The 57,671-nt window shown below is 37.6% G+C and carries 41 protein-coding genes, 1 other RNA gene and 1 pseudogene (2 of these 43 cut by a window edge); 27 read left to right on the forward strand and 16 right to left on the reverse strand.

From position 1 onward, the window contains the following. Positions 1-103 carry the start of a phosphoglucosamine mutase gene (glmM, locus tag ACU1LP_RS05075; RefSeq protein ID WP_445735737.1) on the reverse strand. 1,286 nt of this gene lie to the left of the window's left edge, so 103 of the gene's 1,389 nt are visible here — the first part of the coding sequence; its start codon is at positions 101-103; the stop codon falls past the left edge of the window. Between the two features lie 170 nt (positions 104-273). Here glmM and ACU1LP_RS05080 point away from each other — a divergent pair, with 170 nt between their 5' ends. From ACU1LP_RS05080 to ACU1LP_RS05090, 3 genes are all read left to right on the forward strand, one after another. Beyond that, positions 274-873 carry an acyl carrier protein phosphodiesterase gene (locus tag ACU1LP_RS05080; protein ID WP_445732725.1) on the forward strand — a complete coding sequence of 200 codons (600 nt, stop codon included), beginning with the start codon at positions 274-276 and terminating at the stop codon, positions 871-873. A 91-nt stretch (positions 874-964) separates the two neighbouring features. Continuing rightward, complete coding sequence (gene ggt, locus ACU1LP_RS05085) at positions 965-2,659, forward strand: gamma-glutamyltransferase (RefSeq protein WP_445735738.1); 1,695 nt, start codon at positions 965-967, stop codon at positions 2,657-2,659. 62 nt (positions 2,660-2,721) lie between these two features. Further along, the gene (locus tag ACU1LP_RS05090; protein WP_445732727.1) at positions 2,722-3,435 is read left to right on the forward strand and encodes a hypothetical protein; all 714 of its coding nucleotides are present in this window, start codon (positions 2,722-2,724) and stop codon (positions 3,433-3,435) included. Positions 3,436-3,489: 54 nt separating this feature from the next. Here ACU1LP_RS05090 and ACU1LP_RS05095 read toward each other — a convergent pair whose 3' ends face one another. Continuing rightward, positions 3,490-4,014 (reverse strand): hypothetical protein, encoded by a 525-nt coding sequence (locus ACU1LP_RS05095; protein ID WP_445735739.1) that lies wholly within the window; start codon positions 4,012-4,014, stop codon positions 3,490-3,492. A 462-nt stretch (positions 4,015-4,476) separates the two neighbouring features. Here ACU1LP_RS05095 and ACU1LP_RS05100 point away from each other — a divergent pair, with 462 nt between their 5' ends. The 11 genes and pseudogenes from ACU1LP_RS05100 (at position 4,477) to ACU1LP_RS05150 (ending at position 16,616) form a co-directional block, all read left to right on the forward strand. Beyond that, entirely contained in the window at positions 4,477-4,851 is a 375-nt protein-coding gene (locus ACU1LP_RS05100) for a hypothetical protein (protein ID WP_445731437.1), read from the forward strand. A 139-nt stretch (positions 4,852-4,990) separates the two neighbouring features. Continuing rightward, positions 4,991-5,479 carry a septal ring lytic transglycosylase RlpA family protein gene (locus tag ACU1LP_RS05105; RefSeq protein ID WP_445731436.1) on the forward strand — a complete coding sequence of 163 codons (489 nt, stop codon included), beginning with the start codon at positions 4,991-4,993 and terminating at the stop codon, positions 5,477-5,479. 228 nt (positions 5,480-5,707) lie between these two features. Then, positions 5,708-8,563, forward strand: a complete 2,856-nt coding sequence (gene uvrA / locus ACU1LP_RS05110) for an excinuclease ABC subunit UvrA (RefSeq protein ID WP_445735740.1) — start codon at positions 5,708-5,710, stop codon at positions 8,561-8,563. A 157-nt stretch (positions 8,564-8,720) separates the two neighbouring features. Continuing rightward, positions 8,721-8,936, forward strand: a complete 216-nt coding sequence (locus ACU1LP_RS05115) for a hypothetical protein (RefSeq protein WP_445731434.1) — start codon at positions 8,721-8,723, stop codon at positions 8,934-8,936. Beyond that, on the forward strand, positions 8,930-9,073 hold the full coding sequence (locus ACU1LP_RS05120; protein ID WP_445731433.1) for a hypothetical protein: 144 nt from the start codon (positions 8,930-8,932) through the stop codon (positions 9,071-9,073). Before ACU1LP_RS05115 ends, ACU1LP_RS05120 begins: the two co-directional genes overlap by 7 nt. Positions 9,074-9,103: 30 nt before the next feature. Further along, positions 9,104-9,232 (forward strand): annotated as a pseudogene (locus ACU1LP_RS05125) (type II toxin-antitoxin system RelE/ParE family toxin); the annotation flags it as partial. A gap of 164 nt (positions 9,233-9,396) precedes the next feature. Further along, positions 9,397-10,086: an LOG family protein gene (locus tag ACU1LP_RS05130; RefSeq protein ID WP_445731432.1), complete on the forward strand. Its 690-nt coding sequence runs from the start codon at positions 9,397-9,399 to the stop codon at positions 10,084-10,086. A 203-nt stretch (positions 10,087-10,289) separates the two neighbouring features. Next, positions 10,290-13,136: a metalloprotease gene (locus ACU1LP_RS05135; RefSeq protein ID WP_445735741.1), complete on the forward strand. Its 2,847-nt coding sequence runs from the start codon at positions 10,290-10,292 to the stop codon at positions 13,134-13,136. A gap of 170 nt (positions 13,137-13,306) precedes the next feature. After that, entirely contained in the window at positions 13,307-15,718 is a 2,412-nt protein-coding gene (locus ACU1LP_RS05140; protein ID WP_445735742.1) for an alpha-ketoacid dehydrogenase subunit alpha/beta, read from the forward strand. Positions 15,719-15,758: 40 nt separating this feature from the next. Then, positions 15,759-16,142, forward strand: a complete 384-nt coding sequence (locus tag ACU1LP_RS05145) for a DoxX family protein (protein WP_445735743.1) — start codon at positions 15,759-15,761, stop codon at positions 16,140-16,142. Positions 16,143-16,145: 3 nt separating this feature from the next. Further along, entirely contained in the window at positions 16,146-16,616 is a 471-nt protein-coding gene (locus ACU1LP_RS05150; RefSeq protein WP_445731428.1) for a hypothetical protein, read from the forward strand. Positions 16,617-16,842: 226 nt separating this feature from the next. Here ACU1LP_RS05150 and ACU1LP_RS05155 read toward each other — a convergent pair whose 3' ends face one another. Then, complete coding sequence (locus tag ACU1LP_RS05155; protein WP_445735744.1) at positions 16,843-17,877, reverse strand: glutaminyl-peptide cyclotransferase; 1,035 nt, start codon at positions 17,875-17,877, stop codon at positions 16,843-16,845. A gap of 88 nt (positions 17,878-17,965) precedes the next feature. On the opposite strand from ACU1LP_RS05155, the gene ffs reads away from it, so the two are divergent. Then, an RNA gene (ffs, locus tag ACU1LP_RS05160) (signal recognition particle sRNA small type) lies at positions 17,966-18,064 on the forward strand. 118 nt (positions 18,065-18,182) lie between these two features. Continuing rightward, complete coding sequence (locus ACU1LP_RS05165; protein WP_445731426.1) at positions 18,183-18,986, forward strand: SDR family oxidoreductase; 804 nt, start codon at positions 18,183-18,185, stop codon at positions 18,984-18,986. A gap of 385 nt (positions 18,987-19,371) precedes the next feature. On the opposite strand, the gene ACU1LP_RS05170 is transcribed toward ACU1LP_RS05165, so the two are convergent. Next, positions 19,372-20,796, reverse strand: a complete 1,425-nt coding sequence (locus ACU1LP_RS05170; RefSeq protein WP_445731425.1) for a TlpA family protein disulfide reductase — start codon at positions 20,794-20,796, stop codon at positions 19,372-19,374. Positions 20,797-21,114: 318 nt separating this feature from the next. Between ACU1LP_RS05170 and ACU1LP_RS05175 the strand changes: the two genes are divergently transcribed. Further along, positions 21,115-22,746 carry an ABC-F family ATP-binding cassette domain-containing protein gene (locus ACU1LP_RS05175; protein ID WP_445735745.1) on the forward strand — a complete coding sequence of 544 codons (1,632 nt, stop codon included), beginning with the start codon at positions 21,115-21,117 and terminating at the stop codon, positions 22,744-22,746. Between the two features lie 135 nt (positions 22,747-22,881). On the opposite strand, the gene ACU1LP_RS05180 is transcribed toward ACU1LP_RS05175, so the two are convergent. The 3 genes from ACU1LP_RS05180 to ACU1LP_RS05190 form a co-directional block, all read right to left on the reverse strand. Further along, entirely contained in the window at positions 22,882-23,121 is a 240-nt protein-coding gene (locus ACU1LP_RS05180; protein WP_445731423.1) for a DUF2007 domain-containing protein, read from the reverse strand. A gap of 355 nt (positions 23,122-23,476) precedes the next feature. After that, a complete protein-coding gene (gene pheT, locus ACU1LP_RS05185) occupies positions 23,477-25,903 on the reverse strand; it encodes a phenylalanine--tRNA ligase subunit beta (RefSeq protein WP_445735746.1) in 2,427 nt (808 codons plus the stop codon). A 232-nt stretch (positions 25,904-26,135) separates the two neighbouring features. Beyond that, positions 26,136-26,714 (reverse strand): RNA polymerase sigma factor, encoded by a 579-nt coding sequence (locus tag ACU1LP_RS05190; protein WP_445735747.1) that lies wholly within the window; start codon positions 26,712-26,714, stop codon positions 26,136-26,138. A 115-nt stretch (positions 26,715-26,829) separates the two neighbouring features. On the opposite strand from ACU1LP_RS05190, the gene ACU1LP_RS05195 reads away from it, so the two are divergent. From ACU1LP_RS05195 to ACU1LP_RS05240, 10 genes are all read left to right on the forward strand, one after another. Further along, complete coding sequence (locus ACU1LP_RS05195) at positions 26,830-27,987, forward strand: FecR family protein (RefSeq protein WP_445731420.1); 1,158 nt, start codon at positions 26,830-26,832, stop codon at positions 27,985-27,987. A 99-nt stretch (positions 27,988-28,086) separates the two neighbouring features. Then, the gene (locus ACU1LP_RS05200) at positions 28,087-31,614 is read left to right on the forward strand and encodes a SusC/RagA family TonB-linked outer membrane protein (RefSeq protein WP_445735748.1); all 3,528 of its coding nucleotides are present in this window, start codon (positions 28,087-28,089) and stop codon (positions 31,612-31,614) included. A 10-nt stretch (positions 31,615-31,624) separates the two neighbouring features. Then, on the forward strand, positions 31,625-33,046 hold the full coding sequence (locus tag ACU1LP_RS05205; protein WP_445735749.1) for a SusD/RagB family nutrient-binding outer membrane lipoprotein: 1,422 nt from the start codon (positions 31,625-31,627) through the stop codon (positions 33,044-33,046). A gap of 170 nt (positions 33,047-33,216) precedes the next feature. Next, a complete protein-coding gene (locus tag ACU1LP_RS05210; RefSeq protein ID WP_445735750.1) occupies positions 33,217-34,164 on the forward strand; it encodes a heavy-metal-associated domain-containing protein in 948 nt (315 codons plus the stop codon). Positions 34,165-34,456: 292 nt separating this feature from the next. After that, positions 34,457-35,314 carry a hypothetical protein gene (locus tag ACU1LP_RS05215; protein WP_445735751.1) on the forward strand — a complete coding sequence of 286 codons (858 nt, stop codon included), beginning with the start codon at positions 34,457-34,459 and terminating at the stop codon, positions 35,312-35,314. 257 nt (positions 35,315-35,571) lie between these two features. After that, entirely contained in the window at positions 35,572-37,050 is a 1,479-nt protein-coding gene (locus ACU1LP_RS05220) for an aminotransferase class V-fold PLP-dependent enzyme (protein WP_445735752.1), read from the forward strand. Between the two features lie 34 nt (positions 37,051-37,084). Then, the gene (locus ACU1LP_RS05225) at positions 37,085-40,108 is read left to right on the forward strand and encodes an amidohydrolase family protein (RefSeq protein WP_445731738.1); all 3,024 of its coding nucleotides are present in this window, start codon (positions 37,085-37,087) and stop codon (positions 40,106-40,108) included. Positions 40,109-40,130: 22 nt separating this feature from the next. Next, positions 40,131-41,453, forward strand: coding sequence for an amidohydrolase family protein (locus ACU1LP_RS05230; protein ID WP_445735753.1), 1,323 nt, complete (start codon positions 40,131-40,133; stop codon positions 41,451-41,453). Positions 41,454-41,464: 11 nt separating this feature from the next. After that, positions 41,465-42,832: an alanine/glycine:cation symporter family protein gene (locus ACU1LP_RS05235; protein WP_445734662.1), complete on the forward strand. Its 1,368-nt coding sequence runs from the start codon at positions 41,465-41,467 to the stop codon at positions 42,830-42,832. Between the two features lie 8 nt (positions 42,833-42,840). After that, entirely contained in the window at positions 42,841-44,109 is a 1,269-nt protein-coding gene (locus ACU1LP_RS05240; RefSeq protein WP_445735754.1) for a M14 family metallopeptidase, read from the forward strand. 301 nt (positions 44,110-44,410) lie between these two features. Here the strand turns inward: ACU1LP_RS05240 and ACU1LP_RS05245 are convergent, their stop codons facing one another. The 9 genes from ACU1LP_RS05245 to ACU1LP_RS05285 form a co-directional block, all read right to left on the reverse strand. Further along, complete coding sequence (locus ACU1LP_RS05245; protein ID WP_445735755.1) at positions 44,411-45,730, reverse strand: Gfo/Idh/MocA family protein; 1,320 nt, start codon at positions 45,728-45,730, stop codon at positions 44,411-44,413. An 11-nt stretch (positions 45,731-45,741) separates the two neighbouring features. Then, positions 45,742-46,920, reverse strand: a complete 1,179-nt coding sequence (locus ACU1LP_RS05250; protein ID WP_445735756.1) for an alginate lyase family protein — start codon at positions 46,918-46,920, stop codon at positions 45,742-45,744. Positions 46,921-46,941: 21 nt separating this feature from the next. Continuing rightward, complete coding sequence (locus ACU1LP_RS05255; RefSeq protein ID WP_445735757.1) at positions 46,942-47,805, reverse strand: 3-keto-disaccharide hydrolase; 864 nt, start codon at positions 47,803-47,805, stop codon at positions 46,942-46,944. A gap of 29 nt (positions 47,806-47,834) precedes the next feature. Next, positions 47,835-50,105 carry a hypothetical protein gene (locus ACU1LP_RS05260; RefSeq protein WP_445735758.1) on the reverse strand — a complete coding sequence of 757 codons (2,271 nt, stop codon included), beginning with the start codon at positions 50,103-50,105 and terminating at the stop codon, positions 47,835-47,837. Positions 50,106-50,156: 51 nt separating this feature from the next. After that, positions 50,157-51,503 carry a family 43 glycosylhydrolase gene (locus ACU1LP_RS05265; protein WP_445735759.1) on the reverse strand — a complete coding sequence of 449 codons (1,347 nt, stop codon included), beginning with the start codon at positions 51,501-51,503 and terminating at the stop codon, positions 50,157-50,159. An 89-nt stretch (positions 51,504-51,592) separates the two neighbouring features. Further along, positions 51,593-53,293 carry a glycoside hydrolase family 43 protein gene (locus tag ACU1LP_RS05270; RefSeq protein ID WP_445735760.1) on the reverse strand — a complete coding sequence of 567 codons (1,701 nt, stop codon included), beginning with the start codon at positions 53,291-53,293 and terminating at the stop codon, positions 51,593-51,595. A gap of 29 nt (positions 53,294-53,322) precedes the next feature. Beyond that, a complete protein-coding gene (locus ACU1LP_RS05275) occupies positions 53,323-54,705 on the reverse strand; it encodes a BNR-4 repeat-containing protein (protein ID WP_445733958.1) in 1,383 nt (460 codons plus the stop codon). Positions 54,706-54,720: 15 nt separating this feature from the next. Continuing rightward, entirely contained in the window at positions 54,721-56,172 is a 1,452-nt protein-coding gene (locus ACU1LP_RS05280) for a sulfatase (RefSeq protein ID WP_445733957.1), read from the reverse strand. Between the two features lie 12 nt (positions 56,173-56,184). Then, positions 56,185-57,671, reverse strand: partial view of a family 78 glycoside hydrolase catalytic domain gene (locus ACU1LP_RS05285; protein WP_445733956.1) — the 3' portion only. It continues 1,276 nt past the right edge of the window; 1,487 of the gene's 2,763 nt are visible here — the last part of the coding sequence; its start codon lies beyond the right edge, outside the window — the gene reads right to left on this strand; the stop codon is at positions 56,185-56,187.

Here is a 57,671-nt window from a genome sequence, read left to right on the forward strand (position 1 = left end):
CATAAGCCGCTGCAAATTTTACCGCATCAATAGGTGTTAAATTGTCGCCTACTTTTCCGCCTATGGTGCCTCTTATTCCTGAAATCGATTTTATTAATGTCATAGTGTTTTTTCAAATTAAAAAACAAATATAGTATTTCATATGTATTTTTTATTGTTTTTTATGGGTCATATGGTATCACTTTATCTTTTCTAGTGGTCAATTTTGCAAACTAATTATTAATTGCGATTTCAAAAGCGGAAATCTTAAATCGGAATTCGTAAATTTCGCAAATGAATTATTTAGCGCACATCTATCTTTCAGGCGATAACCATTTGGTAACTATAGGGAATTTTATGGCCGATGGTATTAAAGGTAAATCGTATAAAAAATATCCGAACGAGATTCAAATAGGTATATTATTGCACAGGAATATTGATACATTTACCGATGCCCACGAAACCGTGAGACTGAGCACCAAACGATTGCATGAAAAATACGGGCATTATTCGGGCATTATTGTCGATATTCTTTATGACCATTTTTTAGCAAAAAACTGGCATAAGTACAGCAATGTGCCCTTAAAGGCCTATGTTGAAACTTTCTATGGTTCGTTGGAAACCCATTACGAACTATTACCTTTACGGATCCAGAAAATGATGCCTTATATGCTGACCGATAATTGGCTGTTGGGTTACGCTTCCATTGAAGGGATTTCGAGAGTATTGGCAGGTATGGACAGGCGCACCAATAATCAATCCGGAATGGATGAAGCTGTTATTGAATTGCAAAAATTTTATACCGAATTTGAAAGTGAGTTTTTCTCCTTTTTTGATGAACTGATTGCGTTTTCAAAACAAAAACTGAACGAACTGATCAATAAAAACCTATGAAATCGCCATTAACAACAAGTTTGCGCAAGCAAACACCGATGAAGATAAAGCGATTCCATATGGCCATTAAAAAAACAAATATTATCTACATATGAAACACCTTGTTAAAATAACGCTATTCTTTTTTTTACTCATTGGTTGCAAAACAAACCAAAAAACCAATGTAAAAGCACGCGGTTTAATGACCCAAAAAGCCATGGTGGTGTCGGCACGCGAGGAAGCCTCAAAAATTGGCAGCGACATTCTAAAAAAAGGAGGCAATGCTTTTGATGCCATGGCTGCTACCGAGTTGGCTTTGGCGGTTTCATTTCCCTATGCTGGTAATTTAGGTGGTGGCGGTTTTATGGTGTACCGAAAAGCCAATGGCGAGATTGGTGCTATTGATTACCGGGAAAAAGCCCCTTTATCAGCTACAAAAAATATGTTTTTGGATGGCAACGGAAACGTGATTCCCGGAAAAAGCACCTTAGGGGCCATGGCCATTGGCGTGCCCGGAACGGTTGCCGGGGTGTTTGCGGTGCACGAAAAATTGGGATCTTTACCCATTGAAGACATTCTAAAACCTATTATAGAACTTGCCTACAAAGGCGTTGTGGTTACCAAAAAACAAGAAAGCCGCATTAAGCATTACCAGCCTTTTTTTCGGAAAGTAAACAAAGACTCCATCATATTCGATAAACTTTGGAAAGAAAACGATACCATTAAATATCCTGCTTTGGCTAAAACTTTGGAAAGGCTTTTAGAGCATGGTAAAGACGGATTTTACAAAGGTGAAACCGCCAGAACATTGGCTAAATTTATTCAAGACAATGGAGGCATTATCACCGAAGATGATTTGGCAAAATACGAAGCGAAATGGCGTACTCCCATTGTTTTTCAATACGACGATTTAAAGATTATTTCCATGTCGCCTCCTTCAAGCGGCGGGGTTTCTTTAGGACAGATCATGAAAATGATTGAACCTTATGACTTGCATACATTTGGGCATAATTCGGTAAAAAGCATTCAAGTGATAACAGAAGCGGAAAGACGTGCTTATGCCGATAGAAGTTATTTTTTGGGCGACCCTGATTTTGTGGATATCCCGGTGGAAACCTTATTGAGCAAATCGTATCTAACAAAAAGAATGGATGGTTTTTCTTTTGAAAAGCCCACGTCTTCCAACGATATCGCCCACGGAACCATTCAAATTGTTGAAAGCGATGAAACTACCCATTACTCTATTATCGATCAATTTGGAAATGCAATTTCGGCAACCACCACCATAAACGGTGCTTATGGCTCTAAACTTTACTGTTCTGATCTTGGTTTTTTTCTGAACAATGAAATGGACGATTTTAGCAGCAAACCCGGAGTGCCCAATATGTTTGGGGTCACTGGTGGAGAAGCCAATAGTATTGCACCACAAAAACGCATGCTAAGCTCCATGACCCCGACCATTGTGGAAAAAAACGGGAAGTTATTAATGTCTGTTGGCACACCTGGAGGCTCCACCATCATTACCTCGGTGCTTCAAACTATTTTAAATGTGCACGAATTTAACATGACCATGCAAGAAGCTGTGGATGCCCCTCGGTTTCATCACCAATGGTTACCCGATGAGATACAAATGGAGGTAAAGGGATTCGATATCAATACCATCAACCAACTTAGAAAATTAGGATATGTTATCAACGAAAAAGAGTCGCCTGTTATTGGTAAGGTCGATGGAATACTGGTTTTAAAGGACGAATCGTTAGAAGGTGGTGCCGATTATCGAGGGGATGATACGGCTGTCGGTTTTTAACTTTTTTATTTGATTAAGCCATTAGTAATTAATAATTTAGCTTCGATATTTAATGTAATTTCATGAAATCAAAAAAGATCCTAAAAATAATAACTGGAGTCATCATATTCCTAACCTTGCCCAGTGTCTTGTTTTTTGGTTTCGTTTACTTTAAATATAATGAAGATCTACCCCATGGAATCCAAGGGAAAGAAGCCGATGCGCTGGCCTACAAAATGCTTGAAGCATTGGATTATGATGCCTACAAAAGCACAAATACCATAGAGTGGACTTTTAAAAGAAGGCACCATTACAAATGGGAAAAAGCAGAAAATACCTGTGATGTATATTGGAAGGAATATAAAGTGAGTTTAAATTTAAACGATGCCTCACAGCATAAAGCGTATGTACATAGTTTTAAAGTAGATGGCGGTTTAGCCAACAAACTCATTGAAAAAGCCGTTAAATATTTTAATAACGATTCCTTTTGGTTGGTGGCACCTTACAAAGTTTTTGACAAAGGAACTGAACGCCGATTGGTTAATTATAACAATAAAAAATCACTTTTGGTAACCTATACATCTGGAGGCTCCACGCCTGGGGATTCCTATTTATGGTTGTTGGATGATACAGGCAAACCAACAGCCTTTAAAATGTGGGTATCTATTTTGCCCATTGATGGTTTAGAAGCTTCCTGGAACGACTGGACCACTACAGAAAGCGGCGCACAACTACCAACCTTCCATAAACTATTTGTTTTAGGTTTGGAAATAAATCATATTAAAGGAGTGGAATGAGTGTTCAGTCGCAGTCGCAGTGTTCAGTAGTGCGACTGCGACTGCGACTGAACACTAACTCCCCTTTTGCCCTACGAAGCGATGGCTTTCTGATTTGAACAGAATATTAAAGCTGGTTAAACTTCCATAAATTCGGGTAATATATTGTTGCAAATCTATTTTAGCTTGTTCATCCAAATCGCTGGCATTTACGCGCTGTTCCATAACACGCAATCTGTCGCGCACCATGGTTATTTTATGGAAAAAAGTATCAATTGGTAGTTCATAAGCTTTTAAACCGGTATCACTAGGTTCCAAAATCAGCTTGCCGCCTTTGTATTTATCCGCAATGGTCACAATTTCGCTGGCATCGCTCCATTTTTTCAGAATGTTTACCAAGCTACTTTCAACATCAAAAAAGCTAACGGTGTCCACATCGCCATCAGCAGCTTCTATAACATCAAATTCGCTATCCAAGTCTATGGTTTCCAATCCGTTTTCAATAAAAGTTACCCAATAATGTTGATTGGTAACGTTGGTAACTACGCCTTTTCCGTATTCTTTGTGCTCAATTCTTGAGCCTATGCCTAATAATTTCATGTGTTTATATTTATTGTTTTTTATCGGTCGCATGGGACTTCCATGTAATAATTGTTTGGGTATTGAAATTTAGTTATGGAAGTTTCATAAATATGATTTTTGTTATTGAACTTTAATTTGTTTTGCAATTATAATAAAACTTAACGAAACATTTAGGAAACCAACAAGCATTGTTAAATCTTAAATTTTTGTTAAAATACAAAAAAAGGTTTTCAAAAATAACCCCATAAATCTAAAGGGTCTAAAATCAAAAAATACACCCATTCAAGATGGATAGGTTAAAAAAAACACCTTAAAATAAACAAACTATCATTTTGTTTATTCTTACCCCCTTTAGCTATAAGGTTGCGGTTTTTTTATTGGAATTCTTCAAAAGTTAAATAATTCTAAATCTATTTTAGAGTACTTTCTTTGAAGGTTATCTTAGCAAAAAACATAAATTGACCCTTAAAAATAATAGTCATGAAAAAAATATTTTTTTTATTTGTATTCGCCTTTGGTCTAACCTTTGCAAGTAACAACCAAGTATTTGAACTTAAACAAAACGACCCAAAAGTTGGCGATGTTTTAATTATAAATTCACCCTCGGGCAGTATGTATAACCATATAGATTTTCCAAGATTAAATTTTATTGTAAAACGCGGAGGTATTGCCAATTATAAAAGTGTACAAGGAAATCATGTGGTTGTGAAGGAAGTTATTAATGATGGGGATGGAACTACCCGTGTAGTTATTGAGCGCCGGGACAAGAGTAAATTTTTTGGGTTCTTAAAAGATGTTGAGGCAGATTATATAAAATCTATTGAATCTGGTGAAATATCAAAAGCAAAATCATAAACCTGCTCAAATTGAAGCTAAAGAAGTTACAAAAAGTGTGTAGCTTCTTTTTTTTTCCAATACTGAAGGCCAAAAAGTTAATTGCTCCGTATAATTATAAACGTGTTTTTTCGTTATTGAAGAATCAAAAAATAATTATATGAGGTTAACCGCAAAAATTATTCCTGTTTTAGTTTTACTGGTTTTAATAAGCAGCTTTACTTTACCACAAAAAAATGCTGTAAAAGCCACTTCTTTTAACCTTATAAGCACGAAGATTTTAAATGATTCAACAGACACCGATTCCTCATTTGTGACTTACATTCCGTTCAAGGAAAATGCCCATGCTTCTTATTACCATGAAAAATTTAATGGCAGAAAAACGGCTAGTGGTGAACTATTCGATAACAATTTGTACACTGCTGCCCACAAAACCTTAAAATTTGGCACCCGGATTAGAGTTACCAATACGGTAAATGACTCCTCTGTTATTGTTACCGTAAACGATAGAGGCCCTTTTGTGAAAGACCGGGAATTGGACTTGTCCAGAAAAGCGTTTATGGAAATTGCCAAATTCAAACAACGCGGTTATTTAATTGTTAATATTGAAATTCTGGAAGATCCGATATGGCCTGTGTTGCGTTTTTGACTAAAACTTGATCCTTGACATAGCCCTATTGCTACCAAAACGGACATTTTAACTAACTTTCGTTCAGATTAAATACCTTAATAATTCATAGTAGTTTGTTTCTCCATACCCAAATGTTTTATTTTGGCTCTATTTTAACAAAACCCAGAATAAACTTCGTTTCTTTTTCATTGTAGAATCTGTACCTTTGCGCTCCTATCTGCCGAACAGCAGGTTAGCCTATCATTTATGAGCCAATTCGACGATTTTATTGAAGTAAAAGGAGCCAGAGTCCACAATCTTAAAAATATTGATGTATCCATTCCGCGCGAGAAACTTGTGGTTATCACTGGGCTTTCTGGTAGCGGTAAATCATCACTGGCTTTTGATACTATTTATGCTGAAGGACAACGCCGATATATTGAAACGTTTTCGGCTTATGCACGTCAGTTTTTAGGTGGCTTGGAGCGTCCTGATGTTGATAAAATTGATGGGTTGTCTCCCGTAATTGCCATCGAGCAAAAAACGACCAGCAAATCACCACGCTCTACCGTGGGCACTATTACCGAAATTTACGATTTCCTACGTCTGTTGTATGCACGCGCCAGTGATGCGTACAGTTATAATACGGGCAATAAAATGGTAAGTTATAGCGACGATCAAATTAAAGAACTGATCTCTAGCGATTTTAAAGGCAAGCGCATTAATATATTAGCACCGGTTGTGCGGTCCCGAAAAGGACATTACCGCGAATTGTTTGAACAAATTGCAAAACAAGGTTTTGTAAAAGTGAGAGCGGATGGCGATATAAAAGATATTACAAAAGGCATGATGTTGGACCGTTATAAAACACATGACATTGAAATTGTGATCGACCGACTGGTTATTGATGATTCCGCAGATAACGACAAACGACTTACCGAAACCATAAATACTGCCATGTACCATGGCGAAGATGTGTTGATGGTTTTGGACCAAGACACGAACGAAACACGCTATTTCAGTAGAAGTTTGATGTGCCCTACTTCGGGGATTTCATACCCAAATCCGGAACCCAATAATTTTTCGTTCAATTCGCCAAAAGGCGCCTGCGACACTTGCAATGGTATTGGAACGCTTTATAAAGTGAATGAAAACAAAATTATTCCAGACGATAGTATTTCAATTAAAGCAGGCGCTTTGGCACCCCACGGCCCCGAAAAAAACAGCTGGATTTTTAAGCAGTTTGAAACCATTGCGCAACGTTTCAAATTTAAATTGACGGATGCTTATAAAGACATTCCGGAAGCGGCAAAACAGATGATTTTATACGGTGGAAACGAAAAATTTTCGGTGGAAAGCAAAACACTGGGCCTTACCCGCGATTATAAAATAGATTTTGAAGGCGTTGCCAACTTTATTGAAAACCAATACAAAACGGCCGAATCCACATCTTTAAAACGTTGGGCAAAAGAGTATATGGATAAAGTAACCTGTCCGGAATGCGAAGGCACGCGACTGAAAAAGGAGTCCCTTTATTTCAAAATAAACGATAAAAACATTGCAGAACTCGCCAATGCCGATATTGTGGAGTTAACAGCTTGGTTTAACGATTTGCACCATCATTTATCGGACAAACAATTAAAAATTGCTGAGGAAGTGGTGAAGGAAATAAAAGCAAGACTGAAGTTTTTATTGGATGTTGGGTTGGATTACCTATCATTGAACCGAAGCTCCAAATCCCTTTCCGGTGGCGAAGCACAACGCATCCGGTTGGCAACACAAATTGGTTCGCAATTGGTCGGCGTCCTTTATATTTTGGACGAACCCAGTATTGGCTTGCACCAACGGGATAATGAGAAACTGATAAACTCGCTCATGGCGCTTCGTGATATTGGAAATTCCATTATTGTGGTGGAACATGATAAAGACATGATTGAAAGTGCGGATTATGTGATTGATATTGGCCCGAAAGCAGGAAAACATGGGGGCGAAATTATAAGCATCGGTACTCCAAAAGAACTTTTAACGCACCATACCTTAACGGCCGATTATTTAAACGGCAATAAACAAATAGAAATCCCGAAAAAGCGTCGCGAAGGAAACGGTAAATTTCTGGAGCTTAAAGGCTGTACAGGAAACAACCTAAAAAACGTGTCTGTTAAATTCCCATTGGGAAAAATGATTGGCGTTACCGGGGTTTCCGGTAGTGGAAAATCGACCTTAATAAACGAAACCCTCTACCCTATTTTAAACGCTTATTATTTTAACGGCGTTAAAAAACCAATGCCCTACAAAAGCATTAAAGGGTTGGAACATATTGATAAAGTGATTGATATCAACCAATCGCCCATAGGTAGAACGCCCAGAAGCAACCCAGCAACATATACGAAGACTTTTGACGAAATCCGTAGCCTATTTGCCAAAATACCCGAGGCCATGATCCGTGGTTACAAAGCGGGCCGTTTTAGTTTTAATGTAAAAGGCGGTCGCTGTGAAACCTGCCAAGGTGGTGGCTTGCGTGTTATTGAAATGAATTTTCTGCCCGATGTGTATGTGGAATGCGAAACCTGCCAAGGGAAACGTTTTAACCGCGAAACTTTAGAAATCCGCTATAAAGGAAAAAGCATCAGCGATGTACTGGACATGACCATTGATGAGGCGGTTTCGTTTTTTGAAAATATCCCAAAGATTTACAATAAGCTAAAAACGATTAAAGATGTTGGACTTGGTTATATTACTCTAGGGCAACAGAGCACGACGCTTTCCGGCGGCGAAGCACAACGCATAAAACTGGCAACGGAATTAAGCAAACGCGACACTGGGAATACGTTCTATATTTTAGATGAACCTACCACGGGACTTCATTTTGAGGATATTCGTGTGTTGATGATTGTTTTGAATAAGCTAGCCGACAAAGGCAATACCGTATTGATTATTGAGCATAATTTAGACGTTATTAAAACCGTGGACCATATTATTGATATTGGGTATGAAGGCGGAAATGGTGGCGGACAAATTATAGTGGAAGGCACGCCCGAAGAAGTTGCAAACCACAAAAAAAGTTATACGGCAAAGTTTCTTAAAAAAGGAACTGGCCTCAATGAATTAAGAATTAAGAATTAAGAATTAAGAATTAAGAATTAAGAATTAAGAATTAAGAAAATTAAAACATTGAATTCATCTTTATGTATTTTTTACAAGGGAATATGAATTAAAAAAACCGAATAATTAATAGCACGATTTTTGTTATCTTTGAAGATAGAATCAAAATTTTTTAGATATGGATTTAGAGGCAAGAAAGTACGTGTTTATTCAGAAATTATTCAGTGTTGAAGAAAGTGTTTTCGATAAACTAGAAAGTATTTTAAACAAATCAACTTCAAAAAGAATTAGCTTAAACCAATATAACAAAGAAATTGATGAAGCGAATGTGCGTATTGATGCGGGAGAGTTTTTTACCCAAGAAGAAGTAGATAAAATGGCTGGTGAATGGTAGAAATTAAGAAAGTTGTTTGGGATAAAGAAGCAGCTTTCCAATTAAAGGATATCTATAAATATCTAAAAAAGGAATCCGTCCAGTCTGCAGACAAAGTAAGAGTTACTATTATTAATGAAGTTAAACGTATTATCTAAAATCCTGAAGTTTACGGACGGGACAGATATAAAGAAAATAATGACGGCAATTATAGAGCTTTTGAAAAATACAGTTATCGTGTAGCGTATAAAGTTACGGATGCTGAAATTAGAGTATTAAGAGTCCGCCATACCAGTAGAGAGCCTAAAAAATATTAGAATTATCTTCATAAACCAATTCATTCCTTTCATTTGCCTATTAGCCAATGTTTTAATTTTAATTCTTCATCAGTTAATTGGTGTGAAATTTTATGCTTTAAACTTAAAAATTTTTAAAATCACGTACACAAATTCACATTTATTCATTCAAATACAATAAAAAAATGCGATTAGAAAAACACAGTAAAGCTTGGAACGAAATAAAAACAAACGATTCTTGGGCCATATTTAAGATTATGGGAGAGTTTGTAAATGGGTATGAGAAACTCAGTAAAATAGGCCCGTGCGTATCCATATTTGGTTCTGCCAGAACAAAACCCGAGCATCCCAATTATATTCTTGCAGAAAAGATAGCCAAAAGAATTGTGGAATCTGGTTATGGTGTTATTACCGGCGGTGGTCCCGGTATTATGGAGGCTGGTAACAAAGGGGCGCATTTAGGTGGTGGCACTTCGGTTGGTTTGAATATCGATTTGCCTTTTGAGCAGCACGACAATCCTTACATTGATGCGGATAAAAGTTTGGATTTCGATTACTTTTTTGTTCGCAAAGTCATGTTTGTCAAATATTCCCAAGGGTTTGTGGTCATGCCCGGTGGTTTTGGCACGTTAGATGAACTGTTTGAGGCCATCACATTGATACAGACACATAAAATTGAACGATTTCCTATTATTCTAGTAGGAAAACCATTTTGGGAAGGCCTTTTGGCATGGATAAAAACCACGCTTTTGGAATCTTTGGCAAATATAAATGCCGCCGATTTAGATTTAATCCATTTGGTAGATACCGAAGATGAAGTGGTAGCCATACTCGATTCATTCTATAACGGATCCGATTTAAGTCCTAATTTCTAAACTATGTCTGTTATCAAATCCAATCAACCTACAAACATATCTAACGTATTAAAATGAATATCTTTTTTTTTAGCCACAAATTTGCTTCGCCAGTTCGTGGCTTAACATTTTTAGTACTCTTGACGTGACCTACAAAAACACACATTTTTTGCCAACTATATTTTACTATCTTGCAGCCCCTTATAAATCATGAACCTTTTTGAATGTTAAATAGCAAATTAAAATCGCATATCTTCAGTTACATACTGTATGCTTTAGTGTGTTATGCGGGCTTTGGTCAAAATAAAATAGACTTAAAGGCAAGTTTTGATATTGAAAATAGGCACATAAAAATATCCCAGACCATTCAATATCAAAATACCACCCAAGATTCACTGCACACCATTTATCTAAACGATTGGAACAATAGTTATTCCACAAAAAAAACACCCTTGGCCCAAAGAATTGCCGATGAATACAGAAACGAATTCCATTTAGCCAAAAATGAAGAAAGAGGCTATTCAGTAATAACATCCATCACACAGAATGGTAAAGATTTGGTATTTCAACAATTAAAAAATCAACTGGATATTATAAAAGTTGAATTAAAAAATCCTTTAGGGCCCCATGGTTTTTATACCATCCATCTGGAATATTTAGTACACATTCCCAGTGATAAGTTTACAAGTTATGGCGTTTCCAATACAGGCGATTTAAACTTAAGGTATTGGTATATTACGCCGGCTGTTTACAATGGCAGATGGCATTATTATAGCAATAAGGATTTAGACGATCTATACATACCACCTGCCGATGTAAATCTTGAAATTGAGTACCCTTCAGAATATAAATTGACTTCAGAATTGGATGTAAGTGAAGAGGTTCAAAATTTTAACAGGCAGACCACTACATTGACCGGAAACAATATAGTAAACAATAAATTATTCCTAAATAAATTCCAAAAATTCAACAGTATTCAAAATGGGGGTTTTGCGCTTGTTTCAAACATCGACGATGTAAATTTAGAGATGATAGACAAGGTTTTGATTACTGAAAGAGTGACCAAGTTCATTCGTGAAAAACTGGGGGATTACCCACATAACAAACTTCTTTTAACACAGATCGATTATGCTAAAGACCCCATTTATGGCCTGAATTTTTTGCCGAATTTTATAAAACCGTACCCCACTCATTTTCAATATGAACTAAAACTTTTAAAAGTGGTACTGCATAATTATTTAGAAAATACGCTTCTAATAAATCCTAGGACCGAACAGTGGTTGCTTGATGGTATCCAAATGTATTATTTAATGGATTATGTTGATGAGCATTACCCCAACATGAAATTTTTAGGGTCTTTGGCCGATATTTGGGGCGTGCGTTCGTTTCATGCTGCCGATATGAAATTCAATGATAAATACATTTTGGCCTACATGCTTATGGCTCGAACCAATAGGGACCAACCCTTAACAATGCCTAAAGATTCTTTGTTGAAATTCAACTACAGTATTGCCAACAAATACAAAGCGGGTGTGGGATTGAAGTATCTGGACGACTTTATAAACCATGACATTGTTGAAAACAGTCTTTCTTCCTTTGTCATTGAAAACAAGTTAAAGCCCGTTACCGGTAAAGATTTTGAAAACTATATAAAATCCAGGACCGACAAAGATATCGATTGGTTTTTTACCGATTATCTAACAACGCGCAAAAAAATAGATTTCAAAATAAAAAAGGTGGTTAAAACAGAAGATTCCGTAACCATAACCATTAAAAACAAGCAGGACAATAGCATGCCTATTTCGCTATATGCATTAAAAAACGATACCATTGTATCTAAAACATGGATAGAGAACATTACCGAAAACAAAACATTTACCATCCCCAGAAAACATGCCAATAAACTGGTTTTAAACTATAACAACGTTATTCCTGAAATAAATGCACGCGATAATTGGAAATCGTTAAAAGGATTCTTTTTTAACAATAAACCCTTGCAATTCAGACTTTTTCAAGACATGGAAGACCCCTATTACAGTCAAGTGTTTTTTATGCCAACAGCAGAATTCAATAATATATATGATGGGTTTACCCTTGGTTTGAGAATCTATAACAAAACGGTTTTAAAGAAACCATTCAATTACAAATTTGAGCCGCAATATGCCCTAAAATCAAAGACTTTAACAGGATCTGCTTTTGTGTCCATGACACATTATTTAGAAAACAGCGGCCTCTACGCAATTAGTTATGGCTTGAGTGGAGGCTATGTTTCTTATGCCGAAAATTTATTTGTTAGGCAAATATCGCCCTCGCTGATGTTCTACTTTAGGGAGAAAGATGATTTTAGATCCAACAACAGAAAATTGCTTACCCTAAGGCATATAGACATCAATAGAGATAAAGATGTCAATAATATCCTAACAACCAACCAGCCCAATTATGGCGTGTTCAATGCACGGTATACAGATTCCAACGACAACTTGGTTCATTTCAATAAGTGGTCTACCGATTTGCAGATAGCAAAAAACTTCAGCAAAGTATCGTTTAATTATGAATACCGTCGCCTCTTTGAAAGCAATAGACAGTTAAATTTACGGTTTTTCACGGGGGCTTTTATTAAAAACAACAACGACCCCACTTCAAGCTTTTTCAGTTTTGCTTTGGATAGACCCACCGATTATTTGTTTGAATACCCCTATTTAGGACGTTCGGAATCATCGGGTATTTTCAGTCAGCAATACATTGAAGCTGAAGGAGGATTTAAGTCGAAGTTAAATACCCCATTTGCAAACCAGTGGATTTCAACAGCGAATGTGAGCACCACTCTGTGGAAATATATTTTAGTGTATGGCGATGTAGGTGTTTTAAAAAACAAGTTTGATAACGCCCATTTTGTATACGATTCTGGTATTAGAATCAATTTGGTAACCGATTATTTTGAGGTATATTTTCCTTTGTATTCCAATCTGGGATGGGAAGTGGGACAGCCCGACTACGACCAAAAAATCAGGTTTAAGTTCACCGTAGACCCTAAAGCACTCTTCGGTCTGTTCAGGCGTCGTTGGTATTAAACGTTAAACTATTGTTTAATTATTAACGGATAACGATATTCATTGATCAATTAATAATTATATTCGTAAATAGTACGTATTTTTAAAGATTTATCAATTAGATGTTCTTGATTTTTATTGTATAACACACAAACTTTAATTACTTTTGTAAAGCCTAAGTATTCCATTATATGCATACTGTACACAATTTAAAAAACAACTTATCATTTGAAGATTTTAAGGCTGAAGTTTTAACCGACTACAAAATAGCTGTTAGAAGTAGAGAATGTAGCTTGTTGGGACGAAGAGAAGTACTGACAGGCAAAGCAAAATTCGGGATTTTTGGTGATGGTAAGGAAGTGCCACAATTGGCCATGGCCAAAACCTTTAAAAAAGGCGATTGGCGCTCTGGCTATTATCGCGATCAAACCTTTATGATGGCGATTGGCGAGCTTACCAGCGAACAGTTTTTTGCAGGTCTGTACGCCAATACCAATTTAGAACTGGAACCTATGTCGGCAGGCCGTCAAATGGGTGGCCATTTTGCGACCCACAGTTTGAACGAAGATGGCAGCTGGAAAGATTTGACCAAGCAATACAACTCCAGTGCCGATATTTCGCCCACAGCAAGTCAAATGCCCCGTTTACTGGGGTTGGCGCAAGCCTCCAAGATATTCAGGCAGGTTGAAGGCATCAACACAACCAATTTTTCAGATAAAGGAAATGAGATTGCATGGGGCACCATAGGAAATGCCAGTACCAGTGAAGGGCTGTTTTTTGAAACCATAAATGCCGCAGGGGTTTTGCAGGTTCCTTTGGTTATAAGTATATGGGATGATGAATACGGTATTTCCGTACATGCCAAACACCACACCACCAAAGAGAGTATTTCAGAAGTCTTAAAAGGCTTTCAAAGGGATAATGACTATAAAGGCTTTGAAATTCTACGTGTAAAAGGTTGGAACTATGCCAATTTAGTGGAAACCTACCAAGAAGCAGCGGTTATTGCCAGAAAAGAGCACGTACCTGTTTTAATACACGTTTTAGAGCTTACACAACCACAAGGGCATTCTACCTCTGGTTCGCACGAGCGTTATAAAAATGCAGAACGTTTGGCATGGGAAGCTAAACACGATTGCAACACCAAAATGCGCGAATGGATTTTAGAAAGCGGCATAGCCACCAATGAAGCCCTTATTGAAATTGAAAGAGCCATCAAGCGGGAAGTAAGAGAAGCGAAGAAAAATGCTTGGAACACCTTTTTAAGACCTATTCTTAAAGAACAAAGCGAATTGATATCCATTTTAAAACAAGTGGCCTCGGTGAGCGTCCATGGTGTTTTTATGGAAAAAATGAAGAATAGCATATCTGCTATTGATGAGCCTACCCGAAAGGATATTTTGTCACTTGCCCGAAAAGCATTGGTACAGATTGTTAAGGAATCTTTTCCCGAAAAAGAACAACTTGCGCAGTGGATCAATAGAATGGTTGAAACCACACAGCCCGTGTTTAGTTCGCACTTACATTCTGAAACCCACCGCTCAAACATTTTGATCAAGGAAACAAAACCGTCGTATGATGACGATGCGCCCCAAGTGGATGGCCGCGTGATACTACGGGATAATTTTGATGCCATTTTTAGAAACTATCCGGAAGCGCTCATTTTTGGTGAAGACACAGGAAATATCGGTGATGTGAACCAGGGCTTGGAAGGGCTCCAAGAAAAATATGGCGAATTAAGGGTTGCCGATACCGGTATTAGGGAAGCCACCATCATTGGCCAAGGTATTGGGATGTCGCTGCGTGGGTTACGCCCTATTGCCGAAATCCAGTATTTGGATTATATCCTCTACGCCATTCAAATTATAAGCGACGATTTGGCAACCACACATTACAGAACCAAAGGTAAACAAAAAGCACCATTGATTATAAGAACGCGCGGACACCGTTTAGAAGGTATTTGGCATTCGGGCTCCCAAATGGGTGGCATTTTAAATTTGGTGCGTGGTGTGCATGTGTTGGTTCCCAGAAATATGGCTAAGGCCGCTGGCTTTTATAATACCCTTTTAAAAGGCGACGACCCTGCTATTGTTGTGGAATGTTTAAACGGATACCGGCTAAAAGAAAAGATGCCCAATAATTTAAGCGCCATCAAAACCCCCATTGGTGTTGTGGAAACCATTAAGGAAGGCAAGGATATTACCTTGGTGTCTTATGGTTCTACCCTACGTATTGTGGAGCAGGTAGCTAAGGATTTAATGGCTGTTGATATTGATGCGGAAGTGATTGACGTGCAATCGTTATTACCTTTCGATTTGAATCATGACATTGCCAAAAGCATCGAAAAAACCAATAGGTTTATGGTAATAGATGAAGATGTTCCCGGGGGTGCCTCGGCCTATATTTTGGACCAAATTCTAAACGTTCAAAATGCCTATCCCTATTTGGATAGCCAACCTAAAACACTAACCGCCAAAGCACACAGACCCGCTTATGGAAACGATGGCGATTATTTCTCAAAACCTTCTGCTGACGATATTTTTGAAGCTGTTTACAGAGTGATGCACGAAGTGAACCCCAAGGAATTTCCTAAATTAAGATGATTGGTATTTTACAACCACCAAACAATTAATACTCAAAAAAATGAAAAAAAGCTATACAGATTTAGGTCTTTTACTTCTTAGAATCGGATTTGCAGGTATGCTGCTTACCCATGGCATCCCTAAAATAAACCTGTTGTTTGAAAGCCCCATCAAGTTTGCCGACCCTATTGGTGTTGGCGAAACCACCTCCTTAATTTTAGCCTTAATTGGCGAAGTAATCGCCCCTATATTCATTTTGATTGGTTTTAAAACAAAATTAGCAACCATCCCGAGTATCATTACCATGGGTGTTGCCGTACTTGTGGTACATGCTGCCGACCCTTTTGGAGTTAAAGAAAAAGCACTGCTTTATTTAGTCGGCTTTTTAGCTATTCTGTTAATGGGTGCTGGTAAATATGCTATCGATACATCTAAAAAACGATAACTTTTGAAAGGTGCTTCCCTTGCTGATCTAAAGAAAGAGTTGAGCCATAGATCTTATGTGGATATCACGGAACTCTGTTTGCGTCTTGCCAGATCTAAAAAAGAAAATAAAGAACTCCTTACCTATTTACTCTTCGAATCGGATAACGAAGTAGGCTATATTGAATCGGTTAAAAGCTATATGGACGCCCAATTTGAACTGATAAACACAGCCAGCTATTTTTACATCCGTAAAAGTGCCCGTAAAATATTGACCAACACAAAAAAATACATTCGGTATTCACAAAATAAAGAAACTGAAGTCGCACTCCTACTCTACTTCTGCCAAAAATTAAAAGATTTCTCTCCAAGTATAACATACAGTACCCAATTGCAAAATATGTACCACCGCCAACTGCTTTTAGTTAAAAAGATAGTTGCGACGCTTCATGAAGATTTGCAATATGACTATCGTTTGATTTTGGAAGATTTGTAGTTGTAATAATCCTGTGGGTTTTAAAAACCCAGTGGGCTTGCCCCTAGGTTCTTGATTTTGGATATAAGCTTGATAAATAACCCATTTTTAAGCCAACTCCATTCATTTCAAAAAAACAGGCAGAATTATGTGCTTTGGTGCTACTGATGGCTATCGGGATTTCGCCTCAATCAAAAAAGTCTAAACCAATTCGTAATTTATTTATTGCGTTTGCCTTGCGGGAAGTTTATTTTTTAACAATATCAACTTCAAATAATTTGTCCCAATATTTGCCTGTAACAAAAATGGTTTTGGTTTTAGGGTTGTATGCAATGCCGTTTAAAACATCTAGTTTTTCATGTTGTGTTACCAACTTCTTTAAAGGCGAAAAGTCAATGACGCCAGTAACAGCACCATTTTTCGGATTGATAATGGCCACCCCATCTTTTTGCCAACGATTAGCATAAATATCGCCATTAATCCACTCCAGTTCATTGATCTCAACAATTTTACCTTTGTTGGTATATACTTGTATGTGGTCTTCTTCTGCCAAGGTTTCAGGGTTTAGAAGCCAGATATTTTCGGTGCCATCACTTTTATAAAGTATTTTAGAATCGTTGCAAAAGCCCCAACCTTCTTTACTGTTCCCGTATTTAAAGCTATTGATTTTTTCAAATGTATTGATATCATACACAAAACCAACGCCACCTTGCCAGGTAAGTTGGTACACTTTATGGTTTAAAATGGTAATGCCTTCGCCAAAATATTCCTTTGCCAGATCAACGCTTTTCAGCACAGTGCCTGTTCTGTAATCTATTTTTCGCAGTTTAGATTCACCACGCTGCCCCGTACCTTCGTACAAGGTATCATTATAAAACTCCAATCCTTGTGTGTACGAACTGATGTCATGCGGATATTCCTTTATAATCTTATAGGTGTAAACATTTGGTGCTTCATTATTTAAAATGGTAACAGTAGTAGTGGTTACTTGTTTTTCATTGTTAAAATATACGGTAGCTTCAATGGTTTGCTTTCCTAACCTAAAATCATCTAAAGACACCGACTCGCCAATTTTTTTACCATTCAAAGTATAGCTTATGGAGTCAACAGTGTGGTTTTTTTTGTTTTCTATGGAAAGCTTTAAGGTTTCATTATTGGAAACATCTCCTTTTACAGCATTCGTATTTATATTAAAATCACTTTTATTTTGTCCTGTATTGGAACCACAGGCACTAAATAATATGCTTAACGAAATGATTAATAAGTGTTTGAATGTATCCATCTGTGATTTAAAATTTAAAGCAAGATATTTATTTAAAATCAGTTTAAAAAATCATTGTGAAAATTTTAAAAGATTGTATCTTTGCAACTGGCAAGTCCTACACAACCAGCTCCTGTTGAATCCTCCAGGGCGGGAACGCAGCAAAGGTAAATGGTCGTAGCGGTGTGATGTAGGTAGCTTGCCTTTTTTTATTCCTGCGAAAGCAGGAACCTTATTTTTCCCCAAAACTTCTCTTTTTTCTCCCAATTGTCAATTTCATTCTTAATTTTACATTCTTAATTTTACATTCTTAATTATTCATTATTATGTCTAAAGTTATTTTAATTACTGGAGGCTCCTCTGGAATAGGAAAATCTATCGGTAACTATCTTACCGAAAAAGGTTTTATCGTTTATGGAACTAGCAGAACTCCTGAAAATTATAAAGAAAGTAAGTTTCCTATTTTAGAATTAGATGTAAAAAAAACTGAAACCATACACCAAGCAGTGAAGACAATTATTGAGAAAGAAGGCAAACTGGATGTGGTTATAAACAATGCCGGTGCAGGAATAACAGGGGCTATTGAAGAACTGCCTGAAGCCGAGATGAAGGCCAATTTTGATACTAATTTTTTCGGTCCCATTAATGTTATTAAAGCGGTTTTGCCGCAAATGCGCAAACAACATGGTGGGTTAATAATCAATATTACCTCCATTGCCGGTTATATGGGGTTACCTTATAGAGGTATTTATAGTGCCAGTAAAGGGGCGTTGGAACTTTTAACGGAGGCTTTTAGAATGGAGCTTAAAGACTTTAACATAAAAATGACCAACATGGCTCCAGGAGATTTCGCAACTAACATTGCGGCGGGCAGATACCATGCGCCACTTCTTGATAATTCGCCTTATAAAAAACCTTACGGTGATACTTTAAAATTGATGGATGCGCATGTTGATAATGGGAGCGACCCCAATATGATGGCACAAGCGGTTTTAAAGGTCATCAATACCGAAAACCCCAAAGTGCATTATAAAGTAGGGGCGTTTATGCAGAAATTTTCGATTGTATTGAAACGGATTTTACCCGATAAGGTATATGAAAAAATGTTGATGAAGCATTATAAATTATAACTACTTTCTCTGAGTACATGACAAAAATTAATTTTTGGAAAATAAATTACTCGCTACCTTGAGGATAACCAAGACCTCACAGATTTTGAAACATAAGTGTTAAGAAGACAAAATATTGACGAAAATTTGATGAAATAGACGAAATATTTGGTATAAACCTTTTATTTCCAATCAAACGGCATTTAATTCCCCTCTTGGGTAAATGAGATGAAAAATATAAAACCCACCCCTAGCCCCTCCAAGGAGGGGAACGATCTATCAAAAATTTTCAACTTCCGAATACTTATATTTCAAAATCTGTGAGGTTTATTTATTAAACAAGCATTAACATGCTGAATATGTGCTGTTTATGTTTTTGTTCTAAATTTTTGTCATGTACGGAAAACTACTTTCTATTAATAGCTCCCAAAAGTTGCTCTTCAAAATTTACTGAGAAAATATTGGTATTGTTATAAACTATTTTTTGATGTTTATCTACTACCAATGTTTTTGTCATGGGCTGAATGGCCAAAGCTTCAATGGATTCTTTGGGGTTTTTAAACTGATACTCGTCTTTAAACATAAAATTATTTGCCTTTAAAGCTGATTTAGGTATTTCCTGGCCGTACCCATCAATATTAATAACAATAAATCGAACTTCAGGATATTTGTTTTTAAGCTCATTCAGTTTGTAATGGCTTTCTTTAAAGTGATCGTAGTACGCATGGGACCAAAAACTGATAACCGTAGGGGCATTGATCAACGATTTAATTTCAAACTCCGAATTTTTATAATCCACTAATTTAATACTGGGAAAACTGGAACCTTCTTTCAAATTGTTTAAAGAAGATGCAAAGCGTTTCATCATTGCTTTGTCTTTTTCGTCCGTACTTATTTTCAAATAGGCATTTAACAAGGCATCATTGTTTTCGGAATTGCTGCTTTTTGATATGTAATTTGAAGTGAAATTCTTAAGCAGTTCATTTTTAACCACTTTATTGCTTACCAAGCTATCAACAAGTTTAAGTCGGTCTAAAGTATAACATAACGAACCTCTTTTGAATTTATCATCATCACTATGCATCAAATGCCCGCCCAAAGCCAAATTATTAATGCTATACTTCAAAAAAGAATTATAATGATAATAGTTTTTAAAAAAATCATCATTGTAATTAATGGTTTTCCGGTAATCGTAAAAATTGCTGGGAAGCGACTTTAAGATTTCTTCTTTATTTCCGCCATGGTGCACAAAAGGATAGACTTCTTTGCTAGAATAATAGCTATAATCAATATTGGCTTGTGCTATCTTATCAAAAAGTGGCGATGTTGTATTTTTAATTTTGAACCCTTTAAGTTTATCAAGTTTCATGTCCTTTAACGAATCGATTCTTCGTAGGTAAGCTTGTGGCTTTAATTGACAGAATTTATAAATTTTGTTTTCTTGGATCTCATTTTCCAGAAACTCATTAATTAAATAATTGTTTTTCTTGGCACCTTTACCGGTAAAAACCAACGACTCATCAAACTCTAAGGTGTTTAACCTTAAAAGCAGACTATCCTTAGGCTCTAACAAAACCATTTGGACTTCGCCACCGTGGTAAAACGTGTATAAACCCGCTTCTAAATCGTTTACTTTATAAAGAAACCTATTCCTGTTATCTAGTTTTATGGTATCAATGACTTTCTCAGATTTCAATAAAACCACAAAATCATTGTTGGGGTTCATAATCTCCCCCCCAAAATAAGCATTATTATTTTCTGCATCATTGCCATCATTTTTGCAATTAAACAGTGTTAAAATGAGTAGTATGCTTAAGTATGTTAATCTCATAAATCCCTCCTGGGTGTATTCAAAGTGAAATCAATTGCAGTACAAAAATATAGGTTGTGTTTATATTGTGCTGTTAATGCGCTGTTAAAAGTTAGCCAACTAACCCCCAAAGGGGATTCTGCCTGTTTCTGAGGAAGGCTCTTTTCTCTTTATTCTATATTCTTTAATTTTAAGGATTACCATACTTCAAAATTCAAAATTCGTTAATCGTTAATCGTTAATCGTTAATCGTCAATTGTCCATCGTCAATCAAAAATAGATTTAAGTTTCCGCATCCGGTTTGAATTTTCTACTTTTGCAAAAAAATCAATACACATTATGCTATCAGTTTCAAACCTATCGGTCCAATTTGGAAAACGGATACTTTTTGACGAAGTAAGTACCACCTTTCATACAGGAAATTGCTACGGAATTATTGGCGCCAATGGAGCTGGTAAATCTACGTTTTTAAAAATAATTTCTGGTAAACAAGACCCAACATCTGGCCATGTGCACTTAGAAAACGGTAAGCGCATGTCGGTTTTGGAGCAAGACCATAATCTATACGATGCGCATACCGTTTTGGAAACCATACTCATGGGAAACAAACCATTATATAAGATCAAGACTGAAATGGATGCGCTTTATGCGGATTATTCTGATGAAAATGCCGATAGAATAGGAGAGCTTCAGGTTAAATTTGAAGAAATGAACGGTTGGAATGCCGATAGTGATGCTGCTGCCATGTTATCGAATTTAGGCATTAAGGAAGAATTCCATTATACCTTGATGGGCGATTTGGATGGAAAGCAAAAAGTGCGCGTGCTTTTGGCACAGGCGTTGTTTGGCAGTCCGGATGTATTGATTATGGACGAGCCTACCAACGATTTGGATTATGAAACCATCTCCTGGCTTGAAAACTTTTTGGCTAATTATGAAAATTGTGTCATTGTGGTATCTCACGACCGTCACTTTTTGGATGCCGTTTGCACCCATATTTCAGATATCGATTTCGGAAAAATCAATCATTATTCCGGTAACTATACCTTTTGGTACGAATCGTCCCAATTAGCGGCACGCCAACGTTCGCAACAAAACAAAAAAGCCGAGGAAAAGAAAAAGGAGTTGGAAGAGTTTATCCGTCGTTTTTCTGCCAATGTAGCTAAAAGCAAACAGGCAACCAGTAGAAAAAAGATGATTGACAAACTTAATATTTCGGATATCAGACCAACAAGTCGCCGTTATCCAGCGATTATTTTTGAACGCGATAGAGAAGCGGGCGATCAAATTTTAAACATCCAAGGCTTGGCAGCTTCTTCAAATGAAGATGGTGATTTATTGTTTAAGGACATCGATTTAAACCTTGCCAAAGGCGACAAGGTTGTGGTGTTTTCAAAAGATTCCAGGGCAACCACCGCGTTTTATGAAATATTGAATAACAAACAAAAACCGGATGCTGGTAAATTTGATTGGGGTATTACTACCACACAATCGTACTTGCCATTAGATAACAGTGGGTTTTTTAATAACGATTTAACTTTGGTAGATTGGTTACGCCAGTGGGCAACTACCGAAGAAGAGCGCGAAGAAGTAAACATTCGTGGCTTTTTAGGAAAGATGATTTTTAGTGGGGAAGAAGCCTTAAAAAAATCGAATGTGCTTTCTGGAGGTGAAAAAGTACGTTGCATGCTAAGTAGAATGATGATGGTTAGGGCCAATGTGTTGATGCTGGACGAACCGACAAACCATTTGGATTTAGAGAGTATTACAGCGTTTAACAATTCGCTTACCAACTTTAAAGGCACCATGTTGTTCACAACCCACGATCACGAATTTGCGCAAACCGTTGCCAATAGAGTGGTGGAATTAACACCAAATGGCGTTATTGATAGATACACTACTTTTGATGAATATATGCAAGACCCGAAAATTAAGGTAATGCGTAACAAAATGTATGCGGTAACAGTATAAATTTTTTAGATCCCGAAACAAATTCGGGATGACAAACTTACCAGCAAATTGCCATGCTGAACTTGTTTCAGCATCTTTTTGTTCGATATTTTTTTGCTAGTCATTACCCAATTTCCTTAACTAAATGACATTGATTTAGGACTCCAAATCTTTGGTTATGGTATTAATAACTTCAGTAGCTCTTTCAAGTTCATCTTTGTTTACAAACACTTCTTGAAAATCGGGTGCTGAAGTACCACCAAAACCACCCAAAATAGCAGATTCGGATTGATCTTTTATAACGGGGTTAATACCAATGGCATTTAATTCCATCACAATGTGATTAACAACTGCAAAGTTTCCTGTATAAATTTTTATAAAATTAGAGTCGGTCATGGTTTTTCGGATTTGAATTATAATAAAGATACGAAAAAACGAATAAAAAGGACAGGTCTTTGCAAGCGGACAGCTCTTTTAACAAATTATTATAAGTTAGCCAGTTGAAAATTATAAGTTAAACGAGAATTTATATTTTTCCATTTAGCACATGACAAAAATATCTCATATAATTTAAAAAGCAATATCATTGGCCCCTCCGCCATTCGTCATACCGAAAAATCGGTACAGGCTCTACCCCTTAAAAAAGGGGAGGAATTATTAAGTGGCTTATTTTTAATGTTTTGAACTTTTCGTTTTTATTTTTGTCATGTACTGAACATGTACTTATACTTTTTCAATAAAGGATAACCCATCATCTCAACTCCGCACCCAATTGGCTTTCAAACTGCGTTTGAAGCGTATTCATTATTTTGTCTATTTGCTTATCGGTAAGTGTCTTGTTTTCATCTTGCAGGGTAAAACTAACGGCATAACTTTTTTTACCCGCAGGTAGGTTTTTACCTTGGTACACATCAAACAGATTGACACTTTTCAATAATTGTTTTTCGCTTTGTTTTGCAATTTTATAGATAGATTCAAAAGTAATGCTGTCATCTAGCAATAACGCAAAATCACGACGCACCTCTGGATATTTAGCAATCGGTTTAAATGAAATGCTACTGCGTTTTACAACCTCTAAAATAGCATCCCAATTAAAATCGGCAAACAACACCTCTTGCGAAATGTCAAAATGTTTTAAAATCGGTTTTTTGATCAATCCGAAATCCACCAATATCATTTTGCCCAAACCAAAACCCAAACCTTCACTAAACAAATCGTTTTCCATGGGCGATTCATTAAACCTAGAAATCCCTAAACGTTCTAAAACACTGACAACAGTTCCTTTAAGGAAAAAGAAATCACTTTTCTTGTTGGCAGCATTCCAGTTCTCACTATTTTGATTACCAGTTACAAATAGTGATAAATGCTTAAACTCTTCAAGTTTATCGTTATAACCATGGTAGGTTTTTCCGAATTCAAACAATTTTAAATCAGGGCGTTTTCGGTTGATGTTAAAAGAAATAGCTTCCAAGCCCGAAAACAATAATGACTGTCGTAAAACAGACAGATCGCCACTTAAAGGATTTAAAATACTAATATTGTGCTCGTCTTTCAATCGCTCCGTCAACGCTGCATAATTGGGTGTGGCCAGCGAGTTTGAAAGTATTTCAAAAAAGCCTTGGGCCGCCAATTGGTTGCCAACCAAATTCTGGATTTTATGGTCTTCAAAACGTGATGAATTGGAAATGGATGCGTTTAATTTTTCGGTGGTTTTGATGTTGTTATAACCGTAAACACGCAATATTTCTTCTATAATATCAGCTTCACGGAGCACATCGTTTCTGTATGCGGGCACCATCAAACCCAATCCAGTTTCGGTAACGTTATTTATCTTAATTTCCAATGAAGTTAAAATACGTTTAATGATTTCCTTCGGAATTTCTTCACCTATTAATTTTGTAGCATTTTCAAAACTTAAACGCACCTGGAAATCTTCAATTTTCTTAGGGTAAATATCCACAATATCGCTCGTTATCTCGCCTCCAGCAACTTCTTGGATCAACAAAGCAGCACGTTTTAAAGCGTATTCGGTTATTTTCGGGTCAATACCACGTTCAAATCTAAAAGACGCATCGGTGTTCAGTCCATGGCGTTTCGCCGATTTACGGACACTTACCGGATTAAAGTAAGCACTTTCCAAAAATATACTGGTGGTACTTTCCGAAACCCCCGAATGGATCCCACCAAAAACCCCAGCAATGCACATCGGTTTTTCGGCATCACAAATCATTAAATCGTCTTCGTGCAATGCACGTTCTACACCATCTAAAGTCACAAACTTTGTTCCAGCTGGCAATGTTTTAACCACCACCTTATTGCCTGTAATTTTTGCAGCATCAAAAGCGTGTAACGGTTGCCCTAAATCGTGAAGTACATAATTGGTAGCATCCACAATTGTGTTAATCGGCTTTAAACCAATGGCTTTTAAGCGGTTTTGCAACCAAGCAGGAGACGGTTTAACGCTAATTCCCGAAATGGTAACCCCGCAATAACGTGGTGCCAATTCTTTGTTCATAACATCCACGTCAATTCGTAGCGTACGGTTATCCACATGAAACGCACTTACCGATGGCGTAATAAACTCTAAAGTTATTTCTTTTTGTACCAATCCCGCTTTTAGGTCGCGGGCAGTGCCTAAATGGCTCATGGCATCGGCACGGTTTGGTGTTAAGCCAATTTCAAAAACATGGTCGTTTTCAACATCAAAAATAGTGGCGGCAGGCGTGCCCACTTTTAAATTGGCATCTAAAACCAAAATGCCATCGTGACTTTTACCTAAACCAAGTTCATCCTCGGCGCAAATCATACCATGGCTTTCCTCACCACGGATCTTACCTTTTTTAATGGCCCAAGGGTCGCCGGTTTCGGTGTATAAAGTCGTTCCAATGGTAGCAACAGGCACTTTTTGACCAGCAGCCACATTAGGCGCGCCACACACAATTTGCAGCGGAAATTCGGCACCAATATCAACCGTGGTAATTTTTAATTTATCGGCATTCGGGTGTTGCACGCAGGTTAAAACGGCGCCCACAACCACACCTTCCAGTCCGCCTTTAACCGATTGATAGGTCTCAATACCTTCCACTTCCAATCCTAAATCGGTGAGTAATTCGCTGGTTTGTTCTGGTGTCCAATCAATCTTAATAAATTGTTTTAACCAATTGTATGAAATCTTCATATATAAAATTGCTATTTAAAAGAGTGCAAAAATACATATTTTATTTTATTCTTTCGTTCAAAATAGCCTTCTAAACTCGGTTTATTATTGCTGGTTTATAAACGAAAAAATGATTGAAAAGCATAAACATTTGGGCGTCCGCCTCCCCTGGTGGTAATAAATTCGCCACACTTTATTTCTTCACAAACCCTTAATAACAGCATGTTTCAGTTAAGCATTTTGTTTTTCAGCTTTAACGGCCAAAAATTAAAAACAGGATTTGGATTTTCTCTTTTAGTTTTTCCCTTAAAATTTTAAGTGCTTTTGTTAAATGTCCTTCCACCGTTTTAATGGAAACACCCAAATAATCCGCTATTTCAGTATTCGTTAATCCTTCTTTTTTACTTAAATTAAATACTTTATGGCATTTATTGGGAAGTTGTTCAATCTCTTTTTCAATAATTTCAGCTTTACGTTTTAAATCGGCTTCATTTTCCGTGGATACTATAAAATCCAGTGTTTCCAAATAGGTTATTTCCAATAAGCGTGTTTCTCTTTTATATTTTTTTATGTAATCCAGAAAATTGTTCTTAACCGATCTATACAGCCAGCCTTTTATTATAGTACCGTCCTTAACTTTCTTTCTGTTTTTCCATAACTTCAAAAAAACTTCTTGCACCATATCCTTTGCTAAAGCTTCATCTCTGCTTAAACTTTTGGCATACCAATAAACTTCATTGTAATAGGATTCTATAACGCGATCAAATGCCTTTCTATCTCCGTTTTGGATAGCATTTACCATTTCTTTATCATCCCAATTATTTGAAACCATGTACTATTTTAATGAAAAAAAAACAAAAAAATAACTATTTAGCAAGAAAAAGCAAGGGTATTGCAAAGTTAAGTCGTTTAAAGGCTATATATTGATAATATTATAAAAATCGTTGATGAATAATAATAAAATAGAATTGATCTTTCATAAGTTCTTGGAGAATACGGCAACTCCAGAAGAGATTGATTTTTTATCTGAATGGGTTGATAAAAACAAATCCAGCTTTAAAGAGTTGGTTGAGATTAACCACATGATAAACAGTGTTATTGAAAAGGAAAAAGCACACCGTTTAAAGAAAAGTTTGACATTGATATATAATCAAGTTGAACGAGACGAAAAGTCAAAAAAAAGAAATTCGTTTTTCAAGTATGCAGCCATTTTTATTGGTGCCATAACCTTAGGTATTTATACTTACACTCAAATTAACAATAATACGCATACGCCACAAAAAGAGGTAATCATTACCCTTGAAGATGGTGCCACAAAAGAAACCCTAAATAGTAAATCCTCAGGAATAATTGCCAGTTCCAGTACTTATGTAGCAAAACAAGACGGTACTAAAATTATTTATGAAAAGGTAGCATCCAATGATGGTACAAGCAAATTGGTATATAACACCTTAGATGTGCCGTATGGGAAAAAGTTTCAGGTCGTACTATCTGATGGCACGGAAGTTTACCTTAATTCAGGGTCTTCGTTAATGTATCCGGTGGCCTTCCACGATAAAGGCCCCCGAAATGTTATTTTAAAAGGGGAGGCTTACTTTTCGGTAAAATCGGATTCTTTAAGGCCTTTTTCGGTAAGCACAAATTTTTTAAGCGCAAAAGTGCTTGGAACCCAATTTAATGTGTCATCATATAGTGATGATGACCATATTAACGTAGTTTTGGTTGAAGGTAGCCTGTCGGTTAGCAAAAACAACATCGCAGATCCTAGCACATTGATATTAAAACCAAACCAGCTTGCAGCATACTCGTATACCAACAATAAACTATCCAAAGAAAATGTTGATGTTAGTAGCCACATTGCATGGAAAGATGGCATTCTACTGTTTAAGAACGAAAGCTTTTACCAAATAACCAAAAAACTTGAAAGACACTACGATTTAAAGATAGAAATTAACGATTTGGAAGTGAGCAAAGAAAGATACACAGGACGGTTTAAAACGGAAACCATAGAAGAAGTTCTAAAAGCGTTCCAAAAAATAAAAGATTTTGAATATACTATTGAAACCAATAACATAACCATAAACCCTAAAAAATTAATTATATGACATAAAAAACCCTCAAAAAAAAAATCAGGGATTGCTACAACAACCCCATGATCACATTTAAAAAAACTAATTAATCAATTTTTAAACTCGCTCAAAAGTATGAAAAACAAATTATTCAAAAGCTATTTCACGCTTAAAATAGACCTAAAAATGAAGATTACCACGTTGTTTTTATTCGTTGCCCTATTTCAACTTCAAGCAAACAACTCGTATTCACAGAAATCACCAATTTCCTTGGATATGGAGAACGCCACTATTGGATCTGTACTTAATGAAATAGAAAAGAAAACAGATTTTAATATACTGTACAAAAACTCGGCATTGGATTTAGATAAAAAAATTTCCGTAAATGTCAAAAAAATGAAAATTGAAGAACTCATGAATCTTATTCTAAAGGAAACCAATATGACTTTTGAAATTAGAAGAAAGCTCATTGTTCTTATTGAAAAGAAAAAGACTTCGCAAATAGATATTACGCCTTTATCTAACGTTTTAGAGAAAACCCCTGAAGGCAGTAGCTCGCAGCCACAGCAGCGAATCAGGGGGACAATTACAGACAACAATGGAATTCCTTTACCAGGAGTGAATATTATTATGAAAGGGACACATAAAGGTGTTGTCAGTGATTTTGAGGGGAACTATAGCATAGAAGCCAATACTGGTGATATATTGGTTTTTTCTTATTTGGGGTATGTCACTCAAGAGATTAAAGTAGATAATACTGTAACCTTAAATATTGTATTATTGGCAAATATTGACGAGTTAAGCGAAGTCATCATTACAGCCATTGGTACAAAACAGTTTGTTGACGAGTCTGGTTCAACAAGCTCTATTGTTAAAGCTGAAAATATCGTTAAATCAGGGGAAACAGGGGTTATTAATGCTTTAGCCGGTAAGGCGTCTGGTGTAAGAATTGGTAAATCAAATGGCGACCCAGGTTCAGGGTCTGCAATCCAAATAAGAGGTGCTAATACCATTCAAGGCGCAAGCCAACCTTTAATTATACTCGATGGCGTTCCTGTGAGCAATGATAATATTGGGGATGTTACTATTAGCCAACAATCCAGATTAGATGATATCAATTCCAAAGATATCGAATCTGTACAGGTCTTAAAAGGAGCTTCGGCAGCAGCACTATGGGGTTCACGAGCCGCCAACGGTGTTATTGTTATTACCACTAAAAACGGGAATTTTAACCGTAAACCTTCAGTACAGTATTCCTTTACGCAATCGTTTGATGATATTAACGTAAGAACCCCATTGCAAAATAAATTTGGACAAGGACGAGGTGGTGTTAGAAATATAAATTTTGCTGAATCATGGGGAGATAAAATTGCAGACCGTTCAGGAGGTCCTGATGAAGTAGATGAAACCGGACGATATTTTCAATCAAATACTACAGGAAATAGATACTATCCCGTAACTACAAAAAACTCCAGGGAAATCTTTGTTGACAGTAATTACGACCAAGTGTTCCAAACTGGTGTGTATGCCCAACACAATATATCCGTAAGTGGTGGAGGCGAAAAAACATCGTATTTTTTCAGTTATGAAAACCTTAACCAAGAAGGGATCATCAAAAATTATGATTATAAACGCCAAAACCTACGCCTAAATACACAAACAGAACTTACCAAGTGGTTAAGTTGGAGTAACAGAATATCCTATACCAATACAGATTCCAACAGAATCATACAAGCAGGAGAAAATACAAATGGTATTTTACTGGGACTATTGCGAACATCCCCAGATTTTGATATTTCAGATTATATTGGCACTTATGTGGCAAGTAATGGCGATGTGTTTCCTGACAGGCAACGATCCTATCGCATACAATTTGGGGAATCGGAAAACCCGGTTTACAACAACCCATTATGGACTATAAACGAACAAAAATCACCCAATCAGGTCAATCGGTTTATTATCAACCCAGAACTGACAATAGATCCAGTCAATTGGCTAAAAGTCATTTTAAGGGGTGGTCTTGATTATTACTCAGATTCCAGAGGTTCCTTTTTTCCGGTAAGTTCAGCTAGTGGCGCAAGAAGTGCCGGCTTATGGACGCAAACCGATATAACAAGCCGTGAACTTAATTTCGATGGTATAGTTATCGCCAATCATGACATTAATAAGGATGTAGAAGTTTCAGCAACCTTGGGATGGAACTTCAATGACAGACAACGATTTTCAAATACCAATACCGTTAGTCCATTTGCGGTAAATGCAAGACTTCCAACACCCGATCTTAATCCGGACCAAGCTGCCTCGTCTTGGAACAGGTTTATACAAAAAATACGTTCCAATAGAGGATATGGTATTTTAGGGTTCAGTTTATTTGATCAATTGTTCGTCAATGTTTCAGGAGCTTTAGAGGCCTCTTCCACTATAAAGGGAACTTTCTTTTATCCTTCGGCAGATTTGGCTTGGCAGTTTAGTGATTTGATAGAATCGGAAACCTTAAGTTTTGGTAAGTTAAGATTTGCATGGGGAAAAGTAGGGATACAGCCTGCACCATATAAGTTCACTACCTTGGCAACAACTGGTTTTTCAACCTTTGGGGGTAGTTTTTTGGTTGATTCAGAAAAAGGGAATTCAAATCTTAAACCCGAAATAAAAACCGAATGGGAAGTAGGAACGGATTTAAGGTTTTTTAAGAACCGAATTAGTTTGGGTCTAACCTACTACAAAAATGAAACAAAGGACATCCTTTTTGCCGTGAACACAAATCCGAGTTCAGGATTTAACACAAATTACACCAATGCTGCCGTAATAGAGAATAAAGGTTTTGAAATTGACCTGAACGGCAAAATAATAGATAACCAAGATCTACAGGTTTCACTCAACGCCAATTTTAACGACAATAAAAATAAAGTGGTTGATATTGCTGGTGCCGAAACCGTTGATATTGGTGGAACTTCCAAAGCGGTAAAAGGATTTGCCATGAGTTCTTTCTGGTTACCTGGCACACTTCGTAACGAAGATAACAGTTTAGCACTTGATGCAAATGGTTTTCCACAATTGGACACGGATAGTCGTGTAATTGGAGATCCAAATCCAGATTGGCGTGGTGGCCTGGGCATGGAACTGAAATGGAAAGGACTTGATTTTAGTTTCTTATTTGAACACTCCCAAGGAGGTGATTTCATCAATAGAACCAGGATAGTACTGTATGGGTTCGGAATGCAGGAAGAAGTTGGGAACGAAGTAACACTTACTGAAGATTTGGTAAATTTAAATGGTAATGTTTTTACGGCAGGAACTACAGTGCGTGGTAATATAGAAAATTTTGGTGCTGGAAATGTACTTTTGGATGAAGCATATTACCGCAGTATTGGTGGCGGATTGGGCTTTAACAAGCTTAACGACCTTTATATTGAAGATGCCACATGGACTAAACTGCGTAACGTAACCTTGGGATATACGCTTAAAGGGCTTAAATTATCCTCTAAACTTTCACTTGAATCTTTAAGGATTTCCGTTACCGGTAGAGATCTTATACTTTGGACAGACCTTGTTGGTGTTGACCCAGAAACTAACAACTATGGGGTTAGTAATGCGTTTGGGATGAATTATTTCAATAATCCGGGTACGCGATCCATATTGTTTAATCTTCAAGCTAATTTTTAAACCTTAAACTATGAAATCTATATATATAAAATACATATTTGTTTTTACAACTCTATTAATATTGGGTTGTGAAAGTATGGTTGATAACCTAAACGACAATCCAAATCAACTAACGCTTGATGCCATAGACCCAGGCTTGTTTCTCAATGGAGCGGAAATAGCAAACATAAATATCCATTTAGGTTCAACAGTAAGTGGACAAAGAGGGGCTTTAAACCGAATCGGCGCATATTATTCTGGTCAGTTAATTGGATTTGAGCAAGTTGATTTTGAATGGTATCAATATAATGTTACTAATACAACGTTTAATTGGGACGGTTATCAGAGCGTGATTACACCTATGCGTGAAATGCGTCGCAGGACAACAGATAATCCGCTTTATCAAGGCATTTCAAAAGTATTGGAAGCACATCTTATTGGGACTTATGCCTCTCTCTTTGGGGACATTCCCTATGCAGAAGCCGTGAGCGATGTTGAAGAGCCCAAATTTGATGACCAACTTGCGGTTTTCGAGGCTTTACAGATCTTGCTTCAGGAAGCCATTGATGATCTTGAAAATTCCAGTGGAAGTGTTATTATAGAAGACTTTATTTTTGATGGCGACCGTATAAAATGGTTGGAATCTGCATGGACGCTTAAAGCACGTTACTATATGTACACCAAGCAGTACGACTTGGCCTATGTCGCTGCACAAAACGGGATTTCCTCCAATGGAAACAGTATGATGTTTAACCCATTGGATATTCCCGGTGAAAACACAACTAAAAATAAATTTTACATTGTGTTGTCCGGTGGCCCTAACACAGGCACCGGAAATAGTTATTTGGTTCAATTATTGGATAACAGCAGTAGTATCTCACGCAATAATGCCAAAACCGATGAAACCGCGCGCTTAGGGTATTATAGCATTGATCCCAGCAGCCCGAATGCCAATTTGGGCATCGCAAACGAACTGGAGCCACAACCACTCATTACCTATCAGGAAAACCTCCTTATCCTTGCCGAAGCAGGTGCGCGTTCGCAAAGTTTCACGACGGGTTTAGGGCATTTAAACCAACTCCGCGCCTTTCTTAACACTGGTGCGTTTTTAAATTCCAATTTTTCTTCAGAACCATTCACTTACGATGCCTATGTGACTTCAGATTTTGATGCCGGCGGTATAGAAAACATGGATAATATAAATCCTGATAGGGCTTTATTGAGAGAGATAATTGAAGAACGTTACGTTTCAGGGTTTACAACCTTAATGCCTTTTGATGATGCAAGACGATTGAAGAAGAGTGACTCTGATGTTGCTGTTCCATTCCCATTAAATGTACCAACGGCAACTAAAAATGTGGAACGGTTTTTATATCCTGAAGATGAAATATTTTCAAATCAAATGTCACCGGAAGATCCTGGTTTATTTGCTGTTACGAAAGTGAATCAATAATTATTCAATATATACCCCAATATAAGCTAAGGTTTTATTAATAAGCCCAAACCTTGGCTTCGGAGGGTATGTATTATACAAACATTTAATACAAAAAATCTTGAAGTAACTAGTTTTTAGCATGCCAAAGGATATGCTTCAGCTTCATGGGTAATATTTAATTTAAAAAAATGAAAAAATCAATCTTATCAAGTTCAATTATTTACCTATTTGTATTACTTATTTCTAATACTGGGTTTGCTCAGCAATCAATCAAAGAATATGAAGTGCTAGGCAATTGCAATGCATGTAAAAAACGTATTGAAAAAGCGGTCAATGCAATTGACGGAGTAGCCAGTGCCAATTGGAACAAGGATACCAAAATCATTCAATTGACCTATGACTCTGGCAAAACTTCGTTGGAGGATATATCTAAAGCCATCAATGGTGTTGGGCACGATACCAAATTCGGTAAGGCCAGTGATAGTACCTATGATGCATTACCAGGCTGCTGCCAATATGATAGGGCGGGAACTGAAAACATGGAAGTTTCCACGGCAAACACGGCAGCATCTTTCAATTTTAATGTTTCTGGCAACTGTGGGATGTGTAAAAAAAGAATCGAAAAAGCAGCAAAAACAGTTCCAGGGGTTACAAATGCCACATGGGATAAAGAAACTAAAATTATTAATGTTGAAGTTTCTAATGCTTCATCAACCACAAAGCAGATGGTTTCTAAAGCTATTGCCGAGGTTGGCCACGATACCGAGCTTGATAAAGCTGAAACCGCTGTATATGATGGTTTACCTGGTTGCTGTAAATATGACAGAGAGGTAACAAAAAACTTGGAAGCTTCCACGGCAAAAACCGTCGCATCTTTCAATTTTAAAGTTTACGGAAAATGTGGGATGTGCAAAAAGAGAATCGAGAAGGCAGCAAAAGCGGTTCCCGGCGTTACAAATGCTATATGGGACAAGGAAAGTAAGGTTGTCGCTATCGAGGTTTCCGATGCTTCCACTACAAAAGATAATGTTTCCAAGGCAATAGCGGCCGTAGGACACGATACCGAGTTTAACAAAGCAGAAACGGCTGATTATGATAGCCTACCGGGGTGTTGCAAATATGATAGAATACAATAAATAGGTAGGTCTTTGTTGTAATTGTTTGGTTTTGATGATAATTTTTAGTTCAATTAATAGCCTTATATAAACGGGATAGTATTGCGAACAAAATTATCATCAAAACTATATTAGCATACCCTAATGTAAATTGGAATTAATGCAATGAATGTTTTTAATAATTAAAAAATTAAATCACCCAAAAATGCGTAAAGATTTATTTATTCAAGTATTTTTCAGAAAAGGTATATTTTTTTGTTTGCTCTGTGTCACTGCCCTTTTTCAAGTGCAGTGTTCTAGTAGCGGAAAATTTTTGGAATCATCTAATAAAGAAAATGAGACATCGGTAAAACAAAATACCTTTGATGATAGCTGGCTGGAAACCGTTAACGGCAACATGCCCTTGGTTATAAGTGTTCCTCATGGAGGCACAATTTCTCCAGAATTAATTAAAGACAGGGATTGTGGTACTAATGAGATGGACAGCAATACAGCCCAACTCGCAGCTGAAATTGAAAATGCATTCAACGCTTCTGGAAAGAAACCGTTTCTAATTATTGCCAAATTGGGAAGGAACAAGATAGATTTTAATCGAGATTTGAAAGTAGCTACATGTGGAAACCCCCAAATGGAATATACGTGGAATCAATACCACAAATATATTGAAGAGGCCATCGATGCAGCCATAAAAAAATTTGGATATGCCATGTATATAGACCTGCATGGGCAAAGTCATCCAGTAAAACGATTGGAACTGGGTTATTTTTTAAGCTCAACAGCACTTAAACAAGTACAAGAAGGCACAGAGACGAATTTAGAACTTGGCGATAAAACATCTCTTAAAAATTTATTAGTAAACAACAATCAACTAACTCTTAAGGAATTGTTGATGGGCGAAAATGCTTTTGGTACCCTAATGGAGAAATCTGGTTTTCCAGCAGTTCCAAGTCTTGGTAATCCTTATCCAAAACAAGGCGAACCCTATTTTAACGGAGGGTATAATACCAGAACATATACCGCTTCCAATTATCCAAAGGTTTTTGGTATGCAGATAGAGACCAATTTTAAAGGCGTTCGGGACAGTGAGGAAAACCGCAAAAAATTTTCCAAAGCATTTGCCCAATCAGTGACCAGTTATCTTGACTTTATAGAATCTAAATGGAAATATTAGGCCATTAAAACTAATTATTTATGGAATAAAATAATCTATGGCGAACTATTAAGGTCTCATCGCACATGAATCCCAAGCGATATGGTGGTTCAATCAAATTAGAATCAATAATTAATTTAAAGGCTGTCCTTGTTAATCGAATACAATTTAATAAATGCACATGCCATCCATTATGAGTTTGGAAAAAACATCTGCTAAAGTTATTTGAGTTAGTACTGGATATTCCATTAATAAAGGGCAGCTTTAAAAATAGACTTATGAAACTGAAACAAACAACACTAGAACAATATTTCCAAGAATTTAGGGAGAATATTATTGGTGTTGATACGGAAATAGAGACCCCCTTCGGGAAAAAACCTTTGGTTTATGCCGATTGGATAGCGAGTGGCCGTTTATATGGCCCCATTGAAGATATCATGCGCGAAAGGATAGGGCCTATGGTCGGGAATACGCATTCCGAGACCAGTTATACGGGCAAGTTGATGACCGGGCTCTATGAAACTGCCAAAAATGAAATCAAAAAGCACGTAAACGCCTCGGAAGAGGATGCCATTATTACGACCGATACCGGCATGACCGGCGTGCTCTGTAAATTCCAGCGCATTCTTGGACTAAAGATTCCGGAAAAACTGGAAAAAGCCTTTACAATTCCCGAAAATGAACGCCCTATAGTTTTTCTGACCCACATGGAGCATCACTCCAACCAGACCACTTGGTTGGAAACCATTGCCGATGTCGTGGTCCTGCAACCTTCAGACGGCTTGTTCGTAGATGCAAAAATTCTTGGTGCCCAACTGGAAAAGTACAAGGAACGAAAACTCAAAATAGGCTCCTTTACAGCCTGTTCCAACGTAACGGGCGTAGGCACAAATTACTACGAACTCGCCGAAATCATGCACGCCCATGGCGGATACTGTTTTGTCGATTTTGCAGCTTCCGCGCCTTATGCCGAAATTGATATGCACCCAAAAGAAGCGGCCAGAAGATTGGATGCCATCTTTTTTTCGCCCCATAAATTCTTGGGAGGACCCGGTAGTTCGGGGGTATTGGTGTTCAACAAGGCATTGTACAAAAACCGGATACCCGACAACCCCGGTGGTGGTACCGTTACGTGGACCGACCCTTGGGGCGGACACAGTTTTTTTGAAAGCGTAGAGGCACGTGAAGATGGCGGCACGCCCGGGTTTTTACAGACTATGAGAACGGCATTGGCGATACGGTTAAAGGAAAAAATGAACGTGGAAAAAATCCGTCAGCGTGAGAACGAGCTTGTCCGCCGTTGTTATGAGGAACTTCCCAAAATAAAAGGACTACAGGTCTTGGCAAAAGAAGTGCGCTACCGTCTTGGTGTTTTTTCATTTTATATAGAACATCTGCACTATAACCTAGTGGTAAAACTTTTGAACGACCACTATGGCATACAGGTACGTGGAGGCTGTTCCTGTGCGGGCACCTATGGGCATTTGTTATTGGAAGTTTCCAAAGAACGCTCACGGAATATAACCAGCCAAATAGACCTTGGAAACCTAGCCGAAAAACCGGGTTGGGTACGCTTGTCACTGCATCCTACGATGACCGATACCGAGCTTGACTACATTTTGGAAGCCATCAAAAAGGTAGCGCAAGACGGCAAAGAAATGGCGAAAGAATATTCCTATAACACCCATACCAATGCGTTCTACCACGTATCCGAAAAACCAATAAAAGAAGAATTGACCGAATGGTTCAATATTTAAATAGGCTGTATTAATTTGTCTAAAAAAAATCTATATGCACATATTAAAAAAAATAAAATTTATCTTTAGTTGTTGTGTCCTTATCAATCTTTCCCTGTCTTACGGGCAGGAAACCTTTCCTAAAAATGACATTTCCGACCAAAGGACCCAAGCCATGGCATTGACCCACGCCACCATAGTGGTCAACCCCAAAACAATCTTGGTGGATGCCACATTAATTGTAAGGGATGGTATCATTGAATCTGTTGTTCCACAAACACAAGTTCCTAAGGGCTACCGAGAAATTGATCTTCAAGGCAACTATATATATCCTTCCTTTATTGATATGTTCAGCCACTATGGCCAACCCAAAGTGGTCATACCGCCAAGAGGAAGTCCATACGTCAAAAGGGAGCAGGTGCAATCCGACACCAAAGGGGCCTACAATGCAAACGAGGCCATCAAATCGGATTACCAAAGTGCGGAACATTTTCAGGTGGATAAAAAAGCAGCCGAAAAATTAAGGGCACAGGGCTTTGGGACCGTGGCCACCATTCGGCCTGACGGTATTGCAAGAGGCACGGCATCTTTAGTGGTTCTTGGTGATGGCAACGAAAATAATATGGTCATAAAACCTAAGGCGGCTGCCCATTATTCTTTTGATAAAGGAAGTTCCTCACAGGATTATCCCGTATCGCCCATGGGTGCCATTGCCCTATTGCGACAGACTTTTTATGATGCCCAATGGTATGCCGCACAACAGCAAAAACCTTTTACCGATTTAACATTGGAATCACTAGCTAAAAACAAGGGCTTACCCCAGATAATGGAAGCTGATGGCTGGCTAACGACTTTAAGGGCAAATAAAATAAGTGAGGAGTTCCAACTAAATTTCATTATCAAAGGTGGCGGGGACGAATACCAACGTATCGAGGAGATAAAACAAATGAATGCCTCATTGATAATCCCCTTGAATTTCCCATCGGCTTTTGATGTTTCGGACCCGTACCTAACTCCAAAGATTTCACTTACGGATTTAAAACACTGGGAGTTGGCGCCCTCAAATCCAGCTCGATTAGAGGAAAAAGGGATAACTTTTGCACTTACATCTTACCCCATGGACAGTAGTATAAAGTCCAATTTCTTGGAAAACCTAAGAAAATCGGTTTCCTATGGGCTAAGTAAGGAAAAAGCACTTTCAGCATTGACAACGGTTCCGGCAAGCCTATTGGATATGAATGAAAGCCTGGGCACTTTGGAAAAGGGCAAACTCGCAAACTTCATCATTGCGGATGGCGAACTTTTTGACAAAAACACCGTACTGCTCGAAAACTATATAAAAGGAGAACGTTTTATAATCAATGCGAGCCCAGATTCAAAAATGACCGGGGAATACAGCTTGACCGCAGGAAACCTGACCGCCGTTTTTAAATTGGAAACAAAAAATTCAAAATACGCCGCTCAATTGGCACTGCCCGATGGAACAGAAAGTAAAGCCACTTTTATTATGGACGGTGATTTACCGCTATTGGAATTTGAAGTCGATAATAAAAAATACAACCTCGTCGGTTGGGCAGATACCAAAGGCGAGCACATGGTATTGAAGGGCGACGGCACCGTTAATTTTGAGGAAAAAATAACATGGAAAGCGACCAAGAATACTGCTGAAAAGGATATTGAGATTGATAAAAAGGACTCGGCTGAATTGAAAGCCGAAGGAGCGGTTATCTTTCCCTTTATGGCTTTTGGTACATCCGAAAAAATAGAACCTGAAACTATATTGATAACAAATGCAACGGTTTGGACCAATGAAAAAGAGGGCATTCTTGAAAATACGGATGTTTTGCTTTCCGATGGAAAAATCGCCGAAATTGGTAAAACCCTAACATCCAAAGCCACTAGGACCATCGATGGCACGGGAAAACATTTGACACCGGGCATCATTGATGAACATTCGCATATTGCCATAAGCGCGGTCAACGAAATTGCCGCCAACTCCGGTATGGTGCGTATGCAGGATGTATTGGATTCCGAAGATGCCGGTATTTACAGGGCTTTGGCGGGAGGGGTTGTGGCAGCACATATTCTGCATGGTTCTTCAGACCCCATAGGCGGGCAATCAGCATTGATTAAATTTAAATGGGGCGAGAATCCCGAAGGCCTCAAAATAAAAAATGCTGCTCCTTTTATCAAATTTGCTTTGGGAGAAAACCCAAAAAGATCCAAAAGCGACCCATCCATTCGTTTCCCGCGGAGTTTAATGGGCCTTGAGCAGTTTTATTCCAACGCATTCACGGAAGCCCTGGACTATCGAAAAGAATGGAATCGCTATGACCAACTTGACAAAAAACAAAAAAGTAACGTTACAAAACCAAGAAAGGATTTGTTAAAAGAAGCTATGTTGGAGGTTGTGGAAGGCAAACGCTTTATTTCCGCCCATTCCTATCAACAGAAGGAAATGCTGATGTTGATGGATGTTGCAGACAGATATGGTTTTACCATTAATACCTTTACCCATGTCTTGGAAGGCTACCGTATAGCTGATAAAATGCGGGAACATGGGGTTGGGGGAAGTACATTTTCAGACAAGTGGAACTTTAAATGGGAAACCCGTAACGCCATTCCTTACAACGCTACCATAATGAACAATGCAGGTGTTTTAACCGCCATCAACTCCGATAGCCAAGAAACCATAAGGCATCTTAACCATGAAGCCGCAAAATCTGTAAAATACGGAAATACAAGTACCGAGGATGCGCTGAAAATGATAACCTTAAACCCTGCAAAGCTTTTACACTTGGACGATACCATGGGAAGTATAAAAAAAGGGAAATCGGCCGATGTGGTGCTATGGTCCGGGCCACCGCTATCTGTTTACTCCAAACCCGAAAAAACCATCATTGAAGGGGCTATCTATTTTGATATGGAACAGGATAAAATGCTTAGGGAGAAAAACGAGCAGGAACGATCTCGAATCATTCAATTGATGAGCACTAAAGAAGCAAAGGCAAAAGCAACTTCAAAAGTTTCAAATGTAAAGCCAGAGTTTGATTGTGAATATCTGGAAATGGGCAACTAAAAATAAAATAAACAGACAAAAAATGAAACACTATAAATTAATAATTATCTTCTGTTTGGTTCTGATTTTAAATAGTATGTATCCCGTTTTCGCTCAGCAGCTAATACCCAAACCAGCAGCACCACAATCATCCCCTATTTTACTTGTTGGCGGCACCGTGCATACGGGAACCGGAGACGTTCTGGAAAACACCTCCGTAGGCTTCAAAGACGGGAAAATTACCTATGTGGGAAGTTTAGAAAAATTGGGGGCGCAAAAAGCGGATTATCAAATTATGGATATAAGCGGGCAACATATGTATCCGGGATTCATCCTATTGAATTCTTTGATAGGCATAGAGGAAATCAGTGGTGTTCCCGAATCTAATGATAAACTGGAAGAAGGGGATATAAATCCTAGTTTAAAATCGGTTTATGCTTTTGACAGTGGGTCTGAACATATACCCACCTTACGATTTAATGGGATTTTGTTTGTTGAATCCATACGATCGGGAGGGTTGATTTCCGGTACTTCGGCACTTATGGAACTGGACGGATGGAGTTGGCAGGAAGCAGTCTATAAAGAGGAAGCTTCCATACACATGTATTGGCCGGCTTCAACCTCAAGTTCTTATGACAGTGCCACCAAAACGAGAAGCCTTAAAAAAAGCACTTCTTACGATTCCAAAATAGATGAGCTTAAGCAATTGTTTTCGGCAGCAAATTCCTATAAAGAAATTAAGGACAAAAAAACGAACTTAAAACTTGAATCCCTGCAAGGTCTTTTTGATGGAAAAAAATCTTTGACCATACATGCCAACGAACCTAAAGAAATTATTGAAAGCATTACGTTTGCCAAGTCATATAATATAAAGCAAATTATATTGGCAGCCTCCTACCCTGCGCTTTTGGTAAAGGAGTTTTTAAAGGAAAGCAATATACCTGTTATCTTACCGCCCACATACGATTATCCAGATAATGACGGCATGAACTATGATGCTTATTATTCATTGCCCGCAGAACTTTCCAAAGCAGGTATTACTGTTGCCATAAGCCATTCCGGTATGCTCTCAACCTCTAGAAATTTACCTTTTTATGCTGGTACAGCCGCTACTTTTGGCATGAAAAAAGAAGAGGCCCTAAAACTGATAACCTTAAATCCAGCAAAAATTCTGGGTGTGGACGATAGGCTGGGTGCCATTGCTATTGGCAAGGATGCCAGTTTGTTCGTCTCCAAGGGCGATGCCTTGGATGTACAAACAAATGACCTAACCCATGCATTTATCCGTGGAAAAAGCTTGACCCTTGACGGATCCCATCAAGAAAATTTCAAACGCTATTCTAAAAAGTTTGGATTGAAAAACTAAAGGCATAACGTATGAATATTGAAAAAGTGCTTGTAGATTTTAGCAACTGGATATGGAATCTACCTTTATTAATATTACTCGTGGGAGGCGGAATTTACTTTCTGATATACTCTAGGTTATTGCCCTTTAAGCACTTTCTGCATGCCATAGCGGTCATTCGCGGTAAATACGATGATAAGTCCAATGTGGGTGAGATCAGTGCTTTCAGGGCTTTGTCAACGGCATTGTCCTCTACCCTGGGAATGGGAAACATTTCAGGAGTTGCCATAGCTATTGGTATGGGCGGGCCAGGAGCTCTTTTTTGGATGTGGGTAAGCGCATTGATTGGAATGGCTACCAAATATTACACCTGCTCCCTGGCCATAATGTATCGGGGAAAGGACGATTCCGGGGTGGTTCAGGGAGGCCCCATGTACGTCATCATGGAGGGGCTTGGAAAAAACTGGAAACCCCTTGCGGTATTCTTCTCGATAGCCGGTCTTTTTGGGTCCTTGCCCATTTTTACGGCAAATCAACTCACACAGGTGTTAAATGACGTACTGCTGCCGGGTTTGGGCTATGAGGCATCCACAAAGTCATCATTGCTTATTGGAATCGTTATTAGTGTGATGGTCTCCATAGTTATTTTCGGGGGCATACAGCGTATCGCCAATTATGCAAGTAAGCTCGTACCGTTCATGGTAGTACTCTATTTTTTATCGGTATCCTATATTCTTGTAATAAACCAATCCAATATTATTCCTGCTTTTGAACAGGTGTTCTTGGATGCCATGACCGGAGATGCGGTATTGGGAGGTAGTCTGGGCGCTTTAATCATTGTTGGGATAAGAAGGGCCGCATTTTCCAATGAGGCTGGCATAGGCACCGCACCCATGGCGCATGGGGCTTCCAAAAACCTGGAACCGGTTAAAGAAGGTCTGGTAGCCATGCTAGGACCTTTTATCGATACCATTGTAGTATGCACCTTAACGGCCATGGCCATTTTAGTGACCAACAGCTGGCAAAACCCAAACATGGGAGGTGTAACCGTTACCTTAAACGCCTTTATAAAAACAATGCCCGACTATGGTGCCGTACTATTAGTGTTCATAGTATTTATTTTTGCCCTTACCTCGTTGTTTACATACTCTTACTATGGCACCAAATGTATATCGTTTCTTCTGGGAACACGTTATAAAAAAATCTATAATTACATCTATGTTGCCAGTATTAGCTTGGGTGCAATTTCTACCATGTCCGGTATTGTTGGACTCATTGATATTAGTTTTGCGTTAATGTCCATTCCTACAATGCTTTCCGCAATTATTCTGTCTCCAAAAGTCAATAAAGCCACCCGTGCTTATTTTAACAAATTACACTTAAAATCAAACATAATCTAAATGCTATTATGAAAAATTTTATCGTTCTTTTCCTCATACTCGGCTTTTCACTAGTTACCGTACAAGCCCAAAAATTTCAAGGTCAGGGCCCTGTTGAAATAGTTCCAACGGCTTCTAAACCCATACAGAAACAATGGAAGGGCAACTACTCCTTTGATGATGAAAACTTGACTTTTTCAAATGACTTTCAAGGTGCTAGGCTTAACGGAATTATTCACAATGGGAATGATATATATACCGCTTTGATTACTTCGGAAAACACACCCATAAACTCAAGCCCATGGTATGCCTTTAAAGTGTGGTCAAAAGAAAAAAAACAAATCAACTTAATTTTAACCTATCAAGAATCCGTTAAGCACAGGTATTATCCTAAGTTGAGTCATGATGGTATTCATTGGATGCCACTGGACTCGATCAATTACACGGAATACGACAAAGGCACTAAGGATTTTGATCCAGATTCCCGACCCTTAAAAGTTAAAATAAAGCTGGAGGTTGGCCCGGATACGCTGTGGGTTGCCGGCCAAGAGCTGCATACTTCCAAACATGTAAACAATTGGATCAATACGCAGGTACAGCAATCTTATATTGCTCAAAAAAGCATTGGTAAAAGTGTTGAAGGCAGGGATTTAAAGTTGCTTACCATTGGTAAGGAAACCGGCAAAAATATGCTGATAGTTATTTCAAGACAACATCCACCAGAAGTTACTGGTTACCTTGCCATGAAATCGTTTGTTGAAACCATTGGTTCCGATAGTAAATTGGCTAAAAGGTTCAGACGTAAATTCACGACCTATGTAGTGCCTTTGATGAATCCCGACGGAGTAGATAATGGGCATTGGCGCCATAATGCCGGTGGCATTGATTTGAATAGGGATTGGGCGAACTTCAATCAGCCAGAAACACAGGCTGTTAGAACATTTATGGAGAATAAAATAAAGGAAACCAATGGAAAATTTTATTTTGGTATCGATTTTCATTCCACTTGGGATGATATTTATTATACGGTAGATGAGAAACTGGAGGGCAATATGCCAAACCTGGCACCTGATTGGTTAAAAAAAATTAAAGAAACCATTGATCAGTATGATCCCAATATAAGCCCAAGCGATAAGATGGAACCAACAATTATCTCTAGGAATTATTTTTTTGTAAACTATGGTGCCGAAGCCTTGGTTTTTGAGATTGGTGATAATACACCAAGGGATTTTTTAATTAAAAAAGGCGAAATAAGTGCTAACATTCTAATGGAAATGATGTTGGACAGACTGGACTGACACATTAATTAATTGACCCTTAAAAACTACACGATCAATTTTTGTAACTGGGCATATAAAACTCCTACCAATCGGTTATCTGGAGTTACAAAACCAGCAAATGGAAACATTTCGTAGACAAAACCTTCTGGAAAATTATCAGGTTCCAAAGCGACCTATTTAGTCAATCCTTAAAAACTTTATAATCATTTGATATGTAGTGTTTTATTTAAAAGTTACCCGATCCACAATAAACCCATTGCTTTTCGCCATTGTATTTAAATCAAAACTGCACAAAATCTTTAATTATATTACAGGGATTCTAAAATTTTCTGTTTTTTCTTTTTCGCATTTTATTGGCTTCCTTATTATTTTTAAATTTTTCCTTTTTAGGATCCCATTCCAAAGTTTCACCTAACTGGTAAGCTATATTTGCCACGTTACACACACTCGCCGTTCTATGTCCAATTTCAGCATCAGCAATGGTTTGTGATCTTTCTTTAATGGCAGTTAACCAATTTTGATAGTGATTGCCTTCCGAGGGTTTTTCATTTGTAAATGCGGGAATTTCCAATTTGCTGGTTTCAGCATCTATTTCTAAATAACTTCGACTCACATCCAAAGTCCCCTTATCTCCAATAAAACGAACGCCCCAACCTCTTCCAAAATCTTCATGAACCATTTCAATACCGTTTTCATAGAACATGGTTAATCCCCGTTTTGCATTTGGATCTGTAGGTGGTACATATTTTATGGGGCCTGTATGGTCCATTCCCAATACCCACTGAACAATGTCAAACATATGAGCCCCCCAATCTGCAAGTATGCCACCACCTGTTTCTTTAAAATCTCTCCAATCTGGATAAAAACTTACTTCACTTGGTGCTATTCTGTTATTGTACGTTAATAATGGTGCAGGACCACACCATCTATTCCAGTCAACACCATTTGGTAATTCCTCAATAGGTAAATCGTAGCTTCTTGCAGGATCTCCTACGTTTACCAATACTTTTTTTACTTCACCAATTCTTCCTGAATTAACAATTTGGTTCGCTTTTTCAAACCGTTCCCAAGAACGCTGCATACTCCCCGTTTGAAAAATACTCTTGGTTTTTTTTACCGTATCAACAATGGCCCTTCCTTCTGCAATAGTGTTTGTTAACGGTTTTTCGCAATAAATATCCTTACCCGCTTTCATGGCATCTATAGATTGTATGGCATGCCAATGATCGGGTGTGGCAACAATAACGGCATCTACATCTTTTCTGCCTAAAAGCTCTTGATAATCTAAATAGGCATCAACCCCTTTATAGTTGCTAACATTTCTGATTTTTGCATACATGCTTTCGAGATTATTTTTAAAAAAATCCCTTTTGGAATTCCAAACATCACTTCCAGCAACTATTTGCGCTTGCGTATTGGAAAGAAATTTGTTTGACAAGATATTGCCCTGTTTACCTAAACCTATGACCCCTAAATTTATTTTATCGCTAGGTGCTGTAAATCCTTGTCCCATAACATGCCTTGGAATGATGCTTATGGCCCCAAATGCAAGAGACGTATTGATAATGAATTTTCTACGGGAAACTAAAACTGCATGATCGTTTTTTGTTTCAAGGGATTTGCCACTTTCTTTTTTCATAAAAATAGTATTTAATTGTTACCGATCCATAAGAGAGGATATTTTACAGGCATGTTTCTAATTATTTCCTGGGTAGTAAAATTGGGGCTTAAGGATTTCCATAATTCCAAATACGCTTCATTGTTCAATGCCAACCCTCCAAACAAGAGCGCTGGTTGTCTTACTGGCCAATCTTCCCAATACATGACATCCTTTTGGTATGGCCAATCATTTTTGTTTTTTAAATAGGGTGCCAAAAAGTTCAATCCTAAAGCCAAACTTTTTCCATCATCCGTTTGATACACAAATAAATTTTCATCATCCGTGGAAAGTATTTGGCAAAGTGTTGCCATAGCATCCAAATTAAATATGGAATAGCCGTATGGTTTAGTCCTTTTAAGTTCCAATGGAAAGGAGCCATTCGCTGCCATTTGGTCGGGCAATAGGGTGTTTTTATAAAATTCCTTACAAAAATCCAATAATTCTTGGTTGTTAACAAGCTTGGAAAAAACGGCGACTTGCATAGCCCAACATACGCTGTGGTTGTTGCCATTGTCGCGTTCTGTGATACCAAAAGGATGTGTAGTTAGCCATTGTAAATAATCTTCAAACCAGCTTTTAATTGAATTCACATCTGTTTGTGGAACTGAACTGGAATGCTCTATGGCCTTTACCGCTAAAGCGACTTCCATTAAATGAATGGTATCGATAATTCCAATGCCGCGTCCAGTAACTAGTCCCGTAATGGCCTGACCAAATAACAAATTAGGATTCATTTTGGTTTGCTCGTTTATAAACCAAGCTTTTAAATGCGGAAGTAATTGTTTTACGTATTTTTCATCATCAGTAATTAAATAAGCAGCAGCCAAAGCACCCGATATCTGACTTAATCTAATCATTGCCAATCGATGCGCAACAAAGTTATCTGGATTGCTTAAACCATCTTTTCTAATATAAGCACTATCTGGATGTTTGGGGTTTGGCCACCAATAATCACCTTCAGAATAAAAATCGTGTATAGTCCCTTTACTGCGTTTTGCAACACTATCAGTAACCGTAATTGGTTTTAAATCGGAATAATTTTCAGCCAAATTTAGTATGCGCTCTTTTTCCCATTCTTCAACTACATCAAAATCTGATTTCGGTTTGGGCTGTTGACACCCCATGAAAACAAGTAAAATAACTACTGCAATATTATCGGGAAACTTCATAACAAATAAAATTTTTGGGAATCATTCTTTAAATTTAAGAAATACTTCTTTAGGAATTGATTTATCAAATTCATTAATTCTAATATTACGCCAAAAAATTTCACCAGTTTCTGCCTCAAAAGCAATAGGTCCTTCACTTGGCTCTAGGTTAGTTGCCATGTTAGCCAATTTTCCATTGAGTATTTGAATGGCGTACTCATTCCCCATCACAATAATTTCACATTCATTCCATTTGTCATTGAGTCCATTAAAAATTAAATCTTTAGCAGCAAAATGCTGTCCTTTTCTGATGGGTTGAGGCGTACCTCCTTCAGACGGGAGTTTAAATGTTTCACCATCTTCGGAATACCATTGCATTTTTACATTTGAAGCAATGAAATCCCCAGAATGGTTTTTGTCCTCAATATGATTATATCGAACTTGATACTGTAATCCAACGGGCCATATTTTGAGTTCCATGATGTGATAAAACACGCCGCCATCATATTGAAACTGATCATAGTTATTGAATTGTTTCTTGCCCCATTTATATTCAAATTTTAAATGGTATTTGCTGTAACTCTTTTTTGTAGCCATCACACCATGAAATGCATTTCTTCTACTTTCATCGTTACCTGCGCCTTCTGGCAAATCCCTGAAAAAGTGTAGGGCCCCATCATCATCAATGGTAAATACCTTTTTAGCCTCTTCTGGTGTACCACTTCTTAGTAACAAATCCCAATCATCAAAATTCTTTCCGTTAAAAAGGGGTTTAAACCCGCTTTCGGATTCATCTATAATAGCTAAATCACTGTTGTTTCCTTGGTTTTTGACCATTTCCAAAATAGGCGTTTTTAGAAATACTATTCCCATTACCAAGAGACTTAAAGTTATTGTTGTTTTCATTATATGCTTTGGTTTTAATTTAATTAATTCTATTCCCTAAAGTTCAACTCTTTTCTTTTTACTAAAGACCCCTTTATGGTACCCATTTTCCATTCTTTAGCCATATCTATATCTTTAGCCACCTCATCGGTTAAATACCCTTGAATATCAACAATACCTGCGCGTCCCCATTTTACCGGTTGTACATTTTGTTTCGTATATATCACCCCATATTTTTTCCAATGATCTAGCGCTTTTTCTAAATGGACAATGGCTGTATCTTGTTCTGCTTTATTTCCCGTGGCATCATACAATGCGATGTTGGTTGCTCCCCGAATTTTTTCAGCATAATAATTCCCTAAATGGGCAAACGCTTCATAATCACCCAATGTTAAACGAAGTTCTTTACTTTCAGAAGGTGTTTTTCTTAATTCGGCTACCAAATCCAACGTGTTTTTAGCATAAGTTTCTAAGGAATTTGCTACTTCAAAAGGTGTTTTCCCTTTAATGTCTTCACCATTTATTTTAAGGTCTCTCCAAACTTTAATATTAATATCTTCACTACCTGGCATGGTCGTTTGCATAATAAAATCATGGATATTATAAAACCGATCTACTTTTTTGGATGCCTCAGGAAACCAACGAACATCAATATCTCCCCAAAAAAAGCGAGTGATTTCTGGAAATATTTTAGATGCTTGTTGTGATGCCTTAAATAATTTGTCCGCTGGTACTTCTGGAAATCTTTCAGCCAATACATTCTGAAAATGTTCATTGGAAAGTGTGGGGTCAAAACTTAAGCGTCCCCAAAGCATGTACAAATACCATTGCTTTTTCATGACCAATTGTCTGGGACTTTCAGGTTCCGTACTCAAAAATTCACGTCCGAGCGCATATCCGTCAGAACCCATGTAATATCCTGCCATTTTTTCTTCCGAAGGTAAATTTTTAACAAATTCACGTGCAAAATCAGGATCACCCCAACGGAAACTATACACATCATCATTACGCAACTCCAGCCACATTTTTAAATTGGGCGCCAGATATTTTAATGCTGGCTCAATAAATACCGATTTAGTATCGGAATACATGTGTGCATACAGGTATTTGAAACTAAAATTAAAGTCGCCCGGATAATCTTTCCATTCATCCAATATTTCTTTTTGACTGGACAAATGAAAGCGATGAATGAGTTGCAGATTTATATTCGGATTTATTTTTTTAGCATCCCTAATGCCTTCGCCATACGTTTTCCATAACCATTTCTCATTGGAATACTCACCTTCCAAATTCTCCATGTTTTCTCCAGCAGTGATTCCAATGCCCTCAAGCAACGGATAGGTTAAAGCCAATTCGCGCACACTGGCTCTCATATAAGCAATGGTGCTATCGTTATCTTGTTTATCGTCAATACCATATTTTCCAAATGTTCCATGCGTAAAAATGTTCCATGTAAACCACTGGAATGAAATCCCACGGTCGTGTCCATATTGCATCACATCTTTCCAAAACTTAATTTTCTCGTCTATACTTATGGTTTTTACAACCTCATAATTATCATCGGTTAGTACAATAGGTGTTTGGTTGCCTCGTCTCCCTTCCACAACTTTAGTTTCTCGATATACATCATTAAGTGCTACATCTGGAAATTCAGGTACTTTCACAATGGATGGAAATGGGTGCAGGTTCCATAAAGAAATGACATTATAGCGATCGCGTGCTAAATGATCAAGCATTTCTGTCCAAAAATCCATGCTCCACATTTCAGGTATGTTTTGTTGACTGGCATCATTATAAGAACTGTAAGTAGGCGTTCTCATATCCATGGAAATATTAAATTTTATGCCTCTTTTTTCTATATAAGGCACTTTATCATAATCCTTAATCTTATTTAATGTTTGAAGTTTTATGGCTTCGGTTATATCCATTACACTATACATAGCTCCATTAATATCGTTAGCCAAAACAGCTATGTCGGTGGTTTTATCTTGTCTATTGACTCTAATACTGTAGGATTGCGATTTTTTTTGCTTAGGAATATTTGTATTCAAAAGTTCAGAAATCTGGTCAATATCCGCTGTTTTATATACAACCACAATAGCATTCCCAGAAGATTTGCCATGGAAAGATGTAACGGATTCCCGTTTCACACTTATGCCTTTTGCAGAAAGTTCTTTTTCCAAATCGTCTACAGCAAATTGTAATTGAGGTATGGTATCGTCAAAATAAAGATGATAGGTTTCATTCTTATTTCCTTTTTCACAAGATGTTAGCCCCATCATTACAAATAAAATAAGAGCGGTGTAAAGTATATGTTTCATAATTTATTGAAAATACATATTCTAAGATTAAAACTATGGTACTCCATCTTATTAATGAAATTGAAATTTGTCGATGTTAAACAATAATTCACTTCCTCCAGAGAAAGACAAATACAATTCATGCACACCGGAAATTTTTTCAATGTCACAAACAATATTTTTCCAATTATTCCATCCTCCAGTATAAGTAACCTGACACGTACCAACTACGCGACCACTTAAACTATCTATTCTTATTTCTATTTTCCCTCCACTTGTTGCACTGGCAACCCTTGCCGTAAAAGAGGAAGCACCCTTACCAAAATCAATGGATTTAAAAGCGACATTGTCCCCGTTTTTTATTTGAGCCAACTGATCGTTATTGTTTGGGTTTATTAGATTGGTTTCATCAAATGAAAAGGTTTCAATACGCACATTTCCATTTAAATAACACGCACGTTCCGCTTCTATTTCAGAAAAAGCATGGAGCGGTTTTCCAGCACCCTGAGAAGTCATTTGTACTTCTGGGATACTGCCATCTTCCAAAAATTGAATAGGTTCCACACATGCTTTTCGCATCATTTTGCTACCATGTGTACTTCTATGGTAAAAAACATACCATTGGTTTTTAAATTCAACGAGAGAACCATGATTGTTGTGGTTATTTGGGTTACAACCATAATTATCTATAATGACCCCGCCGTATGTGTAAGGTCCCATCGGGGATTTACTAGTTGAATAACCAATGCAGGTTGGGTGACCATGGCGCCCATTATGTGCATAAATTAAATAATAGATGCCATTCCTCTTTATCATGGAATTGCCCTCATGGAATTGATGGGTTTTGCTGGTGATGATACCATCAATAATCGTGGTCGTATCAATTTCCGTCATATTGGGTTTGAGTTTAGCAATTTTTGCCGAAAACTGGCCCCAAGTATAATATCCTTGTCCGTCATCATCAATAAAAACACCGGGGTCAATTTGACTGTATCGTGAAGGAATATTCATTATTTTTGCATTTTCAAAAGGGCCTGTGGGCGACGTGCTTGTCGCCACGCCTTCATTATTGCTTTTCCCTGGCTGGCAGTAATACAAATAATACAAGCCATCTTTATAGATGCAATCGGGCGCGTATAATACACTGTTGTTATAAGAGATTTTGTCTTTTGGCCCAAAAGAGTTAAAGGCATCGGGGACATATTCCCAATTTACAAGATCGGGAGTGGATAACACCCAATGGTCGTGTGAGCAATATGAATTCGGATTTTCATCCCGTGAGCCATACACATACAGTTTACCATCGTTCCAAACCCTTGCCGTTGGATCGGCGATATTTAATCCAGATGGACAAATGGGGTTTTGTGATATAGCAGATATTGTTGACAATAACAAAATGGATAGAACAACTCGATTCATATAATTTATAATTAATATCGTTGTGCATTTAAGCTATTTATAGCTTAAAAATGTTCTTACTTCTTGAAGCAATTAAATAATTGGTTTAACTAGAAACCAGAATATTCAAACCAATCGAAAAGCGCGGAATTGCTACTTTCCTTTCCCTTTGAAGTGGCGTACATCCCAATAAAAGTTCCCGTGAATCTTCCAATCCCTAAAGCGTTGCTCAACAATCTTCCGTCTTGGTCTTTTGCTAGAATTTTCCAGTTTTTTCCATCCTCAGAAAAGCTAAAAGTAAAAAGTTGCTCTAAAGCTTCCATTTTTAGATAAAGTGCTTTACTGCTTACTTGTGTTTCGGCAATAATTAGTTCAATTTTATCATTAACAACCTCTTTTCGGATTAATTGAAGATATTCAGCACCGTTTTTCAAGGTTTTCACCAATTGAAATTGATTACTGACATCTCTAGTAATGACCATACCTGCCGTTTCATTTTCAACTTTTGGTATAAATTCCATTTTAGTAATGGCCGTAAAGTTTTTGTGTGCTTGTCGCTGCCCAATAAAAGAAGGATTCACATTCTTATCAATAATTTCTGGACGCAGATTTATTTTAAGTTTTCCGGAAGGTGCATCCAAATGCCACCACACCTCTTTTGGTGTTTGCATAAAATTCCAATCGAGCCCTAATTTTTTAGTGTCAAAATTATCACGTATGTCTTTTTCCTCCCATGGGTGGTTGGGTAAATTTGGTCTGCGGTGGATAGGCATTATCCTACCAACAGGTCCCAGCGGGTTTACCACTGGCCATTCTCCTGACCAATCCACGGGAACCAAACACGTTTCTCTTCCTAAATTTGTAAAATCTCCACCATAAGGTCTGGTACCCAATAATACCATCCACCATTCTCCGTTTTGTGTTTCAACCATATCGGCATGCCCTGTATGGTGAATGTAACTATTATGGGAAAAGTCTCTATTGGTAGCAATGGGATTTTTGTTATCCAACACATAAGGACCAAATATACTGTCGCTGTTCCAGATGGATACAGCATGTTCCCAAAAGGTACCGCCGTGCGAAATCAATAAATAATATTTGCCATCTTTTTTATAAACGTGGGGCCCTTCAAAAAAGTCCAATAGCAGATTTTCTTTACCTGACAACACAAGGCCCTTATAATAATTCCCCGGATCTACAACAATAACTTTATTACCTACAAGTTTCCAAGTATTAATATCTATTTCCTGCATCCAGATATTTCTTTGTTTTTCAAAAACAGGATTTGCGGCGGTATCATTTCCTGTATAATATACTTTGCCATCATCATCAAAAAACAGCGAGGGATCAATTCTTGGAGCCCCTTCAATATAATGCGCTTCAGACCAAGGGCCCGCAGGGTTTGTTGCCGTAATAACAAAGTTACGATCCTCATGCCGTCTGCCCGTATTGGTATTAATAATATAAAAAACACCTTTGTTGTAGCGTATCGTTGCCGCATACAAATTAATTTTATCGCCTTCACTTTCGTTTAGGTTTAACTGGGAAGGTCTATCAATGCCATATCCTATTAATTTCCAATGTACCAAATCGCGACTATGGTAAATAGGAAGCCCGGGATAAAACCCAAATGTTGAGGTTACCAAATAATAATCTTCGCCAACCCTACAAATACTGGGGTCTGGGTTCATGCCTGTAATTATAGGATTGGAATAGTAATACTCTTGCCCTTTCTTACTCAATTCAATTTGTGAATGACAGGTTAGTATGGGAAGAATAAACAATGGAATTATAAAATAGCAACTTTTCATTTTTATAGAATTTAATCAGTTTATATACCTTATTTTGAAATCTTAAAATCAAAAATTTCTATAGGTGATGGTTCTCCTAATTTTTCAGGATTGTATTGAATGACCATGGAAATGATGCCTTTATCTAACTGCTCAGTATCCCAGTTGGTTGACCCATTTGCAAACTCAACAGGAAATGAAATGGTATTCCAATCTGTAAAATTAGAAGACCTATTGGAGACAGATATTCCCGATCCACTAAAAACAAACATCCTATCGCCCTGAATTTCGATTTTTCCTTGGTGACTTAAATTGGTTTCTTTAGTCGTCCAAACCCCTTTAGAATCTCGAATGTGTATATAATTTATCTTCTTTGTTGTTCCAGGTTTATATTGGTTTAGGAAGGTTATAAAATTATTGGTTTTTAAATCCATAATGGATGTTAATCCCGTATGTACAGGGTTCAAATTCATAGGGATTTCTACAGGAAGGTCCTTCATATTATCAATCCCCATCACTAAATTATTTTTTACATCCGCAATAACCTCTCCCCAATTATTTTTCCACGTAAAACCTCCGTCCGAACTTTGTGCGTAGTATAGTCCATGCTCTGCAAAATTGCCTTTTTTCCCTTCTTCATCCGCAAATGCTCTTTCCCTAAAAACCCATGAAACGTGTAAATTTCCATCAGCATCATCTGCAAATTTACTTGTATAAGGACCCCGAGATTCATTTTTACCCAAGTAAGCACCTTCTTGAGTAGAAATTCTACCAATAAAATGCCATGTATGATCTGCACTGTTATAATTTGCCAAATTCATTTCTCCGCCTAAAGCCCCACCTGTTCTCCAATAAATAATTAAACCTCCTGTTGCATTTAATTGATAAAATGTAGGATAGGTTACCATTCCCGTATCATCTTTCATTCCCAGATTTGGAAGCAGTTTAAAAATCGAGTTGTCCCAAACTACAGAATCCGGATTGCTTGCTACATTTTGATTGGAATGTGCATAATTGAAATGAGGTGTATTATGATGATCGAAAGAAAGATGTATCACGCCATCGCCCTTAGAAATATCCAAAGCAATTTTATTATGTCGGTCTTCTGATTTTATTTTATAGCCTTGAAGGATGGATTTTTCCCATTTGGAATGGGGTTCTGTTTTTTTTCTGGCAATGACGATATCCCCATTACCTTCATAATACGCAATGTATTGATAGTTAAGAAAAGATGTAATCTTAGCTTCCATGGGCCCGTTAAATCTGGGTGATCCATTTTGGGCACGATCACTTCCATCGGAACAATATGCGGTTTTTGTTAATTCGTAGCGCGATAAAAGTTCGGCTTTATCAAGTAACTGCAAGTCTTTTTGAGCCAGCAAGAAGTTACTGTAAACAATTATAAGAATCAAGACTATATATTTAGTTTTCATTTTAATTTTTTTTATTTATTTATTCAAAAAATCCTTTCCCCATTTAGCTCGAAGTTCGGTTGCTAAGTATTTTACTTTGTCTTGGTAAGCTGGTTTCTCTGCTAAATTATCAAGTTCCAAAGGGTCGTTCGTATGATCGAACAACATTCTAGCATACGGTTCGCCCAAATCGTTCGTCCATTCGGTGTAAAACAGATTGCCTTTTATTAAGGTTACCGCATCTTTAAACTTTGATACCGCATAATCCTTATCCAAACTTTTCCCTTTAAATAGTGGCAAAAGACTCACGCCTTCCAAATGCTTTGGTTTTTCTACACCCGTTAAATCGCAAAGTGTGGGATACACATCTACGTACTCAACAATATTGTTATTCTTTTCACCTTTGGTTACGTTTGGCACTTTTATAACTAAAGGCGTTCTTAATGAAGATTCGAATGTGACGTGCTTACACCAAAGTTTATGGTTTCCTAAATTCCAACCATGGTCTCCCCACAAAACAACTATGGTGTTTTCTGCCAATCCTAAACGATCCAGCTCTTGTAAAACGCGTCCGATTTGAGCATCCACATAACTTACACAGGCATAATAACCATGTATTAATTTTATAGCAAGCTCGTCATTTAAGGGGTCTTTGCCTTGAGGAATGCCATAATAATTACGCAGTTCTCCAAAATTATGATACGCTTCGGAAGGTGTTGATTCTGGTTGCACATAATTTTCAGGAAGTTTTATGTTTTTCTCATCATACATGTCCCAATATTTGGCTGGCGCATTAAATGGCAAATGGGGTTTCATAAACCCAAGTGCCAAAAAAAACGGTTCGCCTGCTTTTTTAAGTTTGCGCAAATCGTTGATGCCTTTGTTCGCTATTTTACCATCTGAGTAAACAGAATCAGCAACCACTGCCGATTCATAAGCAGGTCCTCTATTGTCATCACTGCTCAAATTTCTGCTTTCTTTTAGTGCATAGCTACTACCTTTAGTATTTGGATGCCAAATCTCGTTCCAAGCATTTTTATCATCATCCCCATGATGATAGACTTTACCATTAGAAATGGTTGTATAGCCGTTGTTTTTAAAAGTCAATGGAAGCGATGTGATATTAGGTACTTGGTCATCTTTTTTAGTGTAAGCATCAATAAAGCGGTTGCGGGTTGGCCGCAACCCTGTAAGAAGGCTAACTCTAGATGCCCCACATACTGGAATGTTACAATACGAACGTTCAAAAACCATACTTTGCGAAGCCAGATTATCGAGATTGGGCGATTTAATATGAGTCGCTCCGTAAAAATTGAGTTCTGGTTTTAAATCATCTACGACGATAAATAGAATATTGGGTTTTAATTGGGTTTTCTTTGATACCGTTTCCAACTGTGCTGTTTCCTCTTTTTTTACTTTGCTGATATGACAAGCTGTAAAAAGGGTCAAACTAAAAAGGAACAGGCTATAGGACTTGATTTTTTTCATATATCGAATTTCTTAAAACTTTGAATTAATAGTATATTTTCCTGCTGAAACTTCTATAACCACTTCATCATCTTTTTGTTCCACTATTTTAATGTTTTTATCATTGTTGATTTTCACACCGTTCAATGTTACATCATTAATATCTTTATAAAGTACACTTAACAAGGCTGTTGTGTTGGAAGGGATAGTTATTTCTAATGAAAACTCTCCCTTGATGTATTTCCATGAAGAAGAAACCTTTCCGTAAGGTGTATCCAATGCACCTGAAGCAGTTGTGAGTGGTTCATGCGGACGTGGAGCAATCCGTATTTTTTTATACCCAGCTTCTAAAGGAGCGATTCCTGCGATACGCTCATACATCCATTGCCCAATAGCACCATAAGCGTAATGGTTTAGACTATTCATTTTTTCCTTACTGAAACCTTCGGTTTTACTGTAACTATTCCAGCGTTCCCATACGGTAGTAGCACCTTGATTTATAGAATAAAACCATGAGGGATACGTTTCATTAAAAAGTAGCTGATACATTAGATCAATTCTACCAATATCATCTAAAACTTTAGATAATAATGGTGTTCCTAAAAAACCGGTTCTTAAATGATTATCGGCTTCTTCAATTTTTTCCAATAAATGCGGAATGGCTTTTTGTTTTTTCTCATTTGACAATAAATCAAATCCTAAAGCCAACAGATACCCTGTTTGCGTGCCTTGATTATCTTTAATTTCGCCGTTATCATTGAAGAATTCATTTTCAAAAGCATGGGCAACATTTTGATATAATGTTTCAAATTCCGATGCTTCTTTTTGCTTGTTCAACACCTTTGCCGCTTGTGCTGTAAGTTTAGAAACGTGTGCAAAATAAGCTGTTCCTATTAACTCTTTAGATGTATCTCCTTTAGTACCGCCTTTAACGGGATATGGTTGCAACCAATCTGCAAAAGAATTCATACGGGAAATAAAATCATTTGAAGTGTCTTTGTGGTACTGAACCCATCTTTTCATCATCTCAAAATTTTCCTCCAATATACTTTCATCGCCTGTTCTAAAATATATTTCCCAAGGTATTACCACAGCTGCATCTCCCCAACCAGAACTTACATTGTTGTTTTTAAGTACATCTGGCACCACAAATGGAATACCTCCGTTTTCATATTGGGAGTCTCGCATACTTTCTAACCAACTTGCCCAAAATGCGTGCACATCTGCATTATAGATAGATGTTGGCGCAAAAACCTGTGCATCCCCGGTCCAGCCCAAACGTTCATCGCGCTGCGGACAATCGGTGGGAATATCAAAGAAGTTACCACGCAACCCCCATACAATGTTACTTTGGAGTTGGTTGAGTTTTTCTTGGGAAGATGTGAAACTACCTTTTTGCTCAAAATCGGAATATTGAACCAATCCAGTAATCCAATCTTTTGTTGGCTTCTGTGACTGGTCATAACCACTTAATTCTACATAACGAAACCCGTGAAACGTAAACTTTGGAGACCATTGAA

Source organism: Mariniflexile sp. (genome assembly GCF_052728615.1).

What these genes read in the sequence shown, in the direction of transcription:
- ACU1LP_RS05180 (WP_445731423.1), bottom strand. Translation starts at nt 23,121, where the DNA reads ATGACCGACTCTAATTTTATAAAAATTTATACAGGAAACTTTGCAGTT.
- ACU1LP_RS05230 (WP_445735753.1), top strand. Translation starts at nt 40,131, where the DNA reads ATGAAACACTATAAATTAATAATTATCTTCTGTTTGGTTCTGATTTTA.
- ACU1LP_RS05130 (WP_445731432.1), top strand. Translation starts at nt 9,397, where the DNA reads ATGCGATTAGAAAAACACAGTAAAGCTTGGAACGAAATAAAAACAAAC.
- ACU1LP_RS05255 (WP_445735757.1), bottom strand. Translation starts at nt 47,805, where the DNA reads ATGAAAACAACAATAACTTTAAGTCTCTTGGTAATGGGAATAGTATTT.
- ACU1LP_RS05220 (WP_445735752.1), top strand. Translation starts at nt 35,572, where the DNA reads ATGAAACTGAAACAAACAACACTAGAACAATATTTCCAAGAATTTAGG.
- ACU1LP_RS05140 (WP_445735742.1), top strand. Translation starts at nt 13,307, where the DNA reads ATGCATACTGTACACAATTTAAAAAACAACTTATCATTTGAAGATTTT.
- ACU1LP_RS05120 (WP_445731433.1), top strand. Translation starts at nt 8,930, where the DNA reads ATGGTAGAAATTAAGAAAGTTGTTTGGGATAAAGAAGCAGCTTTCCAA.
- ACU1LP_RS05235 (WP_445734662.1), top strand. Translation starts at nt 41,465, where the DNA reads ATGAATATTGAAAAAGTGCTTGTAGATTTTAGCAACTGGATATGGAAT.
- ACU1LP_RS05275 (WP_445733958.1), bottom strand. Translation starts at nt 54,705, where the DNA reads ATGAAAACTAAATATATAGTCTTGATTCTTATAATTGTTTACAGTAAC.
- uvrA (WP_445735740.1), top strand. Translation starts at nt 5,708, where the DNA reads ATGAGCCAATTCGACGATTTTATTGAAGTAAAAGGAGCCAGAGTCCAC.
- ACU1LP_RS05250 (WP_445735756.1), bottom strand. Translation starts at nt 46,920, where the DNA reads ATGAAGTTTCCCGATAATATTGCAGTAGTTATTTTACTTGTTTTCATG.
- ACU1LP_RS05165 (WP_445731426.1), top strand. Translation starts at nt 18,183, where the DNA reads ATGTCTAAAGTTATTTTAATTACTGGAGGCTCCTCTGGAATAGGAAAA.
- ACU1LP_RS05170 (WP_445731425.1), bottom strand. Translation starts at nt 20,796, where the DNA reads ATGAGATTAACATACTTAAGCATACTACTCATTTTAACACTGTTTAAT.
- ACU1LP_RS05155 (WP_445735744.1), bottom strand. Translation starts at nt 17,877, where the DNA reads ATGGATACATTCAAACACTTATTAATCATTTCGTTAAGCATATTATTT.
- ACU1LP_RS05265 (WP_445735759.1), bottom strand. Translation starts at nt 51,503, where the DNA reads ATGAATCGAGTTGTTCTATCCATTTTGTTATTGTCAACAATATCTGCT.
- ACU1LP_RS05195 (WP_445731420.1), top strand. Translation starts at nt 26,830, where the DNA reads ATGAATAATAATAAAATAGAATTGATCTTTCATAAGTTCTTGGAGAAT.
- ACU1LP_RS05090 (WP_445732727.1), top strand. Translation starts at nt 2,722, where the DNA reads ATGAAATCAAAAAAGATCCTAAAAATAATAACTGGAGTCATCATATTC.
- ACU1LP_RS05260 (WP_445735758.1), bottom strand. Translation starts at nt 50,105, where the DNA reads ATGAAACATATACTTTACACCGCTCTTATTTTATTTGTAATGATGGGG.
- ACU1LP_RS05225 (WP_445731738.1), top strand. Translation starts at nt 37,085, where the DNA reads ATGCACATATTAAAAAAAATAAAATTTATCTTTAGTTGTTGTGTCCTT.
- ACU1LP_RS05115 (WP_445731434.1), top strand. Translation starts at nt 8,721, where the DNA reads ATGGATTTAGAGGCAAGAAAGTACGTGTTTATTCAGAAATTATTCAGT.
- ACU1LP_RS05145 (WP_445735743.1), top strand. Translation starts at nt 15,759, where the DNA reads ATGAAAAAAAGCTATACAGATTTAGGTCTTTTACTTCTTAGAATCGGA.
- ACU1LP_RS05210 (WP_445735750.1), top strand. Translation starts at nt 33,217, where the DNA reads ATGAAAAAATCAATCTTATCAAGTTCAATTATTTACCTATTTGTATTA.
- ACU1LP_RS05270 (WP_445735760.1), bottom strand. Translation starts at nt 53,293, where the DNA reads ATGAAAAGTTGCTATTTTATAATTCCATTGTTTATTCTTCCCATACTA.
- ggt (WP_445735738.1), top strand. Translation starts at nt 965, where the DNA reads ATGAAACACCTTGTTAAAATAACGCTATTCTTTTTTTTACTCATTGGT.
- pheT (WP_445735746.1), bottom strand. Translation starts at nt 25,903, where the DNA reads ATGAAGATTTCATACAATTGGTTAAAACAATTTATTAAGATTGATTGG.
- ACU1LP_RS05190 (WP_445735747.1), bottom strand. Translation starts at nt 26,714, where the DNA reads ATGGTTTCAAATAATTGGGATGATAAAGAAATGGTAAATGCTATCCAA.
- ACU1LP_RS05200 (WP_445735748.1), top strand. Translation starts at nt 28,087, where the DNA reads ATGAAAAACAAATTATTCAAAAGCTATTTCACGCTTAAAATAGACCTA.
- ACU1LP_RS05080 (WP_445732725.1), top strand. Translation starts at nt 274, where the DNA reads ATGAATTATTTAGCGCACATCTATCTTTCAGGCGATAACCATTTGGTA.
- ACU1LP_RS05105 (WP_445731436.1), top strand. Translation starts at nt 4,991, where the DNA reads ATGAGGTTAACCGCAAAAATTATTCCTGTTTTAGTTTTACTGGTTTTA.
- ACU1LP_RS05095 (WP_445735739.1), bottom strand. Translation starts at nt 4,014, where the DNA reads ATGAAATTATTAGGCATAGGCTCAAGAATTGAGCACAAAGAATACGGA.
- ACU1LP_RS05240 (WP_445735754.1), top strand. Translation starts at nt 42,841, where the DNA reads ATGAAAAATTTTATCGTTCTTTTCCTCATACTCGGCTTTTCACTAGTT.
- ACU1LP_RS05280 (WP_445733957.1), bottom strand. Translation starts at nt 56,172, where the DNA reads ATGAAAAAAATCAAGTCCTATAGCCTGTTCCTTTTTAGTTTGACCCTT.
- ACU1LP_RS05245 (WP_445735755.1), bottom strand. Translation starts at nt 45,730, where the DNA reads ATGAAAAAAGAAAGTGGCAAATCCCTTGAAACAAAAAACGATCATGCA.
- ACU1LP_RS05205 (WP_445735749.1), top strand. Translation starts at nt 31,625, where the DNA reads ATGAAATCTATATATATAAAATACATATTTGTTTTTACAACTCTATTA.
- ACU1LP_RS05175 (WP_445735745.1), top strand. Translation starts at nt 21,115, where the DNA reads ATGCTATCAGTTTCAAACCTATCGGTCCAATTTGGAAAACGGATACTT.
- ACU1LP_RS05100 (WP_445731437.1), top strand. Translation starts at nt 4,477, where the DNA reads ATGAAAAAAATATTTTTTTTATTTGTATTCGCCTTTGGTCTAACCTTT.
- ACU1LP_RS05135 (WP_445735741.1), top strand. Translation starts at nt 10,290, where the DNA reads ATGTTAAATAGCAAATTAAAATCGCATATCTTCAGTTACATACTGTAT.